The 57671-nt window shown below is 54.2% G+C and carries 46 protein-coding genes (2 of these 46 cut by a window edge); 16 read left to right on the top strand and 30 right to left on the bottom strand.

Annotation, left to right across the window (positions count from 1 at the left end; genetic code table 11):
• The 5 genes in view from baeS to ACMV5H_RS09355 are tightly spaced (at most 33 nt apart) and all read right to left on the bottom strand, a layout consistent with a single transcriptional unit that may run on beyond the window.
• On the bottom strand, nt 1-407 hold the 5' end (the start) of the coding sequence (gene baeS, locus ACMV5H_RS09375; RefSeq protein WP_115159543.1) for a two-component system sensor histidine kinase BaeS. It extends 964 nt beyond the left edge of the window; the window shows 407 of its 1371 coding nt (coding positions 1-407); it begins with the start codon at nt 405-407; its stop codon lies beyond the left edge, outside the window.
• Entirely contained in the window at nt 404-1849 is a 1446-nt protein-coding gene (locus ACMV5H_RS09370; RefSeq protein WP_414821735.1) for an MFS transporter, read from the bottom strand. The genes baeS and ACMV5H_RS09370 overlap by 4 nt, the downstream gene beginning before the upstream one ends.
• A gap of 33 nt (nt 1850-1882) precedes the next feature.
• Entirely contained in the window at nt 1883-4963 is a 3081-nt protein-coding gene (gene mdtC, locus ACMV5H_RS09365) for a multidrug efflux RND transporter permease subunit MdtC (protein WP_021807139.1), read from the bottom strand.
• Nucleotides 4960-8079 (bottom strand): MdtB/MuxB family multidrug efflux RND transporter permease subunit, encoded by a 3120-nt coding sequence (locus ACMV5H_RS09360; protein ID WP_115159541.1) that lies wholly within the window; start codon nt 8077-8079, stop codon nt 4960-4962. The genes mdtC and ACMV5H_RS09360 overlap by 4 nt, the downstream gene beginning before the upstream one ends.
• Nucleotides 8079-9341 carry an MdtA/MuxA family multidrug efflux RND transporter periplasmic adaptor subunit gene (locus tag ACMV5H_RS09355; protein ID WP_414821734.1) on the bottom strand — a complete coding sequence of 421 codons (1263 nt, stop codon included), beginning with the start codon at nt 9339-9341 and terminating at the stop codon, nt 8079-8081. Before ACMV5H_RS09355 ends, ACMV5H_RS09360 begins: the two co-directional genes overlap by 1 nt.
• A gap of 254 nt (nt 9342-9595) precedes the next feature.
• Between ACMV5H_RS09355 and ACMV5H_RS09350 the strand changes: the two genes are divergently transcribed.
• Nucleotides 9596-10549, top strand: coding sequence for an aldo/keto reductase (locus ACMV5H_RS09350; protein WP_021807136.1), 954 nt, complete (start codon nt 9596-9598; stop codon nt 10547-10549).
• A 42-nt stretch (nt 10550-10591) separates the two neighbouring features.
• Here the strand turns inward: ACMV5H_RS09350 and ACMV5H_RS09345 are convergent, their stop codons facing one another.
• Nucleotides 10592-11137: a GNAT family N-acetyltransferase gene (locus ACMV5H_RS09345; RefSeq protein ID WP_245209482.1), complete on the bottom strand. Its 546-nt coding sequence runs from the start codon at nt 11135-11137 to the stop codon at nt 10592-10594.
• Between the two features lie 40 nt (nt 11138-11177).
• The gene (yegD, locus tag ACMV5H_RS09340; RefSeq protein WP_414821733.1) at nt 11178-12530 is read right to left on the bottom strand and encodes a molecular chaperone; all 1353 of its coding nucleotides are present in this window, start codon (nt 12528-12530) and stop codon (nt 11178-11180) included.
• A 185-nt stretch (nt 12531-12715) separates the two neighbouring features.
• Here yegD and alkA point away from each other — a divergent pair, with 185 nt between their 5' ends.
• On the top strand, nt 12716-14224 hold the full coding sequence (gene alkA, locus ACMV5H_RS09335) for a DNA-3-methyladenine glycosylase 2 (protein WP_414821732.1): 1509 nt from the start codon (nt 12716-12718) through the stop codon (nt 14222-14224).
• Here the strand turns inward: alkA and ACMV5H_RS09330 are convergent.
• The 3 genes from ACMV5H_RS09330 to ACMV5H_RS09320 all read right to left on the bottom strand — a co-directional run bounded on the left by ACMV5H_RS09330 (nt 14192) and on the right by ACMV5H_RS09320 (nt 19480).
• On the bottom strand, nt 14192-17533 hold the full coding sequence (locus ACMV5H_RS09330; RefSeq protein WP_414821731.1) for a diguanylate cyclase: 3342 nt from the start codon (nt 17531-17533) through the stop codon (nt 14192-14194). The two genes, alkA and ACMV5H_RS09330, sit on opposite strands and share 33 nt — an antisense overlap.
• A 180-nt stretch (nt 17534-17713) precedes the next feature.
• Complete coding sequence (gene mgtE / locus ACMV5H_RS09325) at nt 17714-19147, bottom strand: magnesium transporter (protein WP_021178779.1); 1434 nt, start codon at nt 19145-19147, stop codon at nt 17714-17716.
• A gap of 165 nt (nt 19148-19312) precedes the next feature.
• Nucleotides 19313-19480 carry a YfgG family protein gene (locus ACMV5H_RS09320; protein ID WP_065686557.1) on the bottom strand — a complete coding sequence of 56 codons (168 nt, stop codon included), beginning with the start codon at nt 19478-19480 and terminating at the stop codon, nt 19313-19315.
• Nucleotides 19481-20007: 527 nt separating this feature from the next.
• On the opposite strand from ACMV5H_RS09320, the gene ACMV5H_RS09315 reads away from it, so the two are divergent.
• The gene (locus tag ACMV5H_RS09315) at nt 20008-22254 is read left to right on the top strand and encodes an EAL domain-containing protein (RefSeq protein WP_059201485.1); all 2247 of its coding nucleotides are present in this window, start codon (nt 20008-20010) and stop codon (nt 22252-22254) included.
• 395 nt (nt 22255-22649) lie between these two features.
• Here the strand turns inward: ACMV5H_RS09315 and ppx are convergent, their stop codons facing one another.
• Nucleotides 22650-24209, bottom strand: coding sequence for an exopolyphosphatase (gene ppx, locus ACMV5H_RS09310; RefSeq protein ID WP_059201484.1), 1560 nt, complete (start codon nt 24207-24209; stop codon nt 22650-22652).
• A 10-nt stretch (nt 24210-24219) separates the two neighbouring features.
• Complete coding sequence (gene ppk1 / locus ACMV5H_RS09305; protein WP_115159536.1) at nt 24220-26283, bottom strand: polyphosphate kinase 1; 2064 nt, start codon at nt 26281-26283, stop codon at nt 24220-24222.
• Between the two features lie 255 nt (nt 26284-26538).
• Between ppk1 and ACMV5H_RS09300 the strand changes: the two genes are divergently transcribed.
• Genes ACMV5H_RS09300 through pstB form a run of 3 tightly spaced genes read left to right on the top strand, consistent with a single transcriptional unit; the run spans nt 26539 to nt 31188 of the window.
• Complete coding sequence (locus ACMV5H_RS09300; protein WP_115159535.1) at nt 26539-28698, top strand: ABC transporter permease subunit; 2160 nt, start codon at nt 26539-26541, stop codon at nt 28696-28698.
• Entirely contained in the window at nt 28695-30347 is a 1653-nt protein-coding gene (gene pstA, locus ACMV5H_RS09295; RefSeq protein WP_414821730.1) for a phosphate ABC transporter permease PstA, read from the top strand. The genes ACMV5H_RS09300 and pstA overlap by 4 nt, the downstream gene beginning before the upstream one ends.
• A gap of 28 nt (nt 30348-30375) precedes the next feature.
• Nucleotides 30376-31188, top strand: coding sequence for a phosphate ABC transporter ATP-binding protein PstB (pstB, locus tag ACMV5H_RS09290; RefSeq protein WP_021178772.1), 813 nt, complete (start codon nt 30376-30378; stop codon nt 31186-31188).
• A 12-nt stretch (nt 31189-31200) separates the two neighbouring features.
• Here pstB and ACMV5H_RS09285 read toward each other — a convergent pair whose 3' ends face one another.
• Entirely contained in the window at nt 31201-31941 is a 741-nt protein-coding gene (locus ACMV5H_RS09285; protein ID WP_257014186.1) for a bactofilin family protein, read from the bottom strand.
• Between the two features lie 310 nt (nt 31942-32251).
• Here ACMV5H_RS09285 and ACMV5H_RS09280 point away from each other — a divergent pair, with 310 nt between their 5' ends.
• Nucleotides 32252-32758, top strand: a complete 507-nt coding sequence (locus tag ACMV5H_RS09280; protein ID WP_094982758.1) for a DUF1993 family protein — start codon at nt 32252-32254, stop codon at nt 32756-32758.
• 42 nt (nt 32759-32800) lie between these two features.
• On the opposite strand, the gene speG is transcribed toward ACMV5H_RS09280, so the two are convergent.
• From speG to purM, 3 genes are all read right to left on the bottom strand, one after another.
• On the bottom strand, nt 32801-33358 hold the full coding sequence (gene speG, locus ACMV5H_RS09275) for a spermidine N1-acetyltransferase (protein ID WP_037376386.1): 558 nt from the start codon (nt 33356-33358) through the stop codon (nt 32801-32803).
• Nucleotides 33359-33470: 112 nt separating this feature from the next.
• The gene (gene purN / locus ACMV5H_RS09270; protein ID WP_071683864.1) at nt 33471-34109 is read right to left on the bottom strand and encodes a phosphoribosylglycinamide formyltransferase; all 639 of its coding nucleotides are present in this window, start codon (nt 34107-34109) and stop codon (nt 33471-33473) included.
• Nucleotides 34109-35146, bottom strand: a complete 1038-nt coding sequence (gene purM, locus ACMV5H_RS09265; RefSeq protein WP_414821729.1) for a phosphoribosylformylglycinamidine cyclo-ligase — start codon at nt 35144-35146, stop codon at nt 34109-34111. Before purM ends, purN begins: the two co-directional genes overlap by 1 nt.
• Nucleotides 35147-35401: 255 nt before the next feature.
• On the opposite strand from purM, the gene upp reads away from it, so the two are divergent.
• Together upp and uraA are read left to right on the top strand one after the other, a co-directional pair.
• A complete protein-coding gene (upp, locus tag ACMV5H_RS09260; protein WP_024484908.1) occupies nt 35402-36028 on the top strand; it encodes a uracil phosphoribosyltransferase in 627 nt (208 codons plus the stop codon).
• Nucleotides 36029-36148: 120 nt separating this feature from the next.
• Entirely contained in the window at nt 36149-37438 is a 1290-nt protein-coding gene (gene uraA / locus ACMV5H_RS09255; protein WP_115159532.1) for a uracil permease, read from the top strand.
• Between the two features lie 213 nt (nt 37439-37651).
• Here uraA and ACMV5H_RS09250 read toward each other — a convergent pair whose 3' ends face one another.
• The 10 genes from ACMV5H_RS09250 to ACMV5H_RS09205 all read right to left on the bottom strand — a co-directional run bounded on the left by ACMV5H_RS09250 (nt 37652) and on the right by ACMV5H_RS09205 (nt 47811).
• A complete protein-coding gene (locus tag ACMV5H_RS09250; protein ID WP_179251993.1) occupies nt 37652-38152 on the bottom strand; it encodes a hypothetical protein in 501 nt (166 codons plus the stop codon).
• Nucleotides 38142-38936, bottom strand: coding sequence for a winged helix-turn-helix domain-containing protein (locus ACMV5H_RS09245; protein WP_115159530.1), 795 nt, complete (start codon nt 38934-38936; stop codon nt 38142-38144). The genes ACMV5H_RS09250 and ACMV5H_RS09245 overlap by 11 nt, the downstream gene beginning before the upstream one ends.
• 203 nt (nt 38937-39139) lie before the next feature.
• On the bottom strand, nt 39140-39850 hold the full coding sequence (locus ACMV5H_RS09240; protein ID WP_181817542.1) for a winged helix-turn-helix domain-containing protein: 711 nt from the start codon (nt 39848-39850) through the stop codon (nt 39140-39142).
• Nucleotides 39851-40093: 243 nt separating this feature from the next.
• Nucleotides 40094-41245 carry a fimbrial protein gene (locus ACMV5H_RS09235; RefSeq protein WP_115159528.1) on the bottom strand — a complete coding sequence of 384 codons (1152 nt, stop codon included), beginning with the start codon at nt 41243-41245 and terminating at the stop codon, nt 40094-40096.
• 2 nt (nt 41246-41247) lie between these two features.
• Nucleotides 41248-43806: a fimbria/pilus outer membrane usher protein gene (locus tag ACMV5H_RS09230; protein ID WP_223500203.1), complete on the bottom strand. Its 2559-nt coding sequence runs from the start codon at nt 43804-43806 to the stop codon at nt 41248-41250.
• A gap of 47 nt (nt 43807-43853) precedes the next feature.
• Nucleotides 43854-44582 carry a molecular chaperone gene (locus ACMV5H_RS09225; RefSeq protein ID WP_094982751.1) on the bottom strand — a complete coding sequence of 243 codons (729 nt, stop codon included), beginning with the start codon at nt 44580-44582 and terminating at the stop codon, nt 43854-43856.
• A gap of 58 nt (nt 44583-44640) precedes the next feature.
• Nucleotides 44641-45201 carry a fimbrial protein gene (locus ACMV5H_RS09220; RefSeq protein ID WP_115159526.1) on the bottom strand — a complete coding sequence of 187 codons (561 nt, stop codon included), beginning with the start codon at nt 45199-45201 and terminating at the stop codon, nt 44641-44643.
• A 212-nt stretch (nt 45202-45413) separates the two neighbouring features.
• A complete protein-coding gene (locus ACMV5H_RS09215) occupies nt 45414-45980 on the bottom strand; it encodes a helix-turn-helix transcriptional regulator (protein WP_094982750.1) in 567 nt (188 codons plus the stop codon).
• A 131-nt stretch (nt 45981-46111) separates the two neighbouring features.
• Nucleotides 46112-46492 carry a winged helix-turn-helix domain-containing protein gene (locus tag ACMV5H_RS09210; RefSeq protein WP_094982749.1) on the bottom strand — a complete coding sequence of 127 codons (381 nt, stop codon included), beginning with the start codon at nt 46490-46492 and terminating at the stop codon, nt 46112-46114.
• Between the two features lie 821 nt (nt 46493-47313).
• Entirely contained in the window at nt 47314-47811 is a 498-nt protein-coding gene (locus ACMV5H_RS09205) for a hypothetical protein (RefSeq protein ID WP_021807118.1), read from the bottom strand.
• 172 nt (nt 47812-47983) lie between these two features.
• On the opposite strand from ACMV5H_RS09205, the gene hda reads away from it, so the two are divergent.
• On the top strand, nt 47984-48685 hold the full coding sequence (gene hda, locus ACMV5H_RS09200) for a DnaA inactivator Hda (RefSeq protein WP_024484905.1): 702 nt from the start codon (nt 47984-47986) through the stop codon (nt 48683-48685).
• A gap of 150 nt (nt 48686-48835) precedes the next feature.
• Here hda and arsC read toward each other — a convergent pair whose 3' ends face one another.
• Nucleotides 48836-49189, bottom strand: coding sequence for an arsenate reductase (glutaredoxin) (gene arsC / locus ACMV5H_RS09195; protein ID WP_021807116.1), 354 nt, complete (start codon nt 49187-49189; stop codon nt 48836-48838).
• A 22-nt stretch (nt 49190-49211) separates the two neighbouring features.
• A complete protein-coding gene (locus ACMV5H_RS09190) occupies nt 49212-50681 on the bottom strand; it encodes a M48 family metalloprotease (protein ID WP_414821728.1) in 1470 nt (489 codons plus the stop codon).
• Between the two features lie 303 nt (nt 50682-50984).
• Here ACMV5H_RS09190 and ACMV5H_RS09185 point away from each other — a divergent pair, with 303 nt between their 5' ends.
• The gene (locus ACMV5H_RS09185; protein WP_021807113.1) at nt 50985-52061 is read left to right on the top strand and encodes an AI-2E family transporter; all 1077 of its coding nucleotides are present in this window, start codon (nt 50985-50987) and stop codon (nt 52059-52061) included.
• A 42-nt stretch (nt 52062-52103) separates the two neighbouring features.
• Here ACMV5H_RS09185 and bcp read toward each other — a convergent pair whose 3' ends face one another.
• Together bcp and ACMV5H_RS09175 are read right to left on the bottom strand one after the other, a co-directional pair.
• On the bottom strand, nt 52104-52568 hold the full coding sequence (bcp, locus tag ACMV5H_RS09180; protein WP_021178751.1) for a thioredoxin-dependent thiol peroxidase: 465 nt from the start codon (nt 52566-52568) through the stop codon (nt 52104-52106).
• Nucleotides 52569-52570: 2 nt separating this feature from the next.
• Complete coding sequence (locus ACMV5H_RS09175) at nt 52571-53185, bottom strand: glycine cleavage system transcriptional repressor (RefSeq protein WP_021807112.1); 615 nt, start codon at nt 53183-53185, stop codon at nt 52571-52573.
• A 99-nt stretch (nt 53186-53284) separates the two neighbouring features.
• Here ACMV5H_RS09175 and dapA point away from each other — a divergent pair, with 99 nt between their 5' ends.
• From dapA to ACMV5H_RS09150, 5 genes are all read left to right on the top strand, one after another.
• Nucleotides 53285-54166: a 4-hydroxy-tetrahydrodipicolinate synthase gene (dapA, locus tag ACMV5H_RS09170; protein ID WP_021807111.1), complete on the top strand. Its 882-nt coding sequence runs from the start codon at nt 53285-53287 to the stop codon at nt 54164-54166.
• A 16-nt stretch (nt 54167-54182) separates the two neighbouring features.
• A complete protein-coding gene (bamC, locus tag ACMV5H_RS09165) occupies nt 54183-55235 on the top strand; it encodes an outer membrane protein assembly factor BamC (protein ID WP_021178748.1) in 1053 nt (350 codons plus the stop codon).
• Between the two features lie 166 nt (nt 55236-55401).
• A complete protein-coding gene (gene purC / locus ACMV5H_RS09160; protein ID WP_414821727.1) occupies nt 55402-56115 on the top strand; it encodes a phosphoribosylaminoimidazolesuccinocarboxamide synthase in 714 nt (237 codons plus the stop codon).
• A 199-nt stretch (nt 56116-56314) separates the two neighbouring features.
• Nucleotides 56315-57184, top strand: coding sequence for a neutral zinc metallopeptidase (locus ACMV5H_RS09155; RefSeq protein WP_021807109.1), 870 nt, complete (start codon nt 56315-56317; stop codon nt 57182-57184).
• A 56-nt stretch (nt 57185-57240) separates the two neighbouring features.
• Nucleotides 57241-57671, top strand: the 5' portion of a protein-coding gene (locus tag ACMV5H_RS09150) for a tRNA(Met) cytidine acetyltransferase TmcA (protein WP_115159524.1). 1579 nt of this gene lie beyond the right edge of the window; the window shows 431 of its 2010 coding nt (coding positions 1-431); its start codon is at nt 57241-57243; its stop codon lies off the right edge, out of view.

Here is a 57671-nt window from a genome sequence, read left to right as displayed (position 1 = left end):
CAACCGACGATCTGATTGTTGTAATGGATCGGGTGTCGGGTGCTTTCTTTCGGGATCGGGCCGGAATGACCCACCAGCCGGTTATACTGGCTGTCCACCACCCAGAATTGGGTGCGCCAGCCCTTGGGGGGCAGATTGTGGCTACTGTCGCTGTTCTGCTCAAACGAACGCATGATCTGATACACCACCTGATCGTTGTTTCGCAGAAATTCCCAGTTGCCGTGGCGGCGATACTGATCTTCCAACGCGTCGCCGAGCATGCTGATGCGTTGCTCGTTGCTGTGCTTGATATAGTCGATAAAACCCCGTTCAAAGCTGACGCGTACGCCCCAGTGCATGGTGATCAACACCAACATGCAGGTGGCGAAGATCGCCATAAACAGCTTGCCGGTTATGCCAATTCTCATTGTTTCCTCGTGGAGCCGGTGCCCGGCTCTTTGGTCAACGTGCGGTTGGGGGCGATGTCGGTCGGTACGCGGGCGAAAGCAAGCGCCGGCAGGGCAATAATCAGCGCCATGCAGCCATAGCTGTAGATAAAGGCGTTGTGGATAGCCGGGCTATCGGCCACCACCTGATGATGCGCGAAGCTGCCAATCAGGATCCCGGCAATGCTGACGCCCAGGCTCATGGATAGCTGCATCACCATAGACAGTAGGCTGTTGCCGCTGCTGGCGAGCCGATCGGGCAGATCTTTGAGCGTCAGGGTATTCATGGCGGAAAAACGCAGGGAGTTAACCATGCCTTGGAAGAAGAGTATCACCGGCAGCAGATAAACCCAGCCCAGTATCGCCACCAGCGGAAAACTCAGGGTAACCAGCGCCAGCATCAGGGTGGCGGCCACCAGTACATTGCGATAACCGAAGCGGTTAACCACCTGCACCACGATGCGCTTCATGCCCATGCTGCCGATGATCATCGGGATCATCATCAATCCGGCGTGGAACGGGGAAAATCCCATGCCCACTTGCAAAAACAACGGGGTCATAAAGGGCAACATCCCGCTGCCGATCCGCCCCAACAGGCTGCCGGTCAGACCGATGCGGTAGGTTGCCGTCTTGAATAGTCGTAGTGAGAACAGCGCCCGGCTGTTACCTCGGGCATGCAACCAGTAACCAGCCAGCGCAGCGCAACCCATTGCCACCAGCCCGGCGATGGTGGCAGAGGAAAGCCCCATGCCTTTATGCCCGTCGAGCGCCAGCGTCAGCGTCGCCATGCCAATTGCCAACATGATAAAGCCGCTGATATCGAAACGCCGGGTCTGCATGGTGTAATTGGGCATCAGCAGCGCGGTGGCAATCGCTCCGGCGATCCCCACGGGAATGTTGATCAGGAAGATCCAGTGCCAACTGGCGTATTGCACCAGAAAGCCCCCCAAGGCGGGTCCCATCAGCGGGCCGATCTGGCCGGGCAGGGTGACGAAGGTCATCGCCGCCATATACTGTTCACGCGGGACGATTTTCATCACCGTCAGCCTGCCGACCGGCACCATCATCGCGCCGCCGATGCCCTGTATCACGCGGGAGGCCACCAGCTCATTCAGGGTTTCCGAACGGGCGCACAGGATCGACCCGAGCGTGAACAGCACGATGGCGCTGAAGAATACCCGTTTGACACCTACCCGATCCGCCAGCCATCCGCTGGCAGGAAGCATTACTGCGACCGTCAGCACATAGGAAACAATCACCGACTGCATGCGCAGCGGGTTTTCCCCCAGGCTGGCTGCCATGGAGGGCAGCGCGGTATTGACGATGGTGGTATCCAGCGTCTGCATAAAGAAGCCGAAAGCCACGATCCACAGCTGCCATCGCACCGAGGTGGACCCTGGTGGGGCGCTGGGTTTGATGTTCATCTCATAGGCCCTTATCTCCCGCGTTGCTGCCGATCAGTGAGGCAGCGGCGTCAGTTTTTTACCGCGACGGAACTTCATCTGCAAGCGGTCAAAGTACAGATAGATCACCGGCGTGGTATACAGCGTCAACAATTGGCTCATCAGCAGCCCCCCGGCGATGGTGATCCCCAGCGGCTGCCTCAGCTCCGCCCCGTCCCCGCTGGTCAGAACCAGCGGCAAGGCGCCAAACAGGGCCGCCAACGTCGTCATCATGATGGGGCGAAAACGCAGTAAGCAGGCCTGGAAGATGGCCTCACGGGCGCTGATCCCGCCGTTGCGTTGCGCATCCAGGGCAAAGTCGACCATCATGATGGCATTCTTTTTAACGATACCAATCAACAGCATAATCCCGATTAGCGCAATCAGGCTAAACGGCGCGTCAAACAGTTCCAGTGCCAGCAATGCCCCGACTCCGGCAGAAGGTAGCGTGGACAGTATGGTCAGCGGATGGATATAGCTCTCATACAAAATACCTAGCACGATATATACCGTGGCGATGGCCGCCGCGATCAGGAACAGCTGTGATTTCAGCGTTTCCTGAAACACCTGTGCGGTACCGGCAAACGAGCCTCGCACGGTGGAGGGAACTCCCAGCTGCGTCATGGTACGTTCGATGGCTGCCGTCGCCTCGGACAGGCTGCCACCGTCTGGCAGGTTGAACGAGATGGTAGAGGCTGCCGACAGCCCCTGATGGTTCACCGCCAGCGGTGCGTTGGCTGGCCGCCATTGGGCAAAGTAAGACAGCGGGATCGGCTGACCGCTGCTGTTGATCACAAACATTTTGTCCAGCGAGCTCACGTCCTGGGTATAGGGCGGAGCCACCTCCATCACCACTTTGTATTGGTTCAGCGGCTGATAGATGGTGGAAATCTGGCGTTGTCCGAAAGCGTTGTTGAGCAGGTTGTTGGCGTCGTTGACCGAAATGCCCAGCCGCGACATGGTTTCGCGATCGTAGGTCAGATCCATTTCCGAGCCTTTGTCCTGCTGATCGGAGTTGACGTCCGCGAGCTCTGGCAACGCTGCCAGCGCGGTGCGGATCTTCGGCTCCCATTCGCGCAGTGCGCCAAGATCGTCGGCCAGCAGCGTGTATTGATAACTGGCGTTGGCCTGCCGCCCACCGACGCGAATGTCTTGTACAGCCATCAGGAACAGGCTGGCCCCCGGCTCTTTAGCCAGTTTGGCACGCAGGCGGGCGATCACCTTCTGAGCATCATCGGTGCGTTCCGACAGCGGTTTGAGGGAGATAAACATCGAGCCGCTATTGGTGCGCGAACCGCCGGTGAAACCGGTGACGTTATCCACGTCCTTGTCTTCCCGCACGATCTTCATAAATTCTTGCAGCTTACCGCGCATTGCCTGAAACGAAATGCTCTGGTCGGCCTGGATAAAGCCCATCAGGCGGCCGGTATCCTGCTCGGGGAAGAAGGTTTTTGGAATACTGATGTACAGCCAGACGTTGAGGGCAATCGTGGCCAGGAACACTGCCATTACCCAGCGAGAATGGCCCAATACCCAGTTGAGTGAGCGGCCATAGCCCTGCTGCAAACCCAGCAACATGCGGCCAAAACCCCGAATACGACGCTGTTCGCGCGGTGGCTGGTAGCGCAGCAGATAGGCGCACATCATCGGCGTCAGCGTGAGTGAAATCAGTAACGAAAGCCCGATTGACACCGAAAGCGTCACGGCAAATTCGCGGAACAGCCTGCCTGGCAAGCCGGCCATAAACAGCAAGGGGATAAACACCGCCACCAGCGATACGCTCATGGAAAGCACGGTGAAACCGACCTCACGTACCCCTACCAGTGCGGCCTTGATTGGTTTCATCCCGGCCTCGACGTGGCGTGAAATGTTTTCCAGCACCACGATGGCATCATCCACCACAAAGCCGGTGGCGATGGTGAGCGCCATCAGCGACAAGTTGTTCAGGCTGAAGCCGCACAGGTACATGGCGGCGAAGGAACCGATCAGGGAAACCGGTACGGCCACTGCCGGGATCAGCGTTGCGCGGCCAGAGCGCAGGAAGATGAAGACCACCAGGATCACCAGCCCGATGGCGATCACCAGTGATTGCTCTACTTCGGCCAGTGAGGCACGGATCGTCGGTGAGCGATCCTGGGCAATATTCAGTTCGATCGAGGCGGGGATGTTCTCCCGCAACGCGGGCAACTCGGCGCGGATACGATCCACGGTTTGAATGATATTGGCGCCGGGAGCACGGCTGATGGTGAGAATGATGGCTGGTTTGGCGTTGGTCATCCCGGCGTTGCGTACGTCCTGGACCGAATCGATGACGTTGGCCACGTCGCTCAACCGTACCGCCGCGCCGTTGTTATAGTGAATCACCAACGGCTGGTAGGCCGCCGCGGTTTTCAATTCGTCGTTGGCCTGGATCTGCCAGCGCTGCTGCGGGTCATCCACCGCGCCTTGCGGGCGGCGTACGTTGGCGTTGGCGATGGTTTGCCTTACCGCATCCAGTGAAATCCCCTGGTTGAATAAGGCACCGGGATTAAGCTCCACGCGTACCGCAGGTAGGGAACTGCCGCCGACCGAGACATCGCCTACGCCTTCCGTCTGGGCAATCTTTTGCGCCAACTGTGTTGAAGCGAAGTCATACAGCTGCCCTTGGTTGTAGGTATCCGAAGTCAGCGTCAGGATCATGATTGGCGCGTCGGACGGGTTGATCTTGCGATAGGTGGGTCGGCTTGGCATCCCGGTAGGCAACAGGCTTTGGGCGGCGTTAATTGCAGCCTGTACGTCACGTGCAGCCCCGTTGATATCGCGATCGAGATCGAACTGTAGGATCACTCTGGTGCTGCCAAGTGAACTCGTCGAGGTCATTTCATTCACCCCGGCGATCCGGCCCAGGGCCCGCTCCAGCGGTGTAGCTACCGAGGAGGCCATGGTTTCCGGATCGGCGCCAGGTAACGAAGCGCTCACCAGAATGACGGGGAAATCCACCTGCGGCAGCGGCGATACCGGCAGCAGCCGAAAGCCAATCACCCCGGCGATGGTGATCGCCAGCGTCAACAGCGTTGTGGCAACCGGCCGGTAGATAAACAGGGCAAAGAATTTCACGGCAGCTCCTGCGGTTCTGGCTGGCGGTGGGTATTGCGAGCCAATTTATCAAACAGCAGGTAAATCACCGGCGTGGTGAACAGCGTCAGGATCTGGCTCATCACCAGACCACCGACCATACAGACACCCAGCGGGCGGCGCAATTCTGCCCCGACGCCAGTACTCAGCATCAGCGGCAATGCTCCCAGCAGCGCGGCCAGCGTGGTCATCAGGATCGGGCGAAAACGCAGCAGGCAGGCTTGATAGATGGCGTCGTACGGCGTCATCCCTTGCTCACGCTCGGCAGCCAGCGCAAAGTCGATCATCATGATAGCGTTCTTTTTCACGATGCCGATCAGCAAGATGATGCCGATAATGGCGATCACATCCAGCTCATGGCCGGAAAGCATCAGTGCCAGCAGGGCCCCGACACCGGCGGTGGGCAGGGTCGAAAGAATGGTCACCGGGTGGATAAAGCTCTCATACAGCACGCCCAGCACGATATACATCGCGACCACCGCCGCCAGGATCAGCCACAGCGTGCTGCCAAGGGCAGCCTGGAACGCCAGCGTGGCGCCCTGGAACTGGGTGGTGATGTCTTTGGGCATATTGAGGTCTTTCTCAGCCTGAGTAATGGCCTCTACCGCTTCCCCGAGCGAGTAATTACCGGCCACGTTAAACGACACGGTGGCCGACGGGAACTGATCGAGATGGTTGATCGACAGCGGGCCAAAGCGCTCTTCTATTTTGGCGATGGTGCTTAATGGCACGATGGTGCCGTTGCTGCTGGTCAGGCGGATATCGTTTAACGCGGAAAGCCCTGGTGTGCTGGAGACATCATGCTCCAGTACCACCCGATATTGGTTGGCCTGGGTGTAAATGGTCGAGATCAGGCGCTGACCGAAGGCGTTATACAGTGCATTATCGACATCGCTCATAGTGATGCCAAGGCGCGAGGCCGAGTCTCGATCGACATTCACATAGGCCACCAGCCCCTGATCCTGCCAGTTGCTGGTCACTTCGGCCAGTTGCGGGGCCTGCTGCAATTCGGCCATCAACTTCGGCACCCACAGGCTGAGTTCATCCAATGACATCGCCTGAAGGGTAAACTGGTACTGCGTGCGGCTCACCTGGGTGTCGATGGTCAGATCCTGCACCGGTTGCAGATACAGCTTCAAGCCGGGGAACTGCGTCGTCTGTTGCTGCAGGCGGGTAATGATCGCCGGGATGCGATCGCTCCGTTCGCTCAGTGGTTTAAGGTTGATCTGCAAACGGCCGCTGTTGAGCGTGGCGTTGCTGCCGTCCACGCCAACAAAGGACGTCAGGCTTTCTACCGCCGGATCCTTGAGGATTTCGGCAGCAACCTGCTGCTGGCGCTCGGCCATGTTACTGAATGAAACGCTCTGTGGCGCTTCCAGCGTACCCTGAATAATGCCGTTATCCTGCACCGGGAAGAAGCCTTTCGGCATCAGCAGATACAGCAACACGGTCAGCGCCATGGTGCCGAAGACGACGCCTAACGTCAGCCACTGATGGTTCAGCACCACTTTCAGCCACACGCCGTATTGGGCGATCACCCGGTCAAAGAAACGCTCGCAAGCGCGAGAGAAACGGTTTTGCTTACGCAACGATTCGTGGCTAAGCATCCGGGCGCACATCATCGGCGTCAGCGTCAGCGAAACCAGCGCGGAAATCAGGATCGCCACTGCCAGCGTCACCGCAAACTCGCGGAACAGACGGCCAACGATATCGCCCATAAACAGCAGTGGGATCAGCACCGCTACCAGCGAGAAGGTCAGCGAGATAATGGTAAAGCCGATCTCTCCTGCCCCTTTCAGCGCCGCGTCGAGCGGTTTTTCACCTTTTTCGATATAGCGCGAGATATTCTCGATCACCACGATGGCGTCATCCACCACAAAGCCGGTGGCGATGGTCAGCGCCATCAGCGTCAGGTTGTTGATGGAGAAGTCGAGGAAATACATGACGGCAAAGGTGCCCACCAGGGAAAGCGGCACCGCCACGCTCGGGATAATGGTGGCGGGAACGTTACGCAGGAAGACGTAGATCACCATGATGACCAGGGCGATCGCCAGCAGCAGCTCAAACTGTACGTCACTGACCGAGGCCCGGATGGTGGTGGTGCGGTCGGTCAGCACCTTCACATCTACCGATTTTGGCAGGCTTTTGATCAGCTCTGGCAGCATCTCGCGAATACTGTCGGCGGTGGTGATCACGTTGGCACCCGGCTGGCGCTGAATATTCAGCACGATGGCCTGTTCTTTATTGGCCCATGCCGCCAGGCGGTTGTTCTCTGCGCCTTGCTCAATGGTGGCGATATCTTGCAGGCGGATGGCTGCGCCGTTCTGATAGGCGATAATCAGCTGACGGTAATCCTCAGCGGTTTTCATCTGATCGTTGGCAGAGAGCGTGACCGAACGCGTCGGGCCGTCCAGGCTACCTTTGGCCGAGTTGACGTTGGCGTTACTGATGGCGGTGCGAATGGTTTCGCTATCCAGCCCATAGGCGGCGACCGCCGTAGCATTGAGTTTCACCCGTACGGCCGGGCGCTGGCCGCCGGAAATGGTGACCAGACCGACCCCGGTAACCTGCGAAATCTTTTGCGCCACCCGGGTTTCCACCATGTCTTCTACCTGGGTCATCGGCATGGCGGTCGAGGTGACGGCCAGCGTCAGGATCGGTGGATCGGCCGGGTTAACCTTGCTGTAAATCGGCGGGTAGGGCAGATCGTTGGGCAGCAGGTTGGTGGCGGCATTGATGGCCGCCTGCACTTCCTGCTCGGCAACGTCCAGCGGCAGTTCAAGCTGGAATTGCAGGGTGATCACCGAGGCGCCACCGGAGCTCTGCGAGGCCATCTGCTTAAGGCCGGACATCTGGCCAAACTGGCGCTCCAACGGCGCGGTGATCGCCGAGGTGACCACATCCGGGCTGGCGCCAGGGTAGAGTGTGACGATCTGGATGGTTGGGTAATCCACTTCCGGCAGGGCAGAAACGGGCAGTGAGCGATAGCCAATGATCCCGGCCAGCATGATAGCCAGCATAAACAGCGTGGTGGCTACCGGGCGAAGAATAAACAGGCGGGAAGGCCCACCGCCGCTATGGGGGGACATCGACTGCATCAGGAGTTCCCCTGAGGTTTAGCGCGGTGCTTCGGTTGTTCTGCATTCGGGGTGGCCGTCGATGTATGAGGGGCCACCACTTCAACCTGCATGCCTTCGGTCAGGCGGTCGATCCCGTCGGTGACGACGCGGTCGCCCGCATTGACCCCGGCACTAATGACCACCTGCTGGCTATCCTGAATACCTGCGGTCACCAGATGTTTGCTGACCTTATTGTCTGCGCTCAGCAGCCAGACGAAGTTACCTTCGTTGCCCATTTGCAGCGCGGCGGTGGGGATCACCACCGCATTTTGCAGGGTGGCAACCTTCAGCCGGGCGTTAACGAACTGATTCGGGAACAGCGCATCGTCCTGATTATCGAAGCGAGCCTTCAGTTTAATGGTGCCCGTCGCGGTATCGATCTGGTTATCCAGGCTCAATAACTCACCGGTGGTTAACAAATGCTGGTTGGTGCGGTCCCAAGCCTCGACGTTCACGGGGCCAGCTTTTTGCGCTTTGACCAGATCGGCGATATTGCTCTCTGGTAGGGTAAAGACTACATCGATCGGATGCGTTTGGGTGATCACCACAATGCCGGTAGTGCTGCCGCTGGCGATGTAATTGCCCACGTCAACCAGCTTAAGGCCCACGCGGCCATCAATCGGTGCGGTGATCTTACTGTAGGTTATTTGCAGTTTGGCGCTGTCCACTGCCCCTTGATCGGCCTTGATAGCCCCTTCGGTCTGGCGAACCAATGACTCCTGGGTATCCAGTTCCTGGCGCGATACCAGATTGGTTTTTGCCAACTGTTGGTAACGGGCGAGGTCGCGTTTGGCATTGGCCAGCGTCGCCTGATCTTTGGCTAACTGCCCCAGAGCCTGAGTTAATTGCACTTCGTAAGGGCGTGGGTCGATCTCAACCAGCAGGTCTCCCGCCTTGACCTGTTGGCCTTCGGTAAAGTGTATCGCCATCAATTGACCATCGACGCGGCTGGTGACGGTCACGGTGTTGGCCGCGGTGGCGGTGCCCAATCCCGAGAGGAAACGCGGCACGCTCTGCACTGTGGCGGTGGCGGCCTGCACTGGAGACATGGGAGCCCCTCGTCTACCACCGGCTCTGCCTGCGGCTCCTGCTGGGCCTGAACCTGCCTGCTGCGCACCCGGCGCTGCACCGGTAGCCTGTGGCGCGCTAAAGTGACGCCAGATCAGAATGGCGCCAAGCACCACGATAACTATGGCTAGCAGGCGCAAGAGCAGTGTGCGGCGTTTGGGTTTTGTATTCATGGCGTTGGGCATTCTCTCCAGAGACAGTCGTGCGGGCAATCTCCTTACAGGATACTAGTTTAGCGAGCCGTCACGGTGTAAAAATGAAGGAAATATGGAGGAAGCGTCAGGTTTGTCGGCAGAGAATGTCTATTTTACCAAAACCACGCTTAGCTAGACATTTTCTGACATATAACCGATTCGTTTTAGCGTTCCAGCCGTTTTCGCGCTAATAATTTAGGGCAAATATTTCCTTTTCCCTCAGGAGCCACATCATGAGCAAGAAACCGTTGGGCCGTTCCGGCATTCAGGTCCCGCAACTGACCTTTGGCGGCAACGTGTTTGGTTGGACTGCAGACGAGGCCACGTCTTTCAGCCTGTTGGATGCGCTGGTAGCCAATCAGCTGAATTTTATTGATACCGCCGACGTTTATTCGAGCTGGGCGCCGGGCAACCAAGGTGGCGAGTCAGAAACGGTGATTGGTAACTGGCTGAAGAAAAGCGGCAAGCGCGACCAGGTGATCATCGCTACCAAGGTGGGAAAACCGATGGGCGAGGGCAAACAAGGCTTGTCGCCACGCTATATTCGTCAGGCCGTAGAGGCTTCGTTGCGCCGCCTGCAAACCGATTATATCGATCTTTATCAGTCCCATGATGATGACCAGGACACTCCGCTGGCAGAAACTCTGTCTGCGTTTGATGAACTGATCAAAGCCGGGAAAGTGCGTGCCATTGGCGCTTCCAACTATCAGGCAGACCGGCTGGTGGAAGCACTGAAAGTCAGCGAGCAAAACGGACTGGCGCGCTATGAAACCCTGCAGCCGGAATATAATCTGTATGCCCGTGAAGGTTATGAGCAGGCGCTGGAAGCGGTGGCGCAGCAACAGGGGCTGGGGGTGATCAACTTCTTCTCACTGGCCAGTGGTTTCCTCACCGGCAAATATCGTAGCGCACAGGACGTGGGTAAGAGCCAGCGCGGAGATACCATTGTGTCGCGTTATCTGAACCCGCGCGGTTTCCGCATTCTGGCAGCCCTCGATCTGCTGGCAGAGAAGCACCAGACTACACCCGCACAGATCTCGTTGGCTTGGCTGATTGCTCGCCCAAGCATCACCGCGCCCATCGTCAGCGCCACCTCGTTAACCCAGTTGGATGAGTTGGTGAGTGCCACTCGGCTCCAATTGGCCGCCGAGGATATCAAGGCGCTGGATGAGGCAAGTGCCTGGTAAGGCCCATAACATCAATTATTATTCAATGAGTTATTATCACCATTACTTGTTTGGCGACAGCTTACGATACAACACATGCTTGCGTAGTGGATGGCCCAGCGGTAAACGGGGATGCTCGAAGGTTTCACCGCTGAAGGTCATCCCGATGCGCTCCATCACCCGGCGGGAAGGGAGATTAATTTCAGCGGTAAAGGACACCACCTCTGGCAGTTGCAGCCTATTGAAAGCGATATCCAGTGCGCAACGTGCCGCTTCGCTGGCATAGCCTTGGCCCCAATGCTCCTTCGCCAACCGCCAGCCAATTTCCACGCAGGGCGAGCAGGGCAGATCGTCGCCAGGAATGGCTAGCCCGACAAAGCCGATAAAGGCAGCCTGATGCTTCACCTCGACGGCCCATAGCCCCCAGCCGTGTTGTTGCATAAATTGGCGGATACGATTGGCCTGGGCGTCGCTTTCAGCTCTGCTTAGCGCTGCCGGGAAATATTTCATCACCTCAGGGTCGCTATTGAGCGCGACAAAGGCGGGCAGATCGCTATCTTGCCAACCGCGCAGCAGCAATCTAGGTGTTTCACCAGTGATGATAGCCATAATGCTCCATTGTCAGGGGCGTTAGCCGCCCCTGCGTTAATCAACGAAACAGCGTCTGCGCCCAGCGTGCCAACCCGGCGGTGACCGAGCCAAAATCGTTGCCACCGACGATCGGGATCCCTGGCAACTGCTGTTGCAGTGCCGTTCTCAGCAGTGGTGAGCGTGCGCTACCACCGGTCAGGTAAATGACCTGCGGCTTACTTTGGCAGGTAGCCAGGGCGGCGCTAACCTGTTCCTGGATACGTAGCAGAGGTTGGGCAATGGCATCGGCCAACTGCTCCTGGCTGATCGTTTCTGCCAGTTCCGGCTGCACAAAATCCAGTTGAGCGCTGATGCTTGTCTGACCCGATAGCGCGATTTTACTCTCTTCCGCCGCACGTACCAGCCGATAGCTCAGGCGCTGCTGATGGACTTTCAACAGCCGTTTCACCTTCTCGGGTTCGGCAGCGTCGCGGATCAGATCGCGCAGCATACGGCCATTGGCCGTGCTGTAGAAATCGATTTGGGCCGGGACGTCGTTGGTCGCTACCGCGTTCCAGTAAGGCAATGCAGGCATGGCAATGCCTTTCTCGGTTTCACCGCCCATACCGAACAGCGGCATCAGCTGTTTGAACGCCAGCATGATATCCAGATCGTTACCGCCTACGCGGCAACCGCTGTGCCCCAACAGGCTCTGTTGGCGATCGGCACGATCGCGCCATTGTGGCCCCATCAGCAGCACCGAGCAGTCGGTGGTGCCGCCGCCGATATCGACCACCAGCACGGTTTTCTCTTCGCTTAGCGTCGCTTCAAAGTCCAGCCCGGCGGCAACCGGTTCGAACTGAAACTCGATCTCTTTGAAACCGGCCCGCTGTGCGGCGCGGTGCAAAATCCCCTGCGCCTGCTGGTTAGCCTCTTCACCGCCGGTGCCCTGGAAGTTGATCGGGCGGCCAATGACGGCCTGATCGATGCTGGTTTGTAATACGCTTTCCGCCTGGCGCTTGATGTGGAACATCATGGCGCACACCAGATCTTCAAATAGCGCAATCTGCTGTGGCTTAAGGCCGTTAGCCCCGAGGAAGGATTTCGGCGAGCGGACAAAATACACTTCTTCCGGATCTTCGATGTAGTGGGCCAGCGCCTGCAGGCCGAACAGCACGCTGTCGCCGTTGACCGGAATATCTTCTTCGCGGTTGAAAGTGATGGCGCGGCGCAGCAGCTGCTGGTTTTCCTCGCTGCCGGTTGGCACCTGCCAGTGGCGATGTAGGCACTCACTCACCGCCTCACGCGTCGGTGCGCACAGCATCGAAGGGAGATACGGTTCGTTGTTTTCCAACGTCAGTAATTCAGGGCCCTGGTCGCGCATAACGGCGACAGAACAGTTGGCAGTGCCATAATCGAAGCCAATAAACATTTTTCGTTCCCCATGCCGATGAAGGGGGGCGACTTTACCCGAGACTGGTCTGCCGAGCAACGAGTGGGCCGCTAACTGGCGAAAAATTTAGCGGCAATCGCGGCGGCATGGTTAACTTGATGGCAGCGATATCAAACAGGTTAATGTCCGATTCCCGCACGTCAGCCACAGGTCCGAGCGCCATAATGAACAAAAAACTGACTCCGAGCGATGCCATGAAGAATCAACAACAGGCGCTGTATAGCGCGCTGAGTGCGCGTGACCGTAAGTTTGACGGACGATTTTTTGTCGGTGTCTCCTCCACCGGTATCTATTGCAGGCCGGTATGTAGTGCCCGCACGCCGAAAATCGAAAATTGTACCTTTTATCCCAGCGCCGCCGCCGCCGAACTGGCCGGTTTTCGCCCCTGCCTGAAATGCCGCCCCGAATTGGCTCCAGGGCTGGCGCTGATCGATCTGGGCAATCGCTATGCTCAGGTTGCGGTTCAGCTGATTGAGCAGGGCTATCTTTCAGAGCATAGCTGTGAACAGCTGGCTACCCGTCTGGGGATTTCCGATCGCCATCTGCGGCGCATTTTTGCCGAGCAGTTCGGCGCTTCCCCCATTGATTACGCCCAGTCGCACCGTCTGTTGCAGGCCAAACGGCTGCTGGCGGATACCGATTTGCCCCTGAGCGAGGTGGCGTTTGCCGCCGGGTTTGGCAGCCTGCGGCGTTTTAATGAGCTGTTTAAGGCCCGTTATCGCCTGATCCCTTCGGTATTGCGCAGCACTGCTGGCCGAAGTGAGCGGGCCGCCACCAGTGGACTGGTATTTCATCTGGGGTATCGGCCACCTTACGATTGGCCGCGTATGCTGGGATTCTTACAGACCCGTGCGGTCAGCGGCGTGGAAAGCGTTGTCGGTCAACAATACTGCCGTTCGATCGCGGTGGATCAGGGCGGTGTCGAATATTGCGGTTGGGTGAGCGTCCAGCCGCAAGAGGCGCGTAACCGGGTACGGGTGGAAATAGCCCCATCGCTCAGCCGAGTGACGACCGAAGTCCTGCGGCGCATTCGCCAACTGTTCGATCTGGATGCCGCGCCGGACCGCATTTGCGAGGCGTTAGGTACGTTAGCGGCGGATGCGCCCGGCTTACGTTTGCCAGGCTGCGTCAACAGCTTTGAGCAGGCTACGCGTGCGGTGTTGGGGCAGTTGGTCAGCGTCAAGATGGCGGCTACCTTTGCCGGACGGATGGCCGAACGCTGGGGAACGGCGCTGGAGCAGCCGTATGGCGATATCACTCATGTTTTTCCGCAGGCGGTGCGGATCGCCCAGTTGCAACCGGAAGATCTGTGTCCATTGGGCGTACAGCTGAAGCGCGCGGCGGCGCTGATTGAAATTGCACGCAGGGTAACAGAAGGGCGTTTGCAGCTGGATAACGTGCTGGATATCGAACAGGGTATCAAGGAGTTAACTTCATTACCGGGGATAGGCAGTTGGACCGCCAGCTATATCGCGATGCGGGCCTGGTCATGGCCGGACGTTTTTCTGGCGGGGGACTATCTGATCAAACAGCGTTTCCCCGGCATGACGCCGCGCCAGATTGAGCGCTATGCCGAACGCTGGCGGCCTTGGCGTTCCTACGCCACCTTGCATCTGTGGCATAACGATCGTTGGGCTCCTTCAGTGAATACCGAAGTAGCCGCCGCTGAGTAACTCGCTCAGCGGTAGCTCCAGCGCAACGGTGTCACCGTCTACCAGATCGACCCCGATGGCTGTCAGCGCACTTAGCGTAACCTGTTGATGTGCAGGCCCGGCTAGAGTTTGAGTATTAATACGTTGCGCGGCACCATGGATCATCGACACCATCAGCTCATCCATTTGGTTACAGTGGACGTCGGTGATAAAACGCTCGTCGATGCGGATGTAATCGATAGTCTGGCCGTTTAATTGATTGAAGGCGTTCAGGTTGCGGCCAAAACCATTGACGATCAGCTTGCAGCCCATCTGCTGCAAACGGCGCATAAAGTCACCGCCGTCCTCTGGGTGATCGAGCACGATGGTCTCGTCCACCATCAGATACAGCGCGCTGGCTGGCAGCACTGAAGCCGCCAGTAACTCCAGCAAATAACTTTGAAAATCAATATCCAGCACGCTATCCGTGGCTAATGGCAGCGCAATGGCCAGCCCCTTGCGGTGTAGAGCCTCTGCGTGTCTTTCCAGTACCTGACTTACCAACCAGCGATCGACATCCGGCAGCAGGCCGTAGAGCTGGGCGGCGGCGAGGAAGGATTCAGCGGCTAGCAGGCGTTCGTCGGGTGGGGTAACGTACAGCTTTAGCTGATAGAAACAGACCGCCTGCGGCGTTTTAGGCGGCGAGGCTGCCCTGACGCGTAACAGCAATTGCTGATTATCGATAATATCTAGTACTTCCTGGCGCGTTAGCAGCTCATGCTGGCGCTCCATCTGCTGTTTTTGCCGAGCTTCATAAATATAAACCTGGCCGCGGCCATGGTGCTTGGCGGTATAACAGGCGATATCGGCCTGTGCCAATAGCTCGCTGCTCTTGCCGCTGGTGGCACCGATTTGCGTAATACCGGCACTGGCTCCGACATGATAAATCTTGCCCGCCCAGCAGAATGAGTGTTCGCCGATTTGCTCGATCATCTTTTGCATCAGTTGCTTGGCCTGTTCCAACGAACAGTCGAACAGGATCAGGCCAAATTCGTCGCCACCGAGCCGTGCCAGGCAGTCGCTGTTACGCAGCTGGCGTTGCATCAACTGGCCAATCTCCCTGAGCAAGGCATCGCCTGCTGCGTGTCCGGCGCTATCGTTAACCGCCTTGAACCTGTCGAGATCGAGGAACACCAGCGAGTGCTGTTGTTGGTTTTCGGCCGCGCTGGCAATGGCGTTCTTCAGCCGCTTTTCGAAGCTGGTACGGTTTTTCAGGTCGGTCAACGCATCGTGTGAGGCGTTGTAGCTGAGCTTTTTCATCAGTTCCCGCGAGGCGCTGACATCCTGCAACACCATCACCGCTCCCATCACCTCGCCCTCAATGGTTTTCAGCGGCGATACCGATTCCTGGACGTCGAAGCGTCGGCCGTCGCGGCTATGCAGTACCAGCGCGTATTCTGCTGGCAGGGGAGGACCCTCTTGCAGGCAGTTTTTCACCGGATTTTCTATCTCTGGGCCATCCTTGCCGTCGGTCATCCGTACTACGCCGTTGATCGGCATACCGAGCGCCAACTCCAGCGGCCAACCGCACATTTGTTCAGCTACCGGGTTCATAAAGGTGATGCGCATTTCGCGGTCGGTGGAGATCACCCCTTCGCCGATGGCGTCCAGCGTAATGTGTAAACGTTCCTTCTCTTCGTGCAGCGCTTCGGCCAGCGATTTGATTTCCGTCATGTCGATATTGGTACCGATCATCCGCTTCGGCTCGCCGTGCTCATCGAAAATGGTATTGCCCTGGCCGCGAATATGACGAATTCCCCCCAGCCGGGTCTTGATGCGGAACTCCATCACAAATGGCTGGTGCCGATCGCTGAGCGTAGCCACTTGTCGCCCGATGCGTTCGCGATCTTCCTCCAGCAGTAAAGAGTTCCATAGGGCCAGAGTGGGAGTTTGATCCGGCGTCAGTTCGTACAACTCGAACATCCTTTTGTCCCAGGTGAGCTTATCTCCGTTCAACATCCATTCCCACACGCCGATCCCGCCAGCCTGATTAGCTAGCGTTATGCGTTCCACCAGGCTGCGGTTCTCCGCTTCGGTGCGTTTTAGTTCGTTGATATCTTCTACTTGAGAAATAAAGTACAGCGGTTGGCCCTGCGGATCGCGCACCAGGGATACCGCCAGCAGTGTCCAGACGCTCTCACCGTCGCTACGAATATAGCGTTTTTCCATGGTGTAGCTGCTGATATGGCCATCAAGCAGGTCCTGTAACTGTGTCAGATCGGCATTTAAATCATCGGGATGGGTGATTTCTTGAAACGTCAGGCGGCGCAGGGTTTCTGGGGGATAGCGCAGCAGCTTGCACAGCGCCTGATTGACCTGTAACCATTTCCCTTCTGGTGAGACCAGCGCCATGCCGATGGCTGAATACTCCAACGCATTACGAAAACGCGTTTCACTTTCCACGATATGCTCTTTTTCCACCCGAAAAGCATGCATCACCATCGCCATGGCGTGGGCTGGGATCAAGATCAACATCAGTGGCAGGTAGATTGTCACATCGCTTAAAAACGCCCCGTTCTCTTGAAAATGTAACAGTCCGAGCGAGATCAACACCGTAATCATCAGGGTCGTGGTAAAACAGATGATAAAGGCTTCGAGCCGCGGCAGGCTGATCGCTGCCCACAGCAACGGCAGGATGATAAAGGTAAACGGGAAGGGTAGGTAGAGTAGCGCCAGATAGCTGAAGGTCAGTGTTCCCAGCAATACCAACAACAGTTCGAACAGGTTCAGCGTTCTTAACATTGAGCGGCGATAAACCAGCCCGATCGGCGCCAGAGCCAGTACGCCGATCGCCTCGGAAATAAACCAGATGCTGAAGGGTTGCCAAAAGGTTTCCCCAGGCGCGGGCGCTAGTGAGGCTGCCAGCAGTGCGCTGAACATGGGCATGAAGATCACGGCGCAGAACACAAATTTCAACCAGCTTGCCAAGCCGTTCAACGGGTCGTCTGGCTGCAGTATTCGCCGTAGCAGCAGGGTACAGACAGCGGCTTCCAGCAGGTTAATCAGCGTGAGTTTGACCGGGAACCAACTGAGACCGAACAGCAGGAAACTGGCAAGACACATGCCGATCCCGCAGAGGATCAAGTGCAATGGCCAAGTACGCGGTGGCTGGTGGAACATCAGCATAATAACGGCGGCAGTCGGGAACCACAGCGGGGTAAAGTGGCTGGATTCTGCTGACAGCGTCAGGCACAGGTAGGCCAGCAGAAATACAATCAGTGCGCTCAGCAACGAGTGGGTGAACAAGACACCTTTAGCTTTGAGTGGGTGCTGCGTTGCGCTAAGATCCATCGGTAACCTTCACTTTGTGCTATCGACCACTAAACCCCGCCGCCATAGGGAAGTACAGCGGACGAGGAATACCTATCCAAGTATATACCCAACCTCTATCAAGACACACCGTTGCGATTCGGCACTTTCTCCGCAAGGGAAACCAGCGATTTGCTCTGGTCGAGCTAGCGGTGACACTGACTAAAGCAGAAACACGGTTGCCAGCCCCAGGAAGATAAAGAAGCCACCGGTATCGGTCAGGGCAGTGATCAGTACGCTGGAGCCCACGGCAGGATCGCGGCCCAGTTTGAGCATGGTCATCGGTATGATCACCCCCATTAGCGCGGCTACCAGCAGGTTGAGCATCATGGCCAGCGTCATCACGCCCCCCATTGCCAGGTCGCCATACAGCAGATAGGTGACCAGCCCCATGATGCCACCCCAGACGATCCCGTTGATGATGGCTACGCCCAGCTCTCTGAACAACAGGCGTGAAATATTGCCCTCTTCGATCTGATGCAGCGCCAGCGCGCGCACGATCATGGTAATGGTCTGGTTGCCGGTATTGCCGCCGATACCTGCGACGATAGGCATCAAGGCGGCCAGCGCCACCAATTGTGAAATGGTGTGTTCAAACAGGCCAATGACCCTGGAGGCGATAAAGGCGGTACAGAGGTTGATGGCCAGCCAGGCCCAACGGGTTTTCACTGCCTTGCTGACCGGGGCAAACACGTCTTCTTCCGGGCTTAACCCGCCCATGCGACGCAGAGTGGTGTCGCTTTCTTCGTTAACTACGTCAACGATCTCTTCGATGGTTAACCGCCCCATCAGTTTGCCTTTGGCATCGATCACCGGGGCGCTGATCAGGTCATAACGTTCGAACGCGCTGGCCGCCGCTTCGGCTTTGTCTTCCGGCTGGAAGGTGGTGGGATCGCTATCCATCACCTTAAACACCGGGGTTTGCGGATCGTTAAGCAGGATCGCGGTCAGCGGCAGCTCGCCTAACAGGGTATTTTTGCGGTCGGTGACGAACAGCTTATCGGTGGCGTCCGGGATGGTTTTGCGTTGACGCAGGAAGCGGTGTACGGCCCCCAAAGAGACATCAGGGCGTACCGAGACCAGTTCAAAGTCCATCATCCAGCCGACGGTATCCTTACCGTAATGGACCATCTCGCGCACCTGCTCACGCTGCTCTGGCTCCAGTGAGGTCAGCAGGCGGCCCATCAGGTTACGTGGCAGGTATTGCGCCAGATAGGCCTGTTCATCGACATCCAGGGTTTTGATCGCCTTGAGCAGGTCTTTATCGCTCATCTCTTCGATCAGGCTATCCCAGACGGGTTCGGCAACTTCTACCAGGGTTTGGCCGCGCTTGTTGTTATCCACCAGCCGCCACAGCGCCAGGCGTTCATCTTGTGGCAGCGCTTCTAGCAGGTCCGCCAGGTCAGCGGCGTGCATATCTTGCAGCAAGTGGGTGATTTCGGCGGTATGATTAAGCAGTTCGCCTTCGCTGAGTTGCTTTTCATCCCCTGAGCGGCCAAGAATGCCGTCAACCAAAGGGGTATTATTTAACAGTAGGCTTAGGATGCGCTGACGATACTCAGCGACTTTTTTGACGTTATGTGTTGCGGCGGACATGGAATTCCTTAACGCTGACTTGGCACACCGGGTTCCTTTTAGACTATCTTTAAAAGATAGAGCATAGCGGCAGTTGGCGTGATTTTTATCAATCTGATGGTGCAGGGTCAGCAGCTTTGGCGTGCCAGTGACTCAGGGTGATGGTCGCTTGGTAGGGCAAGATAATCACCGATTATCCACGCGGGCTTCCTGGGTCTGCGGTTCAGGCAGCGATCTTTTTTCCTGATGATGGGGAATAGCGGCAATGGCGGCATACAGCAGGCGACCGACTAGAATGATGAAACTGATCAGCAGCACGACTTTGGTCATGCGCCCGGTTGTGGTCTTTCTCATGGTTCATTGAGCCCGTCGGTTTTTCCCATTGGCATTGTTCAAGCACCCTGTTGGGGCTGCCGCTGGAAAATGATGGTGGCGATTACTGTTGTTTGACACATGCCTGCCATGACTAACATTGATTTAAATTGTAAATGGAATTCTAGGCTCTGATGACAAAAGATGTCCATTTATTTCCGTGCGTTTGATCGAGCAATTTAGCTGGGGTTTATGTCCACCACTTTTTAAGTGGTTACTCGAAATGCACGGGATATAGATTTTGTCTGATTTTTTGTTGTGTATTAATAGGTTATTATCGGCCTATGACGTGTCATATGGATTTTTATTAGCCTTTTCTCTATTAATTGATCGTGGTCAAATCTTAAGCTATCGCAGAGAATAGAATTCACAGCCATTCTTGATGCTGGAACCGTATGTCTCAGCTTGCTCCCCGAATGGTTCTGTGGTGGGATCGGATCCTGCTTTCTCTGCGATTTAAAACGCTTAAGCGACGAAGTGAATCACGCCTTAGCGGATACTGTGTCTTGATGGGTATTTTAAAGTTCTGGAATAATTTACGTGACCGTTGGTGGGGGCAGCCTATCGTGCTGAGCCTACTGCTGGTGCCGCTTGCAGGCTGGCTATCGCCGCGCCTGATGCTGCCTGATGGCAAAGTGTATCTGGTTTATCTACCGCTAGTGGTCTGCTTTTCTTTGCTGATGGTTTATGACTGGCGTGCCATGCCTGGCATCGCTTTGGCTATCCTTATCCGCTATTCCAACCGCGCCGGCGGCAGCGAAGTCGACGTGATCATGACGTTGCTGTATGTGGGATGTCTGAGCATTTGCTGGTGGGGCTATCGCTGCCAGTCGCAGCGCCACTGGTGTGTGGGACTCACCGAGTTGAAGCTGGGTAAACACCGGCTGATCTGGCTGGTGCTGATGCCGCCAGTGCTGTTTATTTTTGGTTTACAGCTGGTTATCGGCCTCGATTTGTTGCCGGACGAACTCGGCATGCTTTCCGGAAGCGGTAATCACCTGCATGCACTGATAAACTTTCAGGCCATTCTGATTGGCTGCCTGTCCTCCATGCAACTGTTCTATTTCGTCTTACGGATCATTAAGAACCCCAAGTTTGCTCGCGTACTGCTGGGAAGGATCCGTCGTGAGATGGCGCCATCGGTTAAAAAAAGTGAGCTGCAGCTGTGGGTCGTGGTGCTGCTTGCCTTGGTCGTGGTGCTTGCCTACCACACGGCTGATACCAATGCCATGCAGGTGCCCGACTACAGCCTGACGCTGTTATTGCCGGTAATGCTGTATAGCGCCATGCGCTTTGGCTACCTGTTCAACTGTATTATCTGGGCGGCAACCCTTCTGGTGCTGTTCTTTAACTATCCGGGCTACGTGCAATGGGACAGCCTGCTGCATAACCTGACCATGATCTCGTCAATGATGCTGGCGTTCACCCTCAGTATTCTGCTGACATCTGCGGTGCATACTCGCCAGCGGATGGACCATGCGAAGGCGCAAAGCGCCTCGTTAAAAGATCCGGTCATCGGCTTACCCAACCTGCGCGCATTGAAGCGCGATCTGGCCAAAGTGCCGCGTTCTACGCTGTGCTTCCTGCGGATTTCCGAGCTGGATTTGCTCAGCCGTAACTATGGCATGCAGTTGCGCATCCGCTTCAAACAGAAGCTGGCGAGCAGCCTGCGCACGGTGCTGGAGGAAGGGGAAGACGTCTATCACCTGCCGGGGTACGATCTGGTGCTGCGGCTCAACGGTTCCGACGGTGAGGCCCGAGTGGCCAAAATCCACAGCACGCTGGAGAAGTTTCGTCTGGTGTGGAACGGCCTGCCAATCCATCCACCGCTGGGAATTAGCTACTGTGGAGTCTATTCGGAAGTGGAACACCTGCATCTGTTACTGGGGGAATTGAGCTCGTTGGCGGAAATGTCTCTGACCAGTGGCCGGCCTGAAAACGTGCAGAACGATCATCATGTGGTTCAGGATGAAATCAAGCGCAAGGTCGCCTTGTTACACTGGGTACAACGCTCGCTGGATAATGACGGTTTCATGTTGATGGCTCAACCGATTGTCGGGGTTCGCGGCGATTCTTACCATGAGATCCTGCTGCGTATGCTGGATGATGAAGGGAACGTTATTCCTCCCAACGAATTCCTGCCAGTGGTGCATGAATTCGGGTTGGCTTACCAGTTGGATATGTGGGTACTGCGCCAAACCTTGCAGTTTATGGAGCTCCATCGCGAAGGTATGCCTAGCGCGCGCTTTGCCGTGAATCTGTCACCGTCCTCGCTGTGTCGCCCGAGCCTGTGCCAAGACGTGCGCGATGCCTTGCGGCAATACCAGATTGAGCCTTATCAACTGGTGTTGGAAGTGACGGAGTCTCATCTGGTGCAGGATGTGAAATATGCCAAAAATTCGCTGAAAGAGCTGCGTCAGTTAGGTTGCCGTATTGCCCTGGATGATTTTGGCACCGGCTATGCCACCTACGATCGACTGAAGGAGCTGCATGTCGATATCTTGAAGATCGACGGCAGTTTTGTGCAGGATATGCTGACCAGCAAAGTGGATTACCAGATCATTGCGTCAATCTGCAAGGTGGCGCTGATGAGAAGGTTGTCGATTGTGGCGGAATATGTCGAGTCGCCCGAGCAGCGCGATGCGCTTAAAAGCCTCGGCGTGGATTATATGCAGGGCTACTTTATCGGCAAACCTCAATTGTTGGCGTCTCTAGTGCCGATGGAGGCACAACCGGAAGACGAAGAGTCTGACTGAAAACGTGGCCCCTCACCCTAACCCTCTCCCACAGGGAGAGGGAACCGATCGAGCGTGGTTGAAATTGTAGTGATTCATCTTGGATGAGGGACGATCGAGTACGCTGATTTTTCTGCGCCGTACACCATCCTCGTTCTTCTTACTCCGTATTTACCGAAGCAGCACAGGCCAACCAAGCGCTCCGTTCAACTCCCTCTAGTACAGGGAGAGGGAACCGATCGAGCGTGGTTGAAATTGTAGTAATTCATCTTGGATGAGAGACGATCGAGTACGCTGATTTTTCTGCGCCGTACACCATCCTCGTTCTTCTTACTCCGTATTTACCGAAGCTGCACGGGCCAACCAAGCGCTCCGGTCAGCTCCCTCTCCCTGTGGGAGAGGGTTGGGGTGAGGGGTTACGCGGCAGGTTTTGCGTCTGCGTCCTGCTCGCCTTCTTCTTCTATCACCAGTTTCCAGCCAACCACGTCATTCCAGTATTCCTGCTCACGCTCAAAATCGAGCTGTACCAGGTTGTTCTGCGACAGATAGCCCGCCGGGAAGCGCAGCGTCCAGTGATTGTCATCCGTGACCAGGCGCAGGGTTTCCGGCGTTGTAGTGGCCTGACGCTGATTGTTAAGCAGGGTGCTCAGGCGTAACAGCTGGATCAGCGGCAGATAGTACTTCTTCTTGAACAGGTTCAAGCGGGGCAACTCTTCGAGCTTGATCGCTTTACGCTGGAAACGCACCAGCGCCGACAGCAGCAACTGCTGTTCCTGGTTGAAGCCTGGCAGGTTGGTATTTTGCAGAATATAGGCGGAGTGGCGGTGCATGCCGCTGTGGTTGATGCTCAGTCCCACCTCATGCAGCATGGCGGCCCATTTCAGCAGCGCTTCCAACTGTGGCTGCACCAGCTTGGTGTTTTGCGCCATCCACTGAGCGTACAACAGCTCGGTGGTTTCGAGCACGCGCTTGGCCTGCTCGCGGTCAATATTATAGTGATCGGCCAGACTTTTGGCCGTGCGGCTGCGAATATCCTGGTGGCGGAAGCGGCCCTCCATTTCATACAACACGCCTTCGCGCAGGGCACCGTCGGACAGACGCAGATCGCGGATTGCCAGCGCATCAAATACCCCACACAGGATCGCCAGCCCCGGCACAAATACCGATTGGCGATCTTCCGACAGGCCCGGCAGGCTCAGGGCGCTGAAGTTTTTAAACTGCAACACTTGCTCAACCAGTAACTCCAGCCGTTCAAGGGTAATCAAACCGTCTTTTTCACCCATGGCCACCAAAACTTCGTGAGCGGCCTTGATGGTGCCAGATGCCCCCAAGGCATATTGCCAGCCCTGGATGCGGTATTGCCAGGCCAGGGTTTCCAATTTTTGTGCGGCGGCCAGGCGTGCTCGTTTAAAGTTGGTTTTGCTGATCTCCCCTTCAGGGAAGAACATATGGGCAAAGCTCACGCAGCCCATGCGGCGGCTCTCTGCCAGCAGAGGCTCGAAATCCTCCCCGATCACCAGTTCGGTAGAGCCACCGCCGATGTCGATCACCAGCTTGCGGCCTTTTTCCGGCTGAGTATGCTCGACCCCCATAAAAATCAGACGGGCCTCTTCCTGCCCGGCGATGATTTCGATCGGATAAGGGATCACTTTTTCCGCCCGCTTGAGGAACACTTCGGCATTCACCGCCTGACGCAGGGTGTGGGTACCCACGATGGTGACGTTATCCGCTGGGAACCCCTGTAATCGCTCGGCGAACAGCGCCAGGCAGGCCAAGCCCCGCTCCATGGCTTCTTCACTGAGCACGTTGTTGCTATCCAATCCATCGGCAAGGTGTACCCGCTGTTTTAAACGGCCTAACACCTGTAAGGCGCCGTTAACGACGCGGGCGATCACCATATGGAAACTGTTCGAGCCAAGATCGATGGCAGCGATTTCCTGTGGCTTATTATTGGTTGCAGTGCTTTTTAGCGGCATAGTTGCTGGCCTAGTTGTCCGGTTGTTCCAGAGCTTTTAAATACTCATAAATGGCCACCTGTGCACGGACCTTACGGCGATTGCCACGCGGTACATACTGGTTGCTCAGTTCTTTATCGATATAGCGGGCCTTGACCGTATCGCTAAACAGCAGCTCCAGAATGTCCAGAACGCGCTGTTTGAGCGCCGGATCCAGCAGCGATACAGCCACTTCGATACGGTAATCTATGTTGCGGGTCATCCAGTCGGCGGAAGAGAGGTAAACCCGTTTGTCACCTTTGTTTTCGAAAACGTATACCCGATCGTGTTCCAGGAAACGGTCAACGATGCTGATAACCTGAATATTGTCACTAATTCCCGGCAGGTTGGGGATCAGTGAACACATGCCGCGTACCAACAGACGGACTTTCACGCCGGCAGCGGCAGCGGTATATAACCGATCTACCAGCCCTTTATCCACCAGATTATTTATTTTCAACATAATAGCGGCGTTTTCACCGGCTAATGCGTTGGCAATTTCCCGATCGATCAGATCGTACAGCATGCGGCGGGAGTTCTGCGGCGAAACCATGAGGTTGTCGAAGGAGACCGGCCGGTACGGATTTTCAATAAAATTGAATACCCGGCGTACTTCGTTAGTGATGCGCGAATCGGCGGTCAGCAGCGAGTAGTCGGTGTAGATACGGGCGGTTTTTTCGTTAAAGTTGCCGGTACCAATATGAGCATAGCGCACAATATCGTCGCCTTCACGGCGCGAGATCAGGAATAGTTTGGCGTGGATTTTCAGCCCCGGTGCGGAGAAGATCACGTGCACCCCGGCCTCGGTCAAGCGTTTGGCCCAGTGGATATTGGCCTCTTCGTCGAAGCGTGCCTGTAGCTCCACCACCACGGTTACTTTCTTGCCATTATGCGCGGCATGGATCATCGATTCGATAATGCGTGAGTCTTTGGCTACCCGATAGATATTGATTTTTATCGCCAGCACGCTGGGATCGAACGACGCCTGACGCAGCAGCTCCAGCACGTGTTCAAAAGTGTGGTACGGGTAGTACAGCAGCACGTCTTTTTCGCGGATGGCATCGAAGCCGTTACGGAATTTATCGAACCAGATATGCCGCAAGCGTGGTAGCGGGCGGTTGACCAGATTGGCCTTACCGACGTTCGGGAAGCTGATGAAGTCTTTGAAATTGTGGTAGCGGCCACCGGCGATCACCGAGTCGTAGTTGGATATCCCCAGCTTGTTACGCAGCAGCTCCACCATCTCGTTGGGCATATCGCGCTGATACACAAAGCGTACCGGCTCGGCGGTCAGGCGCTGTTTCAGGCTTGACGACATCAGTTCCAACAGGCTGGATTCCATTTCGGTCACCAGATCGTATTCTGCATCGCGCGTCATTTTCATCGAATAGGCGTTGAGCGCATCATAGTCGAAGAAGCCCTTGAAGATGTCGTCCAGGCAATAGCGCAGGATGTTATCTAACAGGATCATCGGCTTGCGGCGGCGGGGGGCTTCCGGCGGCAGATTGACGAAGCGGGGCACTTTGTCGGAAGGAATTTCCAGTAACGCATAATCGATGCGCGTACCGCGAATGATCTCCACCGCCAGATAGGTGTAATCGTCCTTCAGGAACTGCACCAGATTGGTGTCGTGATTGATCAGGATCGGCGTGATGTGCTGGCGCAAATGATGCTTGAAGTATTGCCGCAGCCAGATTTGCTGGTTCTCCGACACCTGACGCTCGTTGATCAGGAAGATCTGGTTGCGCGCCATCTCCAGCAGCAGATCGTTGTACAGGCTGTCGAACTCCTGATCGGTCTTCAGCACCTTGGCCTGAATTTTTTTCAGCAAATGACGTGACGCGCCACCTGAACCCTGTTCTTCGCTGATCAAGATGCGCCGTTTCAGATCGGCAAAGCGGACTTTATAGAATTCATCCAGGTTATTGGAGTAAATGCCCAGAAATCGCATGCGCTCAATCAAGGGATTGCTCTTATCTGCGGCTTCCTGCAACACGCGTTCATTAAAGGATAACCAGCTTAATTCTTTATCGATGTAGAGCTTTTCCTGACCCATTGCTACTCCAGTTCAATTTTAGAAAAGGATCGGACTTATCGCCGAATACCGCTCTAGTGTCCTTCTTCATTATTGCGAGAGATTGACAACAATGTCCAACATATCTGCGGAGTTATCCTGCCGCATTGCCCGCCGCAAATTGTTATCCGTCCAGCATGGCACCCGGCAACTTTGTCATGCAAACGTCACAAAACTGACATAAGATGCCCGGTTATCTTTGGGTGCAAGCCCGACAACGGAACCGACGACAGGCAAATGGCACAGACAACGCTTAACCAACATCCCCGGGATCGCCTGCGTACGCACGTTGATCGTGGCGTACAAGGGGCCGTGACCGTCAGCGGGCTGCTGGTATTGATGACGCTGATGCTGATCTTTGTCTATCTATTGCTTTCGGTTTTACCGCTGTTCAAACCGGCCTCGCTAGGCACTTCACGCGTATTGCCAATGAGCTACAGCTCCCCGGCGCTGGCTATCGGGATGGACGTACAGCAGCGTATTGGTTATCGCATCGATCGCCAGGGGGAAGGGCATTTTTATCCGTTGCAGGCACCGAACAATACTCCTATACAGCAAACGCTATTGAGCCAGCCAACATTATTGGCTCATGCGGTTGGAGAGCGTGACCTGTTTGCCCTGGCACGGGCGGATGGCCGATTGATAGTTGCCCAGGCCGATTTTGCACCGTCGGGCGGTGGTGAACCACAGTGGCGCTTTCCGCTGGGGCAGGAGCCTTTGGCGTTTGATCCCCATGGGCAAGCACTGACATTGCTAAGCCTGGCGCAAGTCCGCCGGGGTAACTTCCTGCTGGCGGCGGTAACGGACGACAACCGGCTGCTGTTTGGGCGTTTCAACCCGACGCTTCAGGGCCAACCCACGGAAATCCCTTTGACCGACGTGCCACAACAACTGTTGCTAACGCCGGATGGCCGCCAGCTTTATCTGTTAACCGGCAACCAACTGGCCCGTTATCAGATTGAAGGGACACAGCCGCAGCTGCGAGAGACGCGAACCCTGGGTGAACATCCTCCCTACCGTCTGACGGCGTTGCCGGGAGGGAGCGCATTATTGATCCAGGCTGGCGACGGTAGCCTGCGTGAATGGTTTGATGTGGAGAAAAACCAGCGCTATCAGTTAGCACCGATACAGCAATTTGCCCATCAGACTACCACGCAGGAGTTGTTGGTCGCCGAGCCATATCGGCGGGTATTCGCAACCTTGCAGCCGCAGGGCGAGTTCGCCTTGTTTTCCAGTATCCAGTCCACGCCGTTGCTGAAGGACAAGCTCCCCGTCAACGTACAACAGATGGCGTTTGCCCCACGTGGCGACGGTCTGTTGCTGGAAACTGCCCAGGGTTGGCAGCATTACGCCGTGGATAATCTCTATCCAGACGTCACCTGGCGTTCACTGTGGCAGCGGCTGTGGTATGAGAACTACCCTGAACCGGCGTATGTGTGGCAATCCACTTCGGGTGAAGATAGCTACCAGGCTAAATTCAGCCTGATGCCGGTGATCTTTGGCACCTTCAAGGCGGCAGCGTACTCCATGTTATTCGCCATCCCGCTGGCGCTGGCCGGGGCGATCTATACCGCCTGCTTTATGTCGGCAGGGCTAAGGCGGGTCGTCAAACCGGCGGTCGAGGTGATGGGCGCGTTACCAACGGTGGTGATTGGGCTGGTGGCCGGTATCTGGCTGGCGCCGATGATCGAGCGTTATCTGCTGGCCGTGTTGGCCTTGCCGTTCCTGTTGGCCGGGGTCGTGCTGTTATGCAGTTGGCTGGTTAACCGATTTACGACGCGGCCTTGGTCACCGGGTTGGGATTTACTGTTGCTGTTACCTGTAATGGTGCTAACGGTTTGGCTGGCGCTTGCCGTAGGGCCTTGGCTGGAGCTTAAGCTGTTTGGTGAGCCGCTGCATTTCTGGTTGGGCGAGGACTTCGACCAGCGCAATACGTTGGTGGTGGGCGTGGCGATGGGCTTCGCACTGGTGCCGATTATCTTTTCGCTGGCAGAGGATGCGTTGTTCAGCGTGCCTGCCTCGCTTAGCCGGGGGTCATTGGCCCTGGGGGCTACCCAGTGGCAAACCGTGTTGCGCGTAGTGTTGCCTTCCGCCAGCGCCGGTATTTTCTCTGCGCTGATGATCGGTTTTGGCCGCGCGGTGGGGGAAACCATGATCGTGCTGATGGCCACCGGCAACACGCCGCTGATCGACGGCAGCCTGTTCCAGGGCTTACGGGCGATGGCGGCCAATATCGCGATCGAAATGCCAGAGGCCGTCACGGGCAGTAGCCATTATCGGGTGCTGTTCCTGACCGCGCTGGTGCTGTTTATCTTTACCTTTGTGTTTAACACGCTGGCGGAGGCGGTACGCTTACGCTTGCGTAAGCGCTATACGCTGAACCAGGAGACACCATGAGAAGCTGGGTGAAAAGCGGCTCCCCGTGGATTTGGCTGACGGCGGCATCGGTGGCCATCAGCCTGCTGGCGCTGATCGGCATTTTACTGCTGCTGGCCGGGCAGGGGACGCGTTATTTCTGGCCTAGCCCGGTCTATCAGTTCGAGCTGAATCAGACGGCCGCAGGCCCGGTAACGATCGTGGGGGAGCTGTATCAACGGCAGACGATCTCGCGCCAGCAATTGCAAGACGCCGGTGTTGCGTTGCCACCAGGGGAAGCGCAAAGCTTTATCCGCTACCTGATCAAAGTGGGAAACCGGGAAAGCGAAGGGCAGGATTTCCGTACTTTGCTGGCCAGTGACGTCGGTAGAATGACCACCCCACGCGATTTATTAGTGTTGGAGCGTAACAGCAACGGCACCGCGTACGGCTACCTAGCCGGTTTACTGGAGGATGGCCAACCGTTGACCGGCAGCGATCTGAGCCAGGCGTTGCAACAGCGCTTGCCGCAGATTGCGGCGCTGACGCGACAGGCGCGTGATATTCAGTTCCGCGACATGGCGCGGATTAACGAACAGTTTGAACATTTGCGCCTGCATGAAAAGAGCCTGCAGCGTGAGAATAAGCTGGATGCACGTTGGCAAGCCTCTATCCGTGCCGAACGGCAGGAGTTGCAACGCCAATACCGCCAGCTTGCAGGCAAACTGCAAGGGTTGGAACGCGATCGCCAGCGTGATGCCTTGCTGCTGCGCGACATGCACGGGCAGGTTCACACCATTGCCCTGAGCCAGGTGCGCGATGCCTGGTATCCCAATGACATGAGCAGTGGGCAGAAGCTGGCGCATTGGACCAAGCAAGTACAAAAATTCCTGACCGACAGCCCACGAGAAGCCAATACCGAAGGGGGCGTGTTCCCGGTGATCTTTGGTACCGTGTTGATGGTGATCCTGATGTCGATCGTGGTGATGCCTTTTGGCGTGATTGCCGCCGTCTATCTGCACGAGTATGCCGGTAATAATTTGCTGACGCGGCTGATCCGCATATCGGTAGTGAATCTGGCGGGGGTGCCGTCGATCGTCTACGGGGTATTTGGTCTGGGGTTCTTTGTCTATATGGTGGGGGGCTCGCTCGATCGGCTGTTTTACGCCGACTCCTTACCGAACCCGACGTTCGGCACACCGGGCGTGCTGTGGGCCGCCTTGACCCTGGCATTGCTGACCTTGCCGGTGGTGATTGTTGCCACTGAAGAAGGGTTGTCGCGTATTCCCGTTTCGTTGCGCCAGGGGTCTTTGGCTCTGGGAGCCACCCGGGCGGAAACGCTCTGGCGGATCGTGCTGCCGATGGCGGCACCGGCGATGATGACCGGCCTGATCCTGGCCGTAGCACGAGCAGCGGGGGAAACGGCACCGCTTATGCTGGTTGGCGTGGTGAAATCGGTACCGGTGTTGCCGGTGGACGATATTTTCCCCTATTTGCACCTGGAACGTAAATTCATGCACCTGAGCTTCCAGATTTACGATATGGCGTTTCAGAGCCCTAGCGTAGAAGCGGCGCGGCCACTGGTGTTTGCCACGGCATTCCTGCTGGTGTTAATTGTTGTTGGGTTGAATCTGACGGCAATGGGCATCCGGCATTCGCTAAGGGAGCGGTATAAAGCATGGTCGCAGTAACAAGATTGAATCTTTTGGGGAGCGCCAAATGAGTCTGATAACGCCGGGCAGCCTACCCCGGTTGGATGTCCAGCAGTTGGCCGATGAGCATACCGCGCTGGCGGTCAACGGCCTGGATCTGTTTTATGGTGACAAGCAGGTGCTGCACAATATTTCCCTGCGCATTCCCAAACACCGGGTGACGGCGCTGATCGGCCCTTCTGGCTGCGGCAAGTCGACGCTGCTACGCTGCTTTAACCGGATGAACGATCTGGTGGATCGCTGCCGGATTGACGGCGAACTGCAGCTTAATGGCGAAACCATTTCCGGCCCGCAGATTGACGTTGCCGCTTTGCGGCGGCGCGTGGGCATGGTATTCCAGCGGCCCAACCCGTTCCCGAAATCGATCTACGAAAACGTGGTTTACGGCCTGCGCTTACAGGGCGTCCGCGACAGGCGTATTCTGGATGAAGCCGTAGAGCGATCCTTGCGTGCCGCCGCGCTGTGGCACGAGGTGAAAGATCGGCTACGGGAAAATGCGTTCCGCCTGTCCAGCGGCCAACAACAACGGTTGGTGATTGCACGGGCGATCGCGGTTGAACCGGAAGTGTTGCTGCTTGATGAGCCGACCTCTGCGCTGGATCCGATTTCCACCTTAACCATCGAGGAGTTGATTTCGGTGCTGAAACAGCGTTACAGCGTGGTGCTGGTGACTCACAACATGCAGCAGGCCGCGCGGGTTTCCGACTATACGGCGTTTATCCACCAGGGGACGCTGGTGGAATATAACGATACCGACGCGATTTTCACTTCGCCACGCCAACGCCGCACAGAGGATTACATCACTGGCCGCTATGGTTGACGGGCGAGGAGCTTAATTGGCCTGCTTGCTCGGCTGCGGGGTCGGTTGTTCCTGCTGTTCAGGTTCAACCTTTTTCAGCGCGGTCACTTTTGCCTGAGAGGGCTGGGCCTGAGGAGGCGTTTTTTGCATCAGCTGCGACTGGCCAATAAACAGGCCGCCTTTCTCGATGGAGATTTCGTCGGCGAAAATATCCCCGCGCATGCTGCCCTTGGGCTGGATTGACAGCGAGTCGGCGAAGCAACGGCCTTCAACCGGGCCATTGATCATGATCTGCTGGGCGCGGATCTCGCCTTTGACATGGCCGCTGGTTTCAATACGCACCATGTGGCTGCAAATGATGTTTCCCTCAACCCGACCTTCGACAATGATATTGCCATCGCCTTCGATCACGCCGGTGAACAGTGCACCATTGGAGATAAAGGTGTCTTTCTTGGCACGGATTGGCTTAATGGCGTCGGCAACTTCAGGCAGGCTGTTTGGCTCAGAGTGAGCAACCGGCTGAGGCACGGGCTGATCGATCAGCTCCTGCGCTTTTTCTTCATTAACGGCTTTATTTTTCTTATTGAATGACAGCATTTGATTCGTCCTTGTTATTTTGTAGATAAACGCCAGCGTTGCCAACAGTGCCAGGACCAAGGCGGCCAGCAGCGCGCGTTTTATGTAGATACCGGTGAAGCTGATCCCTGTCAGCCAGAGAACGATGGACAGCGTCCATAATCCCCATATACACCATAATAAGTTGTAATTACGCATGTTTTTCAGGCCGTTTGAAGTCCATTCGCCGCGAAAGTGCGGGATGCCAGGCGGCAGCCAGCGTGACGGTTCCTGTTAGGCTATCCGTAGTAGCGAGTGATGATACCTAATATTGTCGCCTAATTCACCACTCGCTTGACCAACCAAGGATAATCTGAAGTGGCCACGCAAATTGTTTATTTGTGTGATTATTAAGGCTAAATTGATTTTGTGCATGAATATTGGGCGCGGACACAACCTGTCAAACAACTCAACGACAATACTCTGGTAACCGGCGTAAGATGGCTGGTCACTCACATCTGGAGGTTGTATGTCTTTATCGATTTATGCCCATTCCCCAATGCAGTTTGTCCGTGGTTTGCAGATCCTGTCGGCGTTACTGAAAAAAGGTGAGCAGTTCTTGCAGCAGAAGCAGCAGGCTGAAAGCGTGCTGTTAGAAGCCCGACTGGCGCCAGATATGTTTCCACTGCTGCGGCAGGTACAGATTGCCAGCGATGCTGCCAAAGGCGCAGTGGCCAGATTAGCCGGGCAGGAAGTACCGTCCATGCCGGATAACGAAGCCAGCTTTGCCGAGCTGTACCAGCGTATCGAAAAAACTATCGCCTATGTGCAGGGCTTCCAGGCGGCCGATTTCGCCGAGGCCGATAGCCGCAATATTGAGATAAAAAGCAAAACGCGTGATTTTCACTTCACCGCGCAAGATTTCCTGCTGACTTTCGCCCTCCCCAACTTTTATTTCCACCTGACTACCGCCTACAACATCCTGCGTAATCAGGGTGTGGAAGTGGGGAAATGGGATTATCTGGGCGCGAAGTAATTTTGGATCTTTCGGGGAGAGGAATATCTCCCCGGTTTGCTGTTATTTAACCAATGGCCTATCGCCAGGCTGGGCAGTCTTGAACTTCGCCAAATACTGCGGCTGGAAGATGCACATACGCAGCACGGTGCGGTATGCGCCGCTAACGAAGAATTCGTCAATCAGTTCGCCTTCCACCTCAAAGCCCAGCTTGCTGTAAATATGGATCGCCTTCGGGTTTTCTTTATCGACGATCAAATACAGCTTATACAGGTTAAGTACCGAGAAGCCGTAGTCCATCGCCAGTTTGGCGGCGGTGCTGGCGTAGCCTTTGCCCTGATGCGCCGGATCGATGATGATCTGGAATTCGGCGCGGCGGTGAATATGGTCGATCTCTACCAGTTCCACCAGCCCGACCTTGGCCCCTTCATGCTCGATGATAAAACGCCGTTCGCTCTGGTCGTGAATGTGTTTATCGTACAGATCGGAAAGCTCGACAAAGGCTTCATAGGGTTCTTCGAACCAGTAGCGCATGACGCTGGCGTTGTTATCCATCTGGTGAACAAACGCCAGATCTTCCCGCTCCAGCGGGCGTAGCCTGACGTTGGTGGTGCTCGACATACATTCTCCTCGGTATTATTAATCTGGCAAAAGTATAACCTCAGGAGCTGATTGAAGGCGAAAAAAAACGGCACCGTGAAAGGCACCGTTTAGCTTGCGGTTAAATTGCGGGTCAGTCGGCGGCATAGCCTTGTGCTGGCAGGCGTTCACCATCCAGCCAGGCAGCGTTGTCGCGCATTGCCAGCCGCCCTTCGATAAACCAGCTCACCACCAGAGGGTATATGGTGTGTTCCTGGGTCTGCACCCGCTCAATGACCTCATCTTCCTCGTCACCGGGGAAGATGGGTACCTTGGCTTGCAGGATCACCGGGCCACCGTCGAGCTGCTCCGTGACGAAATGCACCGAAGTGCCATGTTCGGCGTCGCCGTTGTCGATAGCCTGGCGATGGGTATGCAACCCGGGGTATTTCGGCAGCAGGGAAGGGTGGATATTCAGCATGCGCCCGGCATAGCGCTGCACAAACGCGTTGCTGAGAATGCGCATATAACCGGCCAGCACCACCAGATCGGGTTGGTATTGGTCGATAGCTTGCGCCAGCGCGGCGTCAAAGGCTTCGCGATCGGCAAAGGCTTTGGCATCCAGCGCTTGAGCGGCAATGCCTGCCTCTTCTGCACGCTGCAGGCCATAAGCCTGTGCGTTGTTGCTGAGTACCGCCACGATAGTGGCGGCGATCCGGCCCTGTTGGCAGGCGTCGATCAGTGCTTGGAGATTACTCCCCTGGCCGGAGACCAACACCACAATCTTTTTCATCACTGGATGACCACTTGTTGTTCGTCAGAAGAAGCGGTCAGTTTACCAATCTGCCAGGCTTTTTCACCCGCGGCGGTCAATATGGCGATGGCTTTTTCTACCGACTCCTGTGGCAGCGCGATCACCATACCGACACCGCAGTTAAAGGTACGGTACATTTCATGGCGGCTCACGTTGCCCGCCTGCTGCAACCAACTAAACACGGCAGGCCACTGCCAGCTCGATTCGTCGATCACCGCCTGCATCCCTTCTGGCAGCACGCGTGGGATGTTTTCCCAGAAACCGCCACCGGTCAGGTGAGCAATCGCATGTACTTCCACTTTCTCGATCAATTCCAGTATCGATTTGACGTAAATCTTGGTCGGCTCGAGCAGATGATCTGCCAGCGGTTTGCCTGCCAGGTCGGTAGTAGTGGGATCGGTCTTGCTCACTTCCAGGATCTTGCGCACCAGCGAATAACCGTTGGAGTGCGGGCCTGAAGCGCCCAGTGCGATCAGTGCATCGCCAGATTGCACTTTGCTGCCGTCGATGATTTCGGATTTTTCAACCACGCCCACGCAGAAACCGGCGACGTCATAGTCTTCACCGTGGTACATGCCGGGCATTTCGGCGGTCTCACCACCCACTAACGCACAGCCGGATTGTTTACAGCCTTCGGCAATCCCGGTGATCACGCTGGCGGCAGTATCCACATCCAGCTTGCCGGTGGCGAAGTAATCGAGGAAGAACAGCGGCTCAGCGCCCTGAACCACCAGATCGTTAACACACATCGCCACCAGATCGATACCGATGGTGTCGTGGCGTTTTAAATCCATTGCCAGACGCAGCTTGGTGCCCACGCCGTCGGTGCCGGAAACCAGTATCGGCTCGCGGTATTTCTGCGGCAACGCGCACAGGGCGCCAAAACCGCCCAGCCCACCCATGACTTCCGGGCGGCGGGTCTGTTTCACTACACCTTTGATGCGGTCTACCAATGCGTTGCCAGCATCGATATCGACACCTGCGTCTTTATAGCTGAGAGAGGTTTTGTCGGTCACTGCGCGATCCCCACGACGGTTTGCGGTTTGAGAACGGTGCTTCCGGCGGTGATGCCGGAACCAGGCGCGGCAATTCTAACAGCGCAAGCAAACGTTTGCGAGAACCATGTGAGCCCGCTCGAACTTTTCGTCTTCTATACTGTTGATCACTCTTTTGTTGATCTCGATCCGGCTATTGGTAGTGGCGTCGGGAGCAAAAGGCGGTATAATCCGGCGATTTTTTTGGCCGTCAACCACCTTAATAGGAGAAAAATGATGAAGATCGTTGAGGTGAAACACCCGCTGGTTAAGCACAAGCTTGGTCTGATGCGCGAACACGATATCAGCACCAAACGCTTCCGTGAGCTGGCTTCTGAAGTGGGTAGTTTGCTGACCTATGAAGCGACCGCCGATCTGGTAACCGAGAAAGTTACCATCGAAGGCTGGTGTGGGCCGGTTGAAGTTGAGCAGATTAAAGGGAAAAAAATTACCGTAGTGCCAATCCTGCGTGCCGGTCTGGGCATGATGGAAGGGGTGCTGGAGCACGTTCCGAGTGCTCGTATCAGCGTGGTTGGGGTTTATCGTGATGAAGAAACCCTGGAGCCGGTCCCTTATTTCCAGAAACTGGTTTCCAACATTGACGAGCGCATGGCGCTGGTGGTTGACCCAATGCTGGCTACCGGTGGTTCGATGATCGCCACTATCGACCTGCTGAAGAAAGCCGGTTGCAGCAGCATCAAGGTGTTGGTGCTGGTCGCCGCTCCTGAAGGGATCGCCGCGCTGGAGAAAGCGCATCCAGATGTTGAGCTGTATACCGCGTCGATCGATCAATGTCTGAATGACAAAGGGTACATCGTGCCTGGCCTGGGTGATGCAGGCGATAAGATATTTGGTACCAAATAATAAATAAGCCGACCTGAGAGTCGGCTTTTTAATGCCCTTTGGATTGCTAACACTGGCAATCCATTGGGTATTAATCACCAAGCTAACACAACTGATACTAACTCAGAGGAAAAACACCCCATGACCCGTCGCGCCATCGGCGTTAGTGAACGCCCGCCGTTGTTCCAGACCATCCCACTCAGCTTCCAGCATTTGTTTGCCATGTTCGGGGCCACCGTGCTGGTGCCGATCCTGTTCAAGATCAACCCGGCGACGGTGCTGTTGTTCAACGGCGTGGGGACATTGCTGTATCTGTTTATCTGTAAAGGCAAGATACCTGCCTATCTGGGGTCCAGCTTTGCGTTTATTTCACCGGTGTTGCTGCTGTTGCCGCTGGGGTATGAGGTTGCACTGGGTGGTTTTATCATGTGTGGCGTGCTGTTCTGCCTGGTGGCGCTGATCGTCAAGAAGGCCGGAACCGGCTGGCTGGACGTGATGTTCCCGCCTGCGGCGATGGGCGCAATCGTTGCCGTCATCGGTTTGGAACTGGCGGGCGTGGCGGCCAATATGGCCGGGCTATTACCGGCGGAAGGCACCTCCGCAGATAGCACAACCATCACGATTTCACTGGTGACGCTGGGTGTTACCGTATTGGGCTCGGTGCTGTTCCGCGGCTTCCTGGCGATTATCCCGATACTGATCGGGGTGTTGGTAGGCTATGCACTGTCGTTCTTTATGGGGGTGGTAGATCTGACACCAATCCGTGATGCGCACTGGTTTGCCCTGCCGACCTTCTACACGCCACGCTTTGAGTGGTTTGCTATCTTCACCATTCTGCCTGCGGCTTTGGTGGTGATTGCCGAGCACGTTGGTCACCTGGTCGTCACGGCGAACATCGTCAAGAAAGACCTGTTGCGCGATCCGGGCCTGCACCGCTCAATGTTTGCCAACGGGATTTCTACCGTGATCTCCGGCTTCTTCGGCTCTACTCCTAACACCACCTATGGTGAGAACATCGGTGTCATGGCCATCACCAAGGTTTATAGCACCTGGGTGATCGGCGGCGCGGCTATTCTGGCCATTCTACTTTCCTGCGTAGGCAAGCTGGCGGCGGCGATCCAGGTGGTACCGGTGCCGGTAATGGGCGGTGTTTCCCTGTTGCTGTATGGTGTAATTGGCGCTTCGGGTATCCGCGTATTGATCGAATCCAAGGTGGATTACAACAAGGCGCAGAACCTGATCCTGACTTCGGTGATCCTGATTATTGGCGTTAGCGGCGCGAAAGTGCATATCGGTGCAGCGGAGCTGAAAGGTATGGCGCTGGCGACCATCGTTGGCGTCGGCCTGAGCCTGCTGTTCAAACTGATCAGCCTGTACCGCAAGGAAGAAGAAGTGATCGATGTGCCAGAAGAGCGACTGGACCCAAAATAATCGGCAAAGCTCTATTAGCTTGCTGGTAGAGTGGGCCTGATGGTGATTGTGCCAATATTACCCACCTTCATGGTGGGAATATTGGCTTTATGGCCAGGGAATGTCTCTTTAGTGCTTCTAGGTCCACTATAGCCTGCTTGCCGTGTCTTGATAGCAGGCTATTGGCACGGATAATTGGGCAACAGGATAGTACATCTGCCAACGGTTGCCCGGTTATAACCGATTACAATAAAAGACCGGAATGTCGGTTTCATAGATAAAGTACCCTTGCTTTCCTGCTGGGCGTATGGTGTAGCCTGACAAACTGTTTATTTTAGAAAAAACATCGGGTACAAGGCGTTTTTCGACATTTTCAGGGATGGTATCTCGGGCATATTTATTGATATAGAGGGTTTTAAAAAAATACAAGCCATTATCGTCAACTTGGTAGCTGACAATGATATCACGCCTGATAAAGTACGTGTTCTTCCCATCATAAAAGTTTGCAGTTATTGAGAATTTACCTCTGCCATCATCTTTGTCGCTGTCGCCTTTTAAATTTATTATAATGTTATAGTTGGCAACCACTTCAGGTTTTGGTACGTAAAATTTAAAGTAAAGCTTAGACTCACAAGAGATAGTTTCTGTTTTGTTTTCTAAATAAAAAAAGTAATACGCTACGGCCAGCATGGCACATAATAACATTACTAATGGAATTATGACTTTAGTTTTCATAGCCAGTCCAATGATATGATTTACAATTACTTCTAGCATCACCATCAATGCGGTTATCACATAAGAAAATTGACTCTCGTTTAATTGCAGGGTTTCCAAAGTAATACAAAGACGGGTTCCCTACGTTATTGCACTCTATGTTGTGATTGTCGATTCTTGATTTTATATATAAGAGAGTGAATTTACCATCTTCCCCATAAATATCACAATGATGATACTTTCCTATTAGTGTGTAATCTACTTCTAAAGGTTTTTTGGCGTTGTAAATATAAATTGATGAGCCAATGATGAGGGTGAAAACCATCACTAAATAATAGATGCTGCGTTTTTTTAGAAAACCAGAGCTTTTCTTGGTTAACTCATTGATTGGTAATGTCGGTTGTTCTTCCACCTGTTGGTATTGCTCTTGATGATCTTCTTGTTTTACATATTCTACTTCATCCTGAAATGGCTCAATAGTAAATTCTTGCGGGATATTGAACCCGGAGCGCGGAGTCGTTTTAATAATATTTTTATCTAATCCGAGTGAGCAAAGGTTTTTTCTCAGGATATAGATATGTTGATATAGGGTATTAGTGCCTACAATGACACCTTTCTGTCCCCAAATGTCATCGATAAGCTCATCTGGAGAGACAATTTGATGATCTGCATCAATGAGTTTCTGTAAACATTTAGCCGCAGGGTTAGAAAGCTTAACTTTTACTTCTGGCTCATTAAGGTTGAAAACTTCCCCGTCAGTAATATTGTAAACTATCTTTTTATCTATCAAGTAGTAACCAACCATCTCAATCCTCTGAGCAATGAATGCCACCCGTAATAATAGGATTATTCTCAGTGCATGTAAAGTCTTATCCGGATTTAATTTAACAACTATATAGTGGCTAAGCGTAAACCGACAACGTAGGATCGCCAGATACCAGTGCCTTGCTTTAGTAGAAAGTGCCGGAGGAGGGGGCCCTTACTCCGGCTCCGCATATTGCCTGCGTATCAGATGCGGGTGCAGTACAATAGTGTGGTATCGGCCTGGCCTACCAGATAGCCTTGTTTGCCAACCAGGCATATTGTGTCATCCGCCAAATCCTTCACTATATGTTTGCTTGGGCTTTGACAAGCGGGCTCTCTGTTATGCGCTTTTGAATTGATATAGCTCCAGGATAAATTATCAGAGGAGCTATAGAGGGGACAGTTTCCATTTTGATACGAAAGCGAGACATTATTTAACGGTTGGCGATCGCTATTAACCAACAAAATGATTAGGCTAATAATAAACGGAATGAAATAAAATAGCTTATGCCACCCGGATGAACTCTCAACCAGGGTCGGGATGCTAGCATTTTCTGCGCATCGCAATTCATCCTCCATCCGCTCAATAGTAAAGTTTGTGGATATATTAAATCCGAGCTGCGGCGTGGTTTTAATAATATCTCTATCTATGCCTAAAGCCCCAAAGTTTTTTCTTAACATATAAATATGTTGGTAAAGCGTATTCGGGCCGACAACCATTCCTTTTTGACCCCATATATCCTTAACAAGAGCATCTTGTGATATGATCTGATGCTTGGCATCAATCAGGATCCGTAGGCACTCTGCGCCAGGTTTTGACAGTTTTATTTTTAAATCCGGCTTACTCAGCTTAAAAATGACACCTTCTACGCTATTATAAACTATAGTTTTATTAATTAGGTAATCATTGCTCATTTCAAGCTCCTTCATGTTAAGAATAGTCTGAAGGCGGTGAGTCTAGCATATAGAATATGCTAGACCACAGAAAGGATTACAGGGATATAAGTATCATAATCAGAAAGCAAGAGAGATAAGGGCTGAAGGTGTGTTTGCTGGCCGTCTTTTGTTTGTTAGGTTCAGAAAAATGCCGCCATGGTTGGCGGCATTGAAGGGGGATAATTATCATTCTTATTGCGTATGATACCATTGACTAGTTTGCTAATAATAATTGATGGTGAATACAACCTTGCTGTCTGCTTTACCGGGTGTCACTTTGTTTTCTGTCTTGATATACCTGGCTACCAATGGAATAGTCAGGCTGGTACTGGCACTATTGCTAACGGCGATCCGCTGCTCATTGCCGAGATTGAACAGGGTATTGCTAGCCTTGTTACCCGAAGCCAGCTGGATACCAACGCCGTTTGCCGTGTTGTTTGATGGCTCTAACTTGACGATGCCGTTGGCGGCGTTGATATTACCATATAATGCAGATAGCTTAAGTCCAATGGCATTACCGGTATATTTTAACCCGGAAATCGCGCCGGTTAAGTGCACCGTGTTAAAGGCATTATCGATATAACCATAGAACCTTGGGCAGTTGGTCATCTTGATTGAGGCATCACGCCATTCGCTTGAACCTTGTGCCATCATGTCAAAAATATCCCATGAGCCGAGATCGACAGTATAATCTGGTACGCTACAGGTTTGAGATATTACTTTTAAGCTACCACTAAATTTGACCGTATAGGGTTTCCATGTGAAAACCACGGCACTACCATTGGCTACGGTGTAATCATTACGAATAGTGACAGTAGGTAAGGAACTGCCGTTCACGCTGCCTGGGGTGATATTGCCGGTTTTTATCAATATCATCGTGATAGTTGTCCATACCTGTACATCAGGAATACTAGCCCTGGTATCACTGTACCACTGAAAGGCTGTGGCATTAACGCCGGTATTGCCCCTTGCGATAACCACGCCAATGCCAGGAATATTCGTGTTGTATATCTTTCCTGAGAAAGTCCCCCCCTGCCAACTGGACAGCGACTGCGGCATGTTGGTGAGATAAATATATTGCCTGTCCGTATAGGGGCCGCTACCATCACACTTGCCATGGGGTGCCTTGGCATAATCCTTGGTTGATGTGATATTTTGCCGATAGATGATTGAACCGACAGGCAGTTCATTACCCACGGTGATATTTCCTCCCTGTAATGGGAAGGCATCGGTTCTAACCGGTACATCGATCTTGCAGGTTAGCGCTAAACCAGCCGAACTGTAGGCAACCAGAACGACCAATAAGGCGTGCAAGCTAGAGTTAGTTAAGGTCGATCGAATGCTTTCAAGCCACCCGTTAGTAAACCTGTTCATTGTTAATCCTCCCGGCAGATTGAATCAAAGCGGATAATGTTTTTAATGGTCGAGCCTGGTTGCTTAGGCGGTAAAATATAATTCAGCTGGCAGTATTGACCCGGTTGGCTACCCCACTTGACCGTAAGCTGGTCCCGTTGCTTTTCTACCCGCGCGTAGATTTGCCCCATCTGACCAACGCTGCCGATGTTGTTTTTCACACTGTCGAACACTTCGGCCCCAAACGGCACCGCTTCGCCATTAGCGCGTTGTGCCATGATCAACAGCGGTGTCCCTTGCTGGGTTTTAAACGTCACCTTGCTCACCGCACCTGCATGTGGGGCAACTTTGTCACTGGTATTTTCCAACTCGACCTCGTACGGCATGCCTTTTGGATCGATGGTGATTTCATTCATCTCATACGGGTTCAGATAAGGGACGGCGGCGTGTCCCCATGGATCGATGCGCACACCGGAATAGCCGCCGACCTTGGCGCCCGTCGCCCCCTTGGCTTCAACCACGGCGAAGGTATCGCCGGTATAAGGGGTCATGACAACACCTTGCGGCCAGGCGATCATCGTGCCACTCAGCCCAGCCGACGCATTCTGGTAATGTCTGCCCGCGCCGTAAGTGGCGGTCATATGGGTATAAGCTGAGCGGTAACCGCCGTTGAGCGCCATGCTGCTGCCCCCACCCTGGTTATAATGCATCGCGCTGGCACCGTAGTTGTATTGGTAGTCCTCCCCGGCACTGCCGGAAATTCCGACTTGTTGGCCACTTTGCCCCGTGGTGCTGTGATTCAGACTGGCACTCAGCGATGGTAGATTGGCATTTTCTTTACGCCCTAATGGCATACTGAGGTTAAGCAGCCAGTTGGTTTCCATCCCGCCCCGCATGCCGCGAACGCGCCCGGCGCTCAGGCTGTAGCTGATATCGCGATACTCGTTGCTGTAGCCCAGTTGATATTGAAGATCGGTATTGCCTTGATTCCAGTAATCCTGGGTATAACCGGTGACATACATTTGCCCCCAACCGGCTGGCAGCCCCTGATTCATGGTGATATTAAAGCGGTTACGTGGCCGCCAGATATTGTCGGCCGACTGGCCGCGCTGCTCGGCATCGATCGCCCTCATGGCGGTCATATAGTCGTAATAGCCGGAGGTTGAATAGCGATAGGCGGCGATGGTCAGGTTGCTGTTGGTTGCCGGCAAGAACTTGCTGTAGCTCAACTGGAAGCTCTGCCCGCTGTTCATCCGCTCTTTGGTGCTATTCAGATGGACTCGAGCCTGGCTGATATCGGCGGAGAACGCGCCAATGGAGGTGCTCAATGCTGCCCCCAATTGCAGCGCATAGTAATCATTACTTGCCTGCAGGCCGCCGTAGCCGGTCAGGGTATTGGTCAACCCGCGCTGGTAAGTGGCCTGGACTAGAGTGGGGTTTGTGGACAGCGAGATATCATTGAGCTTACCCGCTACCACATCGTAGTGGTGGGTTCCTGGGCGTAACAACTGGGCGACTGATGCATAAGGAACCTGGAAGTTCTGCACACTGCCGTCTGCTTCCTTCACCGTTACGTCCAGATTGCCGCCAAAGCCGGTCGGGTACAGGTCGTCAATCACAAAGGCCCCCGGCGATACCGTGGTCTCATAAATAACCAGACTATTCTGGCGCACGGTTACCCGCGCATTGGTCCGTGCGATCCCACGGATATTGGGGGCATATCCGCGCAGGGAAGGGGCCAGCATGCGGTCGTCGTTGACTAGTTCAACCCCTCTGAATGGCAGAGTATCAAACACCTGTCCTTTGGTGCTGGTTTCCCCTAGTCGCACGCGACCCAAGATCGCCGGAATATCGCGTTCGACATAGTTGTTAATCGACTGGTATTGCCCGCCGATCCTCTGCTGCCAGTTATAATTCCCGTCGTGGCGGAAATACCAAGCGCCGATATTGATGCCTGCATTTATCCCGGTGTAGACCGAGTTACTGGTTTCTCCACGTGAGTGCGTGGTATAGACGTTGGTGTTGTATCCTAACAGCAGCGCAGGGATGCCCTTATCCCACAGCTCCGGGCTGACATAGCCGCGCGCGATATTTTGCATCATTGCTTGCGGGATGCTGATATCCAGGCGCTGTAATCCTGAGTCGAACGCCACCTGAGCCTGTGGGATCAGGTGGGTGAGTGGATAGCAACTTTGTTCATTGCGTAGTGCCTCGGTAAAAGAGGTTGGCAGTTGGCTGTAGTTAAAGTTGATTTTTTTCAGGATGGCTGGTGACAAGCAAGGTAAGACTTGCTTATCCGCCTGCTCGACAAACAACACCTTTTCGTGTGTCGCCAATTCGCCGTTAACAAAGATATCGGCCGGGTAGGTGCCTGGTGAAGCGGCCGCGCCGTGTTCAAAACGGGATAAATCAACCGCCTCTGCCTCAGACGAGCTTAGAAATATCGGGTCGAAACGCACGCTAGTTCCCGTAGGAGCATCGTTGCGCAAAATCGCTGGCGTATCTTCTGTGGCATGGGCCGCAGGCATGACGGCCAACATTACCATGGTAGCCAATAGAGAATAATGGAATGGATGACGCATAGTAGATAAACAACCCTGTTTATATTTATCCCAAATAAAACGACGGATTAAAGAACAGCCTTCACTGTTTTAACCGCCCCCCAGTCGTTAACGTATTCGTAGGAGATTGCAGTTCCCGCAGGTAAAGTGCGAGCGTCTTTCAGTGTGAAATGTTGAACGCCGCCAGGAGGAACCATCTCGCCTTCCGTAGAGAACGTATTTCCCCCTTGATGCACGACCACCGAGACTAACGAAACGTAATAGGCCGAGGAGTTGGCTGCCTGAAGTTTTCCGTTGCTAAATGACCAAACCAATTTTTCGGCCGCGTCGGCCGCTTTGGTGTTATCGGCAATGGCAGCCGGACGATAGAAGATTTTTATCCGGGTACGGAAGGCGACCTGCAGGCGATTGGGCGCGATATTTTCCTTCACTGGTGGAATTTCCAATACGTTCAGCCAATACACGGATTCTTTATTTTCAGGCAGCGCAGGAGATGCGGTATAACTCAGGCGCAGCGTCTGGCTTTTATTGGGATCGATGCGGTTAATGGGCGGCGTCAGAATAAAGGGTACGCGGATTTTTTCCGGTTTGGCATCGGAGTCGCCGGTATCAATCCAGCTTTGTACCAACATAGGTGCCTGTCCGACATTCGATAATTTAACGGTCACTTCCTTGTCATTCCCTGGATAAACCACGCGGGTCCCATTGACCACAATACTGGCCGAGCCAGGCAGCGGGGAAATCAGAAGAAAGCATAAGGCGGCCCAGAGTGTTAACGGGAATGATTTGCTGAACATAAATGCACTATCCTTGAACAATGAACAGGGAGGTTACCCTCCCTGATAAATCAAAACATTATTTGTATTGCAGGTTATAAACTACGCTACTGGTCACGGTACCCGGCGTGGTTTGGCCATTGGCATAATATTCAACGGCGTAAGGCAACAGCGCGGTACCCTTGGCCTGATCGATATCGATATAAGTCATATCGTTGACCTGGTTGGTGCTACCGATGTCGATGACTTTATAGTTGCCAGACACGTCCAGTAATTGCAGATCAACCTTGGTGGCGCTACCGCCAACGTTTTTCAGGCGCCCAGTGCCCAGGTCTACCGTATTGCCCGGCTGGAAGAACGCCGAAACCTTGGAATGGCCACCTGCAGTGCCGATCAAACATTTGGAGATGTTCATCTTGAAAGAGGCACGGCCGGTGGTGTCACCAGCGCTGGTCAGTTCGGTTACGCTAACGGTGGGTAGAATGATGGTGGCATCTGCGCCCTGGCCTTCGATGTCCACGTCACAGGTGCTGTCAGTCAGCAGGCCATTAAACGTAATGGTACCGGTTGAGGCAGCCTGTACAGAAGTAGCCAAACCCAGTGCAGCCAGCAGAGAAAGACTAACAATTGTTTTTTTCATCTTTAAAATGTCCTTTATAGATCGAGTATCGTTACCATCATGGTAATACTTGGTGTGTAAGTAGGTTGTAGCGAACAATAAGTGGCTTATTAATTCGTCACGCCTCCTTTTTTAAACGTAAAGCTACGTTCAAACCTGTCGCCCATTAATACGGCTACCTTTAACGAGCGGTTAAATTATCTGACTTGGTTTAAATGACGGATTTACACGCTTCAGTGCAGCCCGAGGATTTTAACCTTCATCATCAATTCCTGATTGCTGAGTACGCCTAGTCGTTTCATTGAATTACGCTTGTGGGTACTAATCGTTTTAACGCTTTTGTGGGTCAACTGCGCCACCCGGTGTGGGCTATGGCCCATCGATAAATGCCGCACCGTTTCCCTCTCCATTTCAGACAAGTTCAACATTGGGGGGCTGTTTATATCAAACCGGCCCATTAAGAACAGCATCGATAATTTTTTTTGTAATTCTTGTTTTAATCTGGTGATGGTTATATCCAGATCGAACAGGCAAATGCTCCAGTCGGTAGGGGTACCTTGTAACAAACGCTGGCAGCGTTCAGAACAAAAAACGATGCTGGGTGTCTTCGGTTTTGGTCGGTTAACAAAAGGCAGCACGTCGGTCAGGCACTTCTGGCTGATTATCCATATGTCGATTTGAGGTATTGCCTGCCCTGGCTCCAAAGGCATGCGTAGCGGAATATCGGCCAAGACGCTTTCTACTCCATATTTAAAAAATGAGTCAACCCCATAAATATTGATTGCTGGCTTATACTTCATTTCTTCCTCAAAGATACAGTTCTGGCAGTGGGTACAATAGGGACCAGGGTTAATATTAACCTGGCTTACTGTTTTTAACTGCAAGTTGATAATCGGACTCTTGGCTGAGTGTATTGCTTGTTAGACCATTTTTAATAGTAAAGCGTTTTTATATCGGCCCTTGAAATACTGACGCCTTTGCTTCTGGATGTAATGATAATCTCTTCTGAAATACCCAATAACGCCAGTTTTGACTTAAGTTCTTTGAGTTCTTGCCACAGGAATTGGTTGGAAGATGAATAGTTCATCTTGCCAATGACCTCGCTTAGCAATTCCTGACGGCTGACATACTTGTCCCCGGCATGCTTGAGTAAATAGGTGAGTATGGCCATCGTCACTTCTTTTAACGAGACGATCGCGCAGGAGAAGTTGGCGCTAGGTTTGTCCGTGCTGAGACGAACTATCCTGTTATGCTTGACATCGATTTGCAGATCCGGCTCAACCCAGAAGCCAAATAGTTTTTTCCTATCCATTTCCTAAAACTCCTGTTATTAGGTAGAGAGCCTATCCGTTGGTAAGACAATTCTATGTTCATACTCATATAAAACAATACGTTTGATATCCTGATCTTAGGGTTTCCACTTTGTAACAAAATGGAGTTTTTGACTAAACAACTTCACTTTATTGGATATAAAAACCGCCAAATAAAGGAGGGCTAAATTTTGTGTTGCAACTGATCATGGTTTTTACCCTAGCATAAAATTTTAAAAATAAATTTAAATTGGTATAAAATGCTTTTTTGTTTTGTAAGTTTAATTTATTCAATTGCTTATGTATAAATCTGCAATTGCGTTGATTCTTATTTTGTGGCCAATAATCTTGGAAGATTTATAGCCGTTTTAATTTCTGACTCATCAAAGAATACTGAACCTGTTCAAGCTGCGATTCCCGTTTGTCAGGCTCATATTACGGAGTATCCAGCGGTATAAAACTCAAAGTTTATCATTCTATCTCAATGAGATGGCCTAACTAACCTATAAGGTATTGGTGTAAAATAATTGTATTTGTAATGTTGTTTTTTTGGTTTTTAGGCGGTTTTTTATTGGGGCATTTAACAGAGGCAGATTGCACCTCATTAACCAGAAAAATCTTAATGAGGTGTTAATCTTCACATTAATGATAACGCTTGGGCCATACGCCAAAAGTGGGTTTGGCCAAGTCTATTTGATGGAAGGTATATCAGACACTTTAACACCGGTTTTGGTAAATAGAGGGGTGGGAAGGCAGGAAAGAAATGACGGGCGGGTAGCCAAGCGGGCGTAGCACATGCCGCGCCCATACAGAGCAACTCTGTTTATTGATTGGCAGGCTGGGCCGGTTGTTCGGTTTTACCGTCGGCTTGTTGAGCCTTATTGTCCATGCTGTTCTTGAGCTGTTCGGTTTTTGCCTTGGCCTGTTGTGCCAGATCGTTAGCTCCGTTAATCGCATCGGCCTTGATGTTTTTGGCCTGATCGATCAGCTGCTGGCTTTGTTTGTCTGCATCCTGTTTGATCGCTGCAGCTTTGGCCTTGGCCTCATCAGTGAGGGCATCTGCCTGCTTGGCAGCGTCATCTTTAATGGCGGAAGCCTGATCCTTCAGCTGTTCCGTCTGGGCCGCTGCAGCCTGCTTGATTTCTTCCGCTTTGGCCTTGGCATCGTCGGTCAGTTGATCCGCTTTCTTTTCCGCCGCATCTTTCATTTGTTCGGCACTGTCTTTGGCCTTATCCAGGTGGGAATCGACCTTGGCATCATCGCAGCCCACCAGCAGTAAACCTACCATTGAGGCCAATAGCACTTTATTCCACGCTTTCACGGTCTAACTCCTTTCGGTGATCGTCAATTTGTACGACTTATCTTAGAACAGCTTTGCCGTATAAGACAAATTTGGCAACTAAATCGCGTTGTTCTCATGGCGGGTTCAACAGCGGTTGCTTTCTGTGGTAGACTCATTGCGTTTTCCTGCCAGTTTTGGTTGAGGTGCTTTTCTGAATACGCCGGCACAGCTTTCATTGCCACTTTATCTACCCGATGATGAAACTTTTGCCAGTTTTTATCCGGGTGAGAACCCATCCTTATTAGCCGCGATCCAATCCGCAGTCCGTCAGGAGCATGGTAGCTACATCTATTTCTGGTCACGCGAAGGCGGGGGACGCAGCCATTTGTTGCATGCGGCCTGTGCCGAACTCTCGCAGCGTGGCGAAGCAGTAGGCTATGTGCCCCTGGATAAGCGGGCCTATTTTGTGCCCGAAGTGCTGGACGGCATGGAACAGCTGGCGTTGGTCTGCATTGATAACATCGAGTGTATTGCCGGTGATGAAGAATGGGAAATGGCGATTTTCAATCTCTATAACCGCATTCTGGAAACTGGCCGCACCCGCCTGTTTATCACTGGCGATCGTCCGCCGCGCCAGCTAAATCTGCATTTGCCGGATCTGGCCTCGCGCCTGGATTGGGGGCAGATCTACAAGCTACAGCCACTGTCGGACGAAGAGAAACTACAGGCGTTGCAGCTGCGCGCCAAACTGCGTGGTTTCGAACTGCCGGAAGACGTGGGCCGTTTCCTGCTCAAGCGCCTGGATCGTGAAATGCGCACGCTGTTTATGACGCTCGATCAGCTGGATCGCGCGTCGATCACGGCACAACGCAAGCTGACCATTCCGTTTGTGAAGGAAATTCTGGGGCTGTAGTGGGTCACTACTCCCCCATTACCCATTTTTAGGTTATTCACCCTTCGTGTAACAGCGCACTGCGGAATGACAGAACATGCGCCTGTGCAGCACTAGCTGCGGCGTCGCTGTCCTGTGCGGCCAACGCGCTGATAAGCGCCCGGCTTGCCGTCACAGGATCTCCAGCACCTGCTCCGGTGGTCTGCCGATGCGGGCTTTGCTGCCTTTGACCACTATTGGGCGTTCGATCAGTTTCGGATTGCTCACCATCGCTTGCAGCAGTTGCTCTTCGCTCAGGGTGTCATCCGCCAGTTTCAGTTCCTTGTAGAGATCTTCTTTCTTGCGCATCAATTCGCGGGCCGAAGTGAAACCGAGTTCTTGCAACAGCTTTTTCAGCTCGGCGACGGAAGGCGGCGTATCCAGATACAGCACCACCTGCGGTTCAACGCCATGCTGTTCCAGCAGTGCCAGCGTCTCACGGCTCTTCGAGCAGCGTGGGTTGTGATAAATAGTGACGTTTTTCATTTTTTCTCTTTCCTTGTTCAAATCAAGTGCGTTGGAACTTGCTGAAGGTTCTTTGCAACTGACGCAGTTGGTCAATCCGCGCGTCATAACGAGCCTGTTTCAGGCTGCCCAGTTTTTGTAATGAGCTGGCGTTGCTGAGTAAACCGATCGCCTGATCCAGACGGCCTGCCAGCGCCAGGCTTTCTGCCCGGGCGGAAAGTTCTTCATCGCGTAGACCTTGGGCGGCACTGGCCTGAGCCAACAGATCCCAGCCGTTCGGATCGTCCGGATGGGCAAAGGTATATCGGTTGAGGATTTTTGACGCTTGAGCGGGTTGATTACCCTCAACGTAGGCGTTTGCCAGATTGAGCAGTAACACCGGGTTATTGCTTTGCGCCGCATTGACCGCCTCAAGGCGAGCAATAGCCTGAGCCGCCTTATTCTGACCCAGATCGATGTCGGTCAGCAGATCCAGCATCCAGACGTTTTTCGGATCCTTTGCCAGCAGCGGCTGAATAAGATTGCGCGCTTCGTCGTATTTCTTGGCTTCATAGAACAGGATCGCCCGGCCATATTTGGCGGCTATTTGCTCGCGAATGTTGCCTTTGCTGTAAGTGTTCAGCAGGTCTTCGCTCAGACCATAGCCTTCCGAGCTGTACATGCCCAGCGTACGTACCCTTGCTAGCAGATAGTCTTGGCTGGATTGCACCAGATGGCGCGGCATTTGGTTGGCGCGGTTGCGGGCGTCCGAAAGCCGGCTGTCTGGCAATGGGTGCGTCAGCAGCATTTCCGGTGGTTTTGAGGCATAGCGGGACTGATCGGCCAGCCTTTGCAAGAAGTCTGGCATCGCTTCGGGATCGAACCCGGCGCGCTGCAATACCTGAATACCGATACGGTCGGCCTCTTGTTCATTTGCCTGGGTGAAGCTGATCATCCCCTGCTGCGTTCCCGCCAGCGTACCGCTCAGCGCCGCCATGCCCATGGTTGGGTTGGCCATCGCCAGCAGGATAGAGCCCAGTGCGCCCACCCAGGTCAGTGGTGCGTTGCGTTGCTGGTCTTCCATTGCGCGGGCCAGATGGCGCTGGGTCACGTGTGAGATTTCGTGCGCCAGGACCGAGGCCAGTTGGCTCTCGTTGTCGGTTTCACGGAACAGGGCCGAGTGCAGCACCACGTTGCCGCCGAAGAAGGCAAAGGCGTTGATCTCGTCGTTACGGACTAGAAAGAAGTGGAACGGGGTGCGCACCGAATAGGTGCTGGCGACCAGCCGGTTACCCAACTGGTTGATATATTGGGTCAATAGCGGATCGTTGATCAACGGGGCGCTTGCGCGTAGCTGCCGCACGTAAAAATCGCCCATGGTCAGTTCCTGGCCGATGCTCAACGTCCCCCCCGCGGAAGTCCCCATATCCGGCAGTTGGTCTTGCGTTTGGGCGTTAACCGGCGCCAACGCAGAGGTGCAAAGTGAGCCGAGCAGCAGGACTGTTAACGCTGTTTTAGTCAACCGGATGGTCATAGTCAGGTCATTCCCTCAATAAAGTCATCAAGTAAGACGTCAGTATCAGATAAGAGTTCTTCTTCCGTGCCAGACTCTCCAGTACAATCAGCGCGAAAGTGCGTTGGCTCACAAAAATGCATTTTCAGGGGATCGTGCGCCTGAGCGGCAAACGTTATCACATCATAGCCAGCCACAACCCACATTGAAACGTCTGCACGGTGATAACCGGGCTAAAATTATCTAAAAATCATGTCATATCTGCTCGGCCGCATAGGGACTGGCGAGCCTCACCCCCATTGATGGAATAAGGAGCAATCTCTGATGTTGGAGTTGTTATTACAGTGGTACCGACGTCGTTTCACCGATCCACAAGCTATTGCGTTGCTGGTGATCCTGGTTGCCGGGTTCTGCATCCTTTATTTTTTTCACGGTATCTTGACCCCCTTGCTGGTGGCGCTAGTGCTTGCTTACCTGCTGGAGTGGCCTACCGCTCGCCTTCAGCGTCTGGGATGTTCGCGCACCTGGGCGGCAAGTATCATGCTGATCGTGTTTGGCGGTATTGCCATGCTGTTGGTCTTCGTGGTCGCGCCAACCGCCTGGCAGCAGGGCATCAACCTGATGACCGATTTACCGGGCATGCTCAATCAGTTCTACAACTATGCGGCGACCTTGCCGACACGCTATCCGGCGCTGGTGGATGCAGGCATCATTGATATGATGGCGCAGAACCTGCGTGAGCGTCTGTCGGGCATGGGTGAGTCGGTGGTGAAATTCTCGCTGGCCTCACTGGTTGGGCTGCTGACGCTGGCCATCTATCTGATCCTGGTCCCGTTGATGGCGTTCTTCCTGCTGAAGGACAAAGAGCAGATGATCAATGCGGTGCGCCGCGTGCTGCCGCGCAACCGTGGGTTGGCAGGGCAGGTATGGGTCGAGATGAACCAACAGATCACCAACTATATTCGCGGCAAGGTGCTGGAGATGGTGATCGTCGGGGTGGCGACCTATCTGGTGTTCTTCATCCTGGATATGCGCTATTCCCTGTTATTGGCGGTGTTGGTCGGCCTTTCGGTGCTGATCCCTTACATCGGCGCGGTGCTGGTGACGATCCCGGTGGTGGTGGTGGCGATGTTCCAGTGGGGCATTGGTGCCGACTTCTGGACGCTGATTATCGCTTATCTGGTGGTGCAAGGGTTGGATGGCAACCTGCTGGTGCCGATCTTGTTCTCCGAGGCGGTCAACCTGCATCCGCTGGTGATCATACTCTCGGTGATTATCTTCGGCGGCCTGTGGGGGTTCTGGGGCGTATTCTTCGCCATCCCGTTAGCGACGCTGGTGAAAGCCGTGATCCACGCCTGGCCGGATGACATGCTGGTGGATGTGGGGGATGAGGTGAAGTGAGAAAAATAAAGCGCAGCAACTCATGTTGCTGCGCTTTACCCTTTACTGCTGCAGGTAGTTCAGAACGATTTCGTGGTGATTGGTGGTCTTGAAATCATCGAACACTTTTTCAACCTTGCCGTCGGTGCCGATCAGGAAACTGATACGGTGAATGCCGTCATAGGTTTTGCCCATGAAGGTTTTCTCGCCCCAAACGCCAAACTGCTGAGCTACCTGATGATCTTCGTCGGATAGCAGCGTGAAATTGAGCAGTTCTTTCTCAACAAAACGCGAGAGCTTTTCGGGTTTATCGGTGCTGATGCCCAGCACTTCGACGCCCGCTTTTTTCAATTCATCCATGTTATCCCGTAACCCACAGGCTTGCACGGTGCAACCTGGCGTCATGGCTTTGGGATAAAAATAAACCAGTACTCGTTGTCCCTGGAAGTCGGCCAAATTAATTTCCTCGCCATCCTGGTCGAGTAAACTAAATTTCGGCGCTGTATCACCGGCTTTCAATGGGCTCATAACTACTCTCCATCTCTCTCATCATGCTGTGGATAGTTCACCACGCTAATACTGCCTTGCGCATTCAATTCTGTACATAGGCGATAAAAGGCTTGTTCAATATTTGTTGCATCCTGGCCACCGGAACTGTGGGCGGTGATCTGGATATAGAGCTGGGAGGGCTGATCCCCCTGTGCTGGCTGAGTCCGTGACACCAGCTCGGCAATGTTCATCTGGCTCGAATCAAACAGGCCGGTAAACCGCTCGATGATATGCGGGGAGTCTTTTACCTCAACCTGTACCCACACTGTAGCTGGCATTGGCGGTCTTTCTTGCGAGTTTGTGCGTTTCATCACGATCAGTAAATCCAGCTCGGCGCCTTTTTGCGGCAAAGTGGATTCGATCAGGGTAATCGCGTTCCAGCTACCTGAAAGCAGCATGATGAAGGTGAACTCTTCACCCAGCATGGCCAGACGGCTATCTTCGATATTGCACCCGCAGCTACTGACGTGGCGGGTGATGGCGTTGACGATACCGGGGCGATCGGCGCCCAGTGCGGTGATCACCAGATAGTGTTCATCAGGCTTAGGCAAAATGCAGCTTCCTGTCGTGCTGAATGGGGTTACCAAGGTAAACATAAAAAAAACCGCCTGCCAAGCGCTTAGACACGTTGTTTGCTTGCTTTTGGATAGGTGACAAAAGTACCATGGGTGACTTGTTTGTGAAGGGGACGGCCAATGTTTACGGGAAGTATTGTTGCACTGGTTACGCCGATGGACACCAAAGGTGCTGTCGATCGTGCGAGCCTAAAAAAACTGATTGATTATCATGTAGCCAGTGGGACTGCGGCGATCGTTTCCGTAGGAACTACCGGCGAGTCCGCCACGCTGCCCCATGACGAACATGTGGACGTGGTCTTGCAGACGCTGGAACTGGCCGCAGGCCGTATTCCGGTGATCGCCGGTACCGGTGCCAACGCCACCAGCGAGGCTATCTCACTGACGCAGCGTTTCAGCAATACCGGTGTCGTGGGATGCCTGTCGGTCACGCCTTACTACAACAGACCGACCCAGGAAGGCCTGTACCAGCATTTCAAAGCCATTGCCGAAAGCACCGATCTGCCGCAGATCCTCTATAACGTGCCTTCACGTACCGGTTGTGACATGCTGCCGCCAACCATCGCTCGTTTGGCCAAAATTAAGAATATTGTTGCCGTTAAAGAGGCAACAGGGAACTTAAGTCGTGTTAGTCAGATCCAAGTGCTGGTTGATGATGAAGACTTCATTTTGCTGAGCGGCGACGACGCCAGCGGTCTGGACTTCATGCAACTGGGTGGCAAAGGGGTGATTTCCGTGACGGCCAACGTGGCTGCGCGTGAAATGGTCGAACTTTGCCGCCTGGCGGCGCAAGGCAATTTTGCCGAAGCCCGCCGTTTGAATCAGCGCTTGATGCCTTTGCATCAGGATTTGTTCGTAGAAGCAAACCCAATTCCGGTGAAATGGGCCTGTAAGGCATTGGGATTGATGGCAACCGATACGATGCGTCTGCCTATGACGCCGTTGACCGACGCTGCCCGTCCTGTCGTGGAGCGTGCGTTGAAAAGCGCCGGTTTGCTGTAACTCTTAGGGAGATTTGATGGCTTATTCATTGCAAAAGTCGACGCTAGCAACGGTCGTGGGATTAGCGCTGGTGATGACGCTGGCGGCATGTTCTACCGATCAGCGCTACAAACGCCAGGTTAGCGGCGATGAGGCCTATCTTGACGCCGCACCGCTCAAACCGCTGAGCGCGCCGTCCGGCCTGATCCTGCCGGTACAAACTGGTAATTATGAAGTTCCGGCAAACGCGCAGAAAGGCGCTGTTGGCAAGCAACTGGATATCCGGCCACCGGTACAGCCGCTGGCACTGCTGAGCGGTTCCCGCGGTCAATATGCCGGTGACAGCGGCACGCTGCTGCTGGAAAGCAGCCCGCAGAACGATAACCTGTGGTCCCGCGTAGCCAGCCTGTTGCAGAGCAAAAACATTCCGATCGCCTCACGTACGGATGCCAGCCAAACGCTGACTACCGACTGGGTGAAGTGGAACCGTCTGGATGAAGACAACCAGTACGAAGGCCGCTACCAGATCACGGTACAGAAACAGGGCTACCAACAAGCGTTGGTGGTGAAAACCCTCGAACTGCGTCAGCAGGGGCAAACCGACAAGGTTACCGACCCTTCTGAAGTTCAGCGCTACAACGGTATGATGATGAACACCATCGTTGAGGGCCTGGACAAGCAGGACAACCTGTCGAGCAGCCAGTCCGCCAACCGTGTTGGTGTGTTGGACGTGCAGAGCGGTGCGGATGACACCGGCCTGCCAACGCTGATCGTGCGTGCGCCGTACACGGTAGTGTGGGATCGTTTGCCACCGGCACTGGAAAAACTGGGGATGAAAGTGGGTGACCGCAGCCGTCCGCAGGGTAGCGTCGCCGTAACCTACAAATCCCTGAGCAGCAGTGATTGGGATGCGTTGGGCGCCAAAGATCCTGAACTGAAAGAAGGTGATTACAAACTGCAGGTCGGTGATTTGAATAACCGTACCAGTTTGCAATTTATCGATTCCAAAGGTAAGCCGTTGACCCAGTCGCAGAACGATGCGCTGGTAGCGGTGCTCCAGACGGCTTTCAGTAAAACCAGCGTGAAATAACTACATCTAGGGGCTGCGGCCCCTTTTTGTTTTGCTGATACGGTATCGTTTGCGTCGCAGATTTGGCACAATAGTTATCAGCAAACCAAAGAACTTATCAGGTCAATTTTGTGCCCAGTAGGCTGCCAGGCAGCCGGAAGGTACCATCTCATTGGAGTAAGTTAAGATGCAAAAGCTAGCTGAACTGTATCGCGGCAAGGCAAAAACCGTCTACACCACCGAAAACCCGGATCTGCTGGTGTTGGAATTCCGTAACGATACGTCAGCACTGGATGGTCAGCGCATTGAGCAGTTCGATCGTAAAGGGATGGTGAACAACAAGTTCAACCATTTCATTATGAGCAAGCTGGAAGAGGCCGGTATCCCAACGCAGATGGAACGCCTGCTGTCAGACAACGAAGTGCTGGTGAAAAAGCTGGAGATGGTACCGGTTGAGTGCGTGATCCGTAACCGTGCCGCAGGCTCTTTGGTCAAGCGCTTGGGGATCGAAGAAGGTTTGCCGCTGAATCCGCCGCTGTTTGATCTGTTCCTGAAGAACGACGCGATGCACGACCCAATGGTGAACGAATCCTATTGCGAAACCTTCGGCTGGGTGAGCAAAGAGCATCTGGCGCGCATGCGCGAGCTTAGCTATATGGCTAACGACGTGCTGAGCAAGCTGTTTGACGATACGGGCCTGATCCTGGTCGATTTCAAACTGGAGTTCGGCCTGTTCAACGGTGAAGTGGTGCTGGGCGATGAGTTCTCCCCGGACGGTAGCCGCCTGTGGGACAAGAATACCCTGGCCAAGATGGACAAGGATCGCTTCCGCCAGAGCCTGGGTGGCCTGATTGAAGCCTACGAAGAAGTCGCTCGCCGTATCGGCGTGAAGTTGGACTAATCGTTAAATCATGCCCCTCACTTTAGCACTCTCTTACAGGGGAAGGGCTAGAGTGAGGGGCAAAGCATCGAACTGAGCCTCCCACCCCTCATTCACCACTTTCCAGAAAATTACTGCATTCGCTGCGCCACGAACGCCTTATAATAGTAACCAGGGCTAGTTTCCTACGATTATTAAAAATCATCTCTGGAGTTTATTTATGCGTTGGCAAGGGCGTCGAGAAAGTGACAATGTCGAGGATCGCCGTGGGCAGTCTTCAGGTCTGGGCGGCGGCGGTGGCGGCCCCCGGATACCTATCGGCGGCAAAGGTGGCCTGATCATTCTGGTCGTGGTGCTGGTTGCCGGTTACTACGGGGTAGACCTGACTCCTCTGCTGAATGGCGGAGATGTCTCCCCGCAGTCTCAGCAGCAAAGCGCCAGCATCAGCCCGCAAGACGATCAATTAGCCAAGTTTACCTCGGTGGTGCTGGCCTCTACCGAAGATAACTGGCAGGGCATCTTCAAGCAGATGGGGAAAAACTATCAGGATCCGAAACTGGTGATGTACCGGGGCGCGACGCGTACCGGCTGCGGCACCGGTCAATCGGTGATGGGGCCGTTCTATTGCCCTGCGGACGATACGGTCTATATCGATCTCTCGTTCTACCAGGATATGAAAACCAAGCTGGGTGCTGGCGGTGATTTTGCCCAAGCTTATGTGGTTGCGCATGAAGTGGGCCACCACGTGCAGAATCTCTTGGGGATTGAGCGCAAGGTTCGCCAGATGCAGCAAGGGGCTAGCCAGGCAGAGGTTAACCGCCTGTCGGTGAAAATGGAGCTTCAGGCCGACTGCTTTGCTGGCGTTTGGGGCCATTACGCCGAGAAACAGCAGATGCTGGAAGCAGGCGATCTGCAATCCGCATTGAATGCCGCGCAGGCGATTGGTGACGACCGTTTGCAGCAGCAAAGCCAAGGGAGAGTGGTGCCAGACAGCTTTACGCATGGCACTTCGCAGCAGCGTTATACCTGGTTCAAGCAAGGGTTCGATAGCGGCGACCCTAATACCTGCAATACCTTCGCCTCCCGTTGATATTACTCAGTGCCGGTGCCTAGAGCCCGGCACTCTGCTTTCAGGCCTCAATATTCATGTTACAAAAAATGCAACAACGCATGCAGCAGCAGGGTATTCGGCGGCTGTTGGTGATCAGCGGCGAATCGCAATGGTGCCGAGATCAGGCGCAGCAACTGGCGGCACAGTTGCCGGGTGACTGGCCTTGGGTCGGTAATGACGTGCCCGCAGAAATCGATGCGTTGGCGAGTCACGCGGTCAGAACCCTGTTGGGGCAAGAGCGGTTGCATGCGGTATTTGATGCGTTAGCGGGGCTGGATGTCGAAGCGCTGGCCCAGCTTTGCGGGACATTACAAGCCGGTAGCTGGTTACTGTTGCTGGTGCCACCGTGGCAAAGCTGGCCGCAGCAGCCAGATAGCGACAGCCTGCGCTGGAGCGATTGCCCACAGCCGATCGCCACGCCCCATTTTATCCACCATCTGCAACAACGGTTGCTGGCCGATAGCGA

The sequence above is a fragment of the Serratia sp. N21D137 genome, assembly GCF_047530005.1.
Taxonomy (GTDB): domain Bacteria; phylum Pseudomonadota; class Gammaproteobacteria; order Enterobacterales; family Enterobacteriaceae; genus Chania; species Chania fonticola_B.
This window is presented reverse-complemented; position numbering and strand designations above follow the sequence as displayed.

What these genes read in the sequence shown, in the direction of transcription:
- ACMV5H_RS09370 (WP_414821735.1), bottom strand. Translation starts at nt 1,849, where the DNA reads ATGAACATCAAACCCAGCGCCCCACCAGGGTCCACCTCGGTGCGATGG.
- ACMV5H_RS09360 (WP_115159541.1), bottom strand. Translation starts at nt 8,079, where the DNA reads ATGCAGTCGATGTCCCCCCATAGCGGCGGTGGGCCTTCCCGCCTGTTT.
- ACMV5H_RS09355 (WP_414821734.1), bottom strand. Translation starts at nt 9,341, where the DNA reads ATGAATACAAAACCCAAACGCCGCACACTGCTCTTGCGCCTGCTAGCC.
- ACMV5H_RS09350 (WP_021807136.1), top strand. Translation starts at nt 9,596, where the DNA reads ATGAGCAAGAAACCGTTGGGCCGTTCCGGCATTCAGGTCCCGCAACTG.
- ACMV5H_RS09345 (WP_245209482.1), bottom strand. Translation starts at nt 11,137, where the DNA reads ATGGCTATCATCACTGGTGAAACACCTAGATTGCTGCTGCGCGGTTGG.
- yegD (WP_414821733.1), bottom strand. Translation starts at nt 12,530, where the DNA reads ATGTTTATTGGCTTCGATTATGGCACTGCCAACTGTTCTGTCGCCGTT.
- alkA (WP_414821732.1), top strand. Translation starts at nt 12,716, where the DNA reads ATGAACAAAAAACTGACTCCGAGCGATGCCATGAAGAATCAACAACAG.
- ACMV5H_RS09330 (WP_414821731.1), bottom strand. Translation starts at nt 17,533, where the DNA reads ATGGATCTTAGCGCAACGCAGCACCCACTCAAAGCTAAAGGTGTCTTG.
- mgtE (WP_021178779.1), bottom strand. Translation starts at nt 19,147, where the DNA reads ATGTCCGCCGCAACACATAACGTCAAAAAAGTCGCTGAGTATCGTCAG.
- ACMV5H_RS09320 (WP_065686557.1), bottom strand. Translation starts at nt 19,480, where the DNA reads ATGAGAAAGACCACAACCGGGCGCATGACCAAAGTCGTGCTGCTGATC.
- ACMV5H_RS09315 (WP_059201485.1), top strand. Translation starts at nt 20,008, where the DNA reads ATGGGTATTTTAAAGTTCTGGAATAATTTACGTGACCGTTGGTGGGGG.
- ppx (WP_059201484.1), bottom strand. Translation starts at nt 24,209, where the DNA reads ATGCCGCTAAAAAGCACTGCAACCAATAATAAGCCACAGGAAATCGCT.
- ppk1 (WP_115159536.1), bottom strand. Translation starts at nt 26,283, where the DNA reads ATGGGTCAGGAAAAGCTCTACATCGATAAAGAATTAAGCTGGTTATCC.
- ACMV5H_RS09300 (WP_115159535.1), top strand. Translation starts at nt 26,539, where the DNA reads ATGGCACAGACAACGCTTAACCAACATCCCCGGGATCGCCTGCGTACG.
- pstA (WP_414821730.1), top strand. Translation starts at nt 28,695, where the DNA reads ATGAGAAGCTGGGTGAAAAGCGGCTCCCCGTGGATTTGGCTGACGGCG.
- pstB (WP_021178772.1), top strand. Translation starts at nt 30,376, where the DNA reads ATGAGTCTGATAACGCCGGGCAGCCTACCCCGGTTGGATGTCCAGCAG.
- ACMV5H_RS09285 (WP_257014186.1), bottom strand. Translation starts at nt 31,941, where the DNA reads ATGCGTAATTACAACTTATTATGGTGTATATGGGGATTATGGACGCTG.
- ACMV5H_RS09280 (WP_094982758.1), top strand. Translation starts at nt 32,252, where the DNA reads ATGTCTTTATCGATTTATGCCCATTCCCCAATGCAGTTTGTCCGTGGT.
- speG (WP_037376386.1), bottom strand. Translation starts at nt 33,358, where the DNA reads ATGTCGAGCACCACCAACGTCAGGCTACGCCCGCTGGAGCGGGAAGAT.
- purN (WP_071683864.1), bottom strand. Translation starts at nt 34,109, where the DNA reads ATGAAAAAGATTGTGGTGTTGGTCTCCGGCCAGGGGAGTAATCTCCAA.
- upp (WP_024484908.1), top strand. Translation starts at nt 35,402, where the DNA reads ATGAAGATCGTTGAGGTGAAACACCCGCTGGTTAAGCACAAGCTTGGT.
- uraA (WP_115159532.1), top strand. Translation starts at nt 36,149, where the DNA reads ATGACCCGTCGCGCCATCGGCGTTAGTGAACGCCCGCCGTTGTTCCAG.
- ACMV5H_RS09250 (WP_179251993.1), bottom strand. Translation starts at nt 38,152, where the DNA reads ATGAAAACTAAAGTCATAATTCCATTAGTAATGTTATTATGTGCCATG.
- ACMV5H_RS09245 (WP_115159530.1), bottom strand. Translation starts at nt 38,936, where the DNA reads ATGGTTGGTTACTACTTGATAGATAAAAAGATAGTTTACAATATTACT.
- ACMV5H_RS09240 (WP_181817542.1), bottom strand. Translation starts at nt 39,850, where the DNA reads ATGAGCAATGATTACCTAATTAATAAAACTATAGTTTATAATAGCGTA.
- ACMV5H_RS09235 (WP_115159528.1), bottom strand. Translation starts at nt 41,245, where the DNA reads ATGAACAGGTTTACTAACGGGTGGCTTGAAAGCATTCGATCGACCTTA.
- ACMV5H_RS09230 (WP_223500203.1), bottom strand. Translation starts at nt 43,806, where the DNA reads ATGCGTCATCCATTCCATTATTCTCTATTGGCTACCATGGTAATGTTG.
- ACMV5H_RS09225 (WP_094982751.1), bottom strand. Translation starts at nt 44,582, where the DNA reads ATGTTCAGCAAATCATTCCCGTTAACACTCTGGGCCGCCTTATGCTTT.
- ACMV5H_RS09220 (WP_115159526.1), bottom strand. Translation starts at nt 45,201, where the DNA reads ATGAAAAAAACAATTGTTAGTCTTTCTCTGCTGGCTGCACTGGGTTTG.
- ACMV5H_RS09215 (WP_094982750.1), bottom strand. Translation starts at nt 45,980, where the DNA reads ATGAAGTATAAGCCAGCAATCAATATTTATGGGGTTGACTCATTTTTT.
- ACMV5H_RS09210 (WP_094982749.1), bottom strand. Translation starts at nt 46,492, where the DNA reads ATGGATAGGAAAAAACTATTTGGCTTCTGGGTTGAGCCGGATCTGCAA.
- arsC (WP_021807116.1), bottom strand. Translation starts at nt 49,189, where the DNA reads ATGAAAAACGTCACTATTTATCACAACCCACGCTGCTCGAAGAGCCGT.
- ACMV5H_RS09190 (WP_414821728.1), bottom strand. Translation starts at nt 50,681, where the DNA reads ATGACCATCCGGTTGACTAAAACAGCGTTAACAGTCCTGCTGCTCGGC.
- ACMV5H_RS09185 (WP_021807113.1), top strand. Translation starts at nt 50,985, where the DNA reads ATGTTGGAGTTGTTATTACAGTGGTACCGACGTCGTTTCACCGATCCA.
- bcp (WP_021178751.1), bottom strand. Translation starts at nt 52,568, where the DNA reads ATGAGCCCATTGAAAGCCGGTGATACAGCGCCGAAATTTAGTTTACTC.
- ACMV5H_RS09175 (WP_021807112.1), bottom strand. Translation starts at nt 53,185, where the DNA reads ATGTTTACCTTGGTAACCCCATTCAGCACGACAGGAAGCTGCATTTTG.
- dapA (WP_021807111.1), top strand. Translation starts at nt 53,285, where the DNA reads ATGTTTACGGGAAGTATTGTTGCACTGGTTACGCCGATGGACACCAAA.
- bamC (WP_021178748.1), top strand. Translation starts at nt 54,183, where the DNA reads ATGGCTTATTCATTGCAAAAGTCGACGCTAGCAACGGTCGTGGGATTA.
- purC (WP_414821727.1), top strand. Translation starts at nt 55,402, where the DNA reads ATGCAAAAGCTAGCTGAACTGTATCGCGGCAAGGCAAAAACCGTCTAC.
- ACMV5H_RS09155 (WP_021807109.1), top strand. Translation starts at nt 56,315, where the DNA reads ATGCGTTGGCAAGGGCGTCGAGAAAGTGACAATGTCGAGGATCGCCGT.